51 protein-coding genes (2 of these 51 cut by a window edge) are annotated in these 57,671 nt (G+C 55.7%); 15 read left to right on the plus strand and 36 right to left on the minus strand.

Going from position 1 to position 57,671, the window contains the following annotated elements:
• The 4 genes from AUQ43_RS07090 to AUQ43_RS07105 all read right to left on the minus strand — a co-directional run.
• A protein-coding gene (locus tag AUQ43_RS07090) for a class I SAM-dependent methyltransferase (protein ID WP_062955560.1) crosses the window boundary here: on the minus strand, nucleotides 1–162 show its beginning. 723 nt of this gene lie to the left of the window's left edge; only the first 162 of its 885 coding nucleotides appear in the window; its start codon is at nucleotides 160–162; its stop codon lies beyond the left edge, outside the window.
• Nucleotides 163–303: 141 nt separating this feature from the next.
• Nucleotides 304–1,641 (minus strand): flagellin, encoded by a 1,338-nt coding sequence (locus AUQ43_RS07095; RefSeq protein ID WP_062955561.1) that lies wholly within the window; start codon nucleotides 1,639–1,641, stop codon nucleotides 304–306.
• Between the two features lie 457 nt (nucleotides 1,642–2,098).
• A complete protein-coding gene (locus AUQ43_RS07100) occupies nucleotides 2,099–3,451 on the minus strand; it encodes a flagellin (protein WP_062955562.1) in 1,353 nt (450 codons plus the stop codon).
• Nucleotides 3,452–3,717: 266 nt separating this feature from the next.
• Entirely contained in the window at nucleotides 3,718–4,389 is a 672-nt protein-coding gene (locus AUQ43_RS07105; protein ID WP_062955563.1) for a DUF5610 domain-containing protein, read from the minus strand.
• Between the two features lie 397 nt (nucleotides 4,390–4,786).
• On the opposite strand from AUQ43_RS07105, the gene leuS reads away from it, so the two are divergent.
• The gene (gene leuS / locus AUQ43_RS07110) at nucleotides 4,787–7,789 is read left to right on the plus strand and encodes a leucine--tRNA ligase (RefSeq protein ID WP_062955564.1); all 3,003 of its coding nucleotides are present in this window, start codon (nucleotides 4,787–4,789) and stop codon (nucleotides 7,787–7,789) included.
• Between the two features lie 73 nt (nucleotides 7,790–7,862).
• On the opposite strand, the gene AUQ43_RS07115 is transcribed toward leuS, so the two are convergent.
• Complete coding sequence (locus tag AUQ43_RS07115; RefSeq protein ID WP_062955565.1) at nucleotides 7,863–8,678, minus strand: ABC transporter substrate-binding protein; 816 nt, start codon at nucleotides 8,676–8,678, stop codon at nucleotides 7,863–7,865.
• A 193-nt stretch (nucleotides 8,679–8,871) separates the two neighbouring features.
• Here AUQ43_RS07115 and AUQ43_RS07120 point away from each other — a divergent pair, with 193 nt between their 5' ends.
• Nucleotides 8,872–10,161 (plus strand): nucleotide sugar dehydrogenase, encoded by a 1,290-nt coding sequence (locus tag AUQ43_RS07120; protein ID WP_062955566.1) that lies wholly within the window; start codon nucleotides 8,872–8,874, stop codon nucleotides 10,159–10,161.
• Between the two features lie 10 nt (nucleotides 10,162–10,171).
• Here the strand turns inward: AUQ43_RS07120 and AUQ43_RS07125 are convergent, their stop codons facing one another.
• The 8 genes from AUQ43_RS07125 to AUQ43_RS07160 all read right to left on the minus strand — a co-directional run bounded on the left by AUQ43_RS07125 (nucleotide 10,172) and on the right by AUQ43_RS07160 (nucleotide 18,142).
• On the minus strand, nucleotides 10,172–10,540 hold the full coding sequence (locus tag AUQ43_RS07125; protein ID WP_062955567.1) for an MmcQ/YjbR family DNA-binding protein: 369 nt from the start codon (nucleotides 10,538–10,540) through the stop codon (nucleotides 10,172–10,174).
• A 62-nt stretch (nucleotides 10,541–10,602) separates the two neighbouring features.
• Nucleotides 10,603–11,703: a glycosyltransferase family 4 protein gene (locus tag AUQ43_RS07130; protein ID WP_062955568.1), complete on the minus strand. Its 1,101-nt coding sequence runs from the start codon at nucleotides 11,701–11,703 to the stop codon at nucleotides 10,603–10,605.
• On the minus strand, nucleotides 11,700–12,452 hold the full coding sequence (locus AUQ43_RS07135) for a glycosyltransferase family 2 protein (RefSeq protein WP_062955569.1): 753 nt from the start codon (nucleotides 12,450–12,452) through the stop codon (nucleotides 11,700–11,702). Before AUQ43_RS07135 ends, AUQ43_RS07130 begins: the two co-directional genes overlap by 4 nt.
• Nucleotides 12,445–13,956 (minus strand): hypothetical protein, encoded by a 1,512-nt coding sequence (locus AUQ43_RS07140; RefSeq protein WP_062955570.1) that lies wholly within the window; start codon nucleotides 13,954–13,956, stop codon nucleotides 12,445–12,447. Before AUQ43_RS07140 ends, AUQ43_RS07135 begins: the two co-directional genes overlap by 8 nt.
• Nucleotides 13,941–14,684 (minus strand): hypothetical protein, encoded by a 744-nt coding sequence (locus tag AUQ43_RS07145; protein WP_062955571.1) that lies wholly within the window; start codon nucleotides 14,682–14,684, stop codon nucleotides 13,941–13,943. The genes AUQ43_RS07140 and AUQ43_RS07145 overlap by 16 nt, the downstream gene beginning before the upstream one ends.
• Nucleotides 14,681–15,853 carry a hypothetical protein gene (locus AUQ43_RS07150; protein WP_147250463.1) on the minus strand — a complete coding sequence of 391 codons (1,173 nt, stop codon included), beginning with the start codon at nucleotides 15,851–15,853 and terminating at the stop codon, nucleotides 14,681–14,683. Before AUQ43_RS07150 ends, AUQ43_RS07145 begins: the two co-directional genes overlap by 4 nt.
• Nucleotides 15,825–17,033, minus strand: coding sequence for a glycosyltransferase family 4 protein (locus AUQ43_RS07155; protein WP_114129867.1), 1,209 nt, complete (start codon nucleotides 17,031–17,033; stop codon nucleotides 15,825–15,827). Before AUQ43_RS07155 ends, AUQ43_RS07150 begins: the two co-directional genes overlap by 29 nt.
• On the minus strand, nucleotides 17,024–18,142 hold the full coding sequence (locus tag AUQ43_RS07160) for a glycosyltransferase family 4 protein (protein ID WP_181838562.1): 1,119 nt from the start codon (nucleotides 18,140–18,142) through the stop codon (nucleotides 17,024–17,026). The genes AUQ43_RS07155 and AUQ43_RS07160 overlap by 10 nt, the downstream gene beginning before the upstream one ends.
• A gap of 185 nt (nucleotides 18,143–18,327) precedes the next feature.
• Here AUQ43_RS07160 and AUQ43_RS07165 point away from each other — a divergent pair, with 185 nt between their 5' ends.
• Together AUQ43_RS07165 and AUQ43_RS07170 are read left to right on the plus strand one after the other, a co-directional pair.
• The gene (locus tag AUQ43_RS07165) at nucleotides 18,328–19,800 is read left to right on the plus strand and encodes a WecB/TagA/CpsF family glycosyltransferase (protein WP_062955574.1); all 1,473 of its coding nucleotides are present in this window, start codon (nucleotides 18,328–18,330) and stop codon (nucleotides 19,798–19,800) included.
• Entirely contained in the window at nucleotides 19,797–21,929 is a 2,133-nt protein-coding gene (locus AUQ43_RS07170; protein WP_062955575.1) for a hypothetical protein, read from the plus strand. Before AUQ43_RS07165 ends, AUQ43_RS07170 begins: the two co-directional genes overlap by 4 nt.
• Nucleotides 21,930–22,217: 288 nt before the next feature.
• On the opposite strand, the gene AUQ43_RS07175 is transcribed toward AUQ43_RS07170, so the two are convergent.
• On the minus strand, nucleotides 22,218–23,564 hold the full coding sequence (locus tag AUQ43_RS07175; RefSeq protein WP_114129869.1) for an O-antigen ligase: 1,347 nt from the start codon (nucleotides 23,562–23,564) through the stop codon (nucleotides 22,218–22,220).
• 59 nt (nucleotides 23,565–23,623) lie between these two features.
• Here AUQ43_RS07175 and AUQ43_RS07180 point away from each other — a divergent pair, with 59 nt between their 5' ends.
• Together AUQ43_RS07180 and AUQ43_RS07185 are read left to right on the plus strand one after the other, a co-directional pair.
• Nucleotides 23,624–24,709: an O-antigen ligase gene (locus tag AUQ43_RS07180; RefSeq protein WP_232310614.1), complete on the plus strand. Its 1,086-nt coding sequence runs from the start codon at nucleotides 23,624–23,626 to the stop codon at nucleotides 24,707–24,709.
• Nucleotides 24,702–26,057 carry a hypothetical protein gene (locus AUQ43_RS07185; protein WP_062955577.1) on the plus strand — a complete coding sequence of 452 codons (1,356 nt, stop codon included), beginning with the start codon at nucleotides 24,702–24,704 and terminating at the stop codon, nucleotides 26,055–26,057. The genes AUQ43_RS07180 and AUQ43_RS07185 overlap by 8 nt, the downstream gene beginning before the upstream one ends.
• Nucleotides 26,058–26,066: 9 nt before the next feature.
• On the opposite strand, the gene AUQ43_RS07190 is transcribed toward AUQ43_RS07185, so the two are convergent.
• Nucleotides 26,067–26,495, minus strand: a complete 429-nt coding sequence (locus AUQ43_RS07190) for a hypothetical protein (protein WP_062955578.1) — start codon at nucleotides 26,493–26,495, stop codon at nucleotides 26,067–26,069.
• 264 nt (nucleotides 26,496–26,759) lie between these two features.
• On the opposite strand from AUQ43_RS07190, the gene hrpB reads away from it, so the two are divergent.
• Nucleotides 26,760–29,267, plus strand: coding sequence for an ATP-dependent helicase HrpB (gene hrpB, locus AUQ43_RS07195; protein WP_062955579.1), 2,508 nt, complete (start codon nucleotides 26,760–26,762; stop codon nucleotides 29,265–29,267).
• A gap of 11 nt (nucleotides 29,268–29,278) precedes the next feature.
• Here hrpB and AUQ43_RS07200 read toward each other — a convergent pair whose 3' ends face one another.
• The gene (locus tag AUQ43_RS07200; RefSeq protein WP_062955713.1) at nucleotides 29,279–29,902 is read right to left on the minus strand and encodes a class I SAM-dependent methyltransferase; all 624 of its coding nucleotides are present in this window, start codon (nucleotides 29,900–29,902) and stop codon (nucleotides 29,279–29,281) included.
• A gap of 184 nt (nucleotides 29,903–30,086) precedes the next feature.
• On the opposite strand from AUQ43_RS07200, the gene AUQ43_RS07205 reads away from it, so the two are divergent.
• The gene (locus AUQ43_RS07205) at nucleotides 30,087–30,878 is read left to right on the plus strand and encodes a hypothetical protein (RefSeq protein WP_147250465.1); all 792 of its coding nucleotides are present in this window, start codon (nucleotides 30,087–30,089) and stop codon (nucleotides 30,876–30,878) included.
• Nucleotides 30,879–30,880: 2 nt separating this feature from the next.
• Here the strand turns inward: AUQ43_RS07205 and greB are convergent, their stop codons facing one another.
• The 4 genes from greB to AUQ43_RS07225 all read right to left on the minus strand — a co-directional run bounded on the left by greB (nucleotide 30,881) and on the right by AUQ43_RS07225 (nucleotide 34,399).
• Entirely contained in the window at nucleotides 30,881–31,369 is a 489-nt protein-coding gene (greB, locus tag AUQ43_RS07210; protein WP_181838563.1) for a transcription elongation factor GreB, read from the minus strand.
• A 103-nt stretch (nucleotides 31,370–31,472) separates the two neighbouring features.
• On the minus strand, nucleotides 31,473–32,723 hold the full coding sequence (locus tag AUQ43_RS07215) for an MFS transporter (RefSeq protein ID WP_114129870.1): 1,251 nt from the start codon (nucleotides 32,721–32,723) through the stop codon (nucleotides 31,473–31,475).
• 239 nt (nucleotides 32,724–32,962) lie between these two features.
• Nucleotides 32,963–34,126: a DUF3095 domain-containing protein gene (locus AUQ43_RS07220; RefSeq protein WP_062955582.1), complete on the minus strand. Its 1,164-nt coding sequence runs from the start codon at nucleotides 34,124–34,126 to the stop codon at nucleotides 32,963–32,965.
• Nucleotides 34,127–34,180: 54 nt separating this feature from the next.
• Nucleotides 34,181–34,399 carry a SlyX family protein gene (locus AUQ43_RS07225; RefSeq protein ID WP_062955715.1) on the minus strand — a complete coding sequence of 73 codons (219 nt, stop codon included), beginning with the start codon at nucleotides 34,397–34,399 and terminating at the stop codon, nucleotides 34,181–34,183.
• A 130-nt stretch (nucleotides 34,400–34,529) separates the two neighbouring features.
• Here AUQ43_RS07225 and AUQ43_RS07230 point away from each other — a divergent pair, with 130 nt between their 5' ends.
• Complete coding sequence (locus tag AUQ43_RS07230) at nucleotides 34,530–35,075, plus strand: class I SAM-dependent methyltransferase (RefSeq protein WP_062955583.1); 546 nt, start codon at nucleotides 34,530–34,532, stop codon at nucleotides 35,073–35,075.
• A gap of 13 nt (nucleotides 35,076–35,088) precedes the next feature.
• Here AUQ43_RS07230 and AUQ43_RS07235 read toward each other — a convergent pair whose 3' ends face one another.
• The 3 genes from AUQ43_RS07235 to AUQ43_RS07245 all read right to left on the minus strand — a co-directional run bounded on the left by AUQ43_RS07235 (nucleotide 35,089) and on the right by AUQ43_RS07245 (nucleotide 36,898).
• Nucleotides 35,089–35,340, minus strand: a complete 252-nt coding sequence (locus tag AUQ43_RS07235) for a GDCCVxC domain-containing (seleno)protein (RefSeq protein WP_062955584.1) — start codon at nucleotides 35,338–35,340, stop codon at nucleotides 35,089–35,091.
• Entirely contained in the window at nucleotides 35,327–36,211 is an 885-nt protein-coding gene (locus AUQ43_RS07240; protein WP_062955585.1) for an NAD(P)-dependent oxidoreductase, read from the minus strand. The genes AUQ43_RS07235 and AUQ43_RS07240 overlap by 14 nt, the downstream gene beginning before the upstream one ends.
• A 273-nt stretch (nucleotides 36,212–36,484) precedes the next feature.
• Nucleotides 36,485–36,898 carry a tellurite resistance TerB family protein gene (locus AUQ43_RS07245; protein ID WP_084272017.1) on the minus strand — a complete coding sequence of 138 codons (414 nt, stop codon included), beginning with the start codon at nucleotides 36,896–36,898 and terminating at the stop codon, nucleotides 36,485–36,487.
• Nucleotides 36,899–37,263: 365 nt separating this feature from the next.
• On the opposite strand from AUQ43_RS07245, the gene AUQ43_RS07255 reads away from it, so the two are divergent.
• Nucleotides 37,264–40,386, plus strand: coding sequence for an EAL domain-containing protein (locus AUQ43_RS07255; RefSeq protein WP_232310615.1), 3,123 nt, complete (start codon nucleotides 37,264–37,266; stop codon nucleotides 40,384–40,386).
• Between the two features lie 90 nt (nucleotides 40,387–40,476).
• Here AUQ43_RS07255 and AUQ43_RS07260 read toward each other — a convergent pair whose 3' ends face one another.
• The 3 genes from AUQ43_RS07260 to AUQ43_RS07270 form a co-directional block, all read right to left on the minus strand.
• Complete coding sequence (locus AUQ43_RS07260; protein WP_062955588.1) at nucleotides 40,477–41,121, minus strand: Crp/Fnr family transcriptional regulator; 645 nt, start codon at nucleotides 41,119–41,121, stop codon at nucleotides 40,477–40,479.
• Nucleotides 41,122–41,322: 201 nt separating this feature from the next.
• On the minus strand, nucleotides 41,323–41,769 hold the full coding sequence (locus AUQ43_RS07265) for a DUF2946 family protein (RefSeq protein ID WP_008890257.1): 447 nt from the start codon (nucleotides 41,767–41,769) through the stop codon (nucleotides 41,323–41,325).
• Between the two features lie 141 nt (nucleotides 41,770–41,910).
• Nucleotides 41,911–42,801 (minus strand): DMT family transporter, encoded by an 891-nt coding sequence (locus AUQ43_RS07270; protein WP_062955717.1) that lies wholly within the window; start codon nucleotides 42,799–42,801, stop codon nucleotides 41,911–41,913.
• Between the two features lie 102 nt (nucleotides 42,802–42,903).
• On the opposite strand from AUQ43_RS07270, the gene AUQ43_RS07275 reads away from it, so the two are divergent.
• From AUQ43_RS07275 to AUQ43_RS07285, 3 genes are all read left to right on the plus strand, one after another.
• Entirely contained in the window at nucleotides 42,904–43,803 is a 900-nt protein-coding gene (locus tag AUQ43_RS07275) for a LysR substrate-binding domain-containing protein (protein ID WP_062955589.1), read from the plus strand.
• Nucleotides 43,804–43,913: 110 nt separating this feature from the next.
• Nucleotides 43,914–44,483 (plus strand): HdeD family acid-resistance protein, encoded by a 570-nt coding sequence (locus AUQ43_RS07280; RefSeq protein WP_232310616.1) that lies wholly within the window; start codon nucleotides 43,914–43,916, stop codon nucleotides 44,481–44,483.
• A 30-nt stretch (nucleotides 44,484–44,513) separates the two neighbouring features.
• Nucleotides 44,514–46,448 carry a heavy metal translocating P-type ATPase gene (locus tag AUQ43_RS07285; protein WP_114129872.1) on the plus strand — a complete coding sequence of 645 codons (1,935 nt, stop codon included), beginning with the start codon at nucleotides 44,514–44,516 and terminating at the stop codon, nucleotides 46,446–46,448.
• A gap of 41 nt (nucleotides 46,449–46,489) precedes the next feature.
• Here AUQ43_RS07285 and AUQ43_RS07290 read toward each other — a convergent pair whose 3' ends face one another.
• Nucleotides 46,490–47,773 (minus strand): glycosyltransferase, encoded by a 1,284-nt coding sequence (locus tag AUQ43_RS07290; protein WP_232310617.1) that lies wholly within the window; start codon nucleotides 47,771–47,773, stop codon nucleotides 46,490–46,492.
• Between the two features lie 108 nt (nucleotides 47,774–47,881).
• A complete protein-coding gene (locus AUQ43_RS07295; protein ID WP_062955591.1) occupies nucleotides 47,882–50,662 on the minus strand; it encodes an ATP-dependent DNA helicase in 2,781 nt (926 codons plus the stop codon).
• A gap of 80 nt (nucleotides 50,663–50,742) precedes the next feature.
• On the opposite strand from AUQ43_RS07295, the gene AUQ43_RS07300 reads away from it, so the two are divergent.
• The gene (locus AUQ43_RS07300; RefSeq protein ID WP_232310618.1) at nucleotides 50,743–51,618 is read left to right on the plus strand and encodes an AraC family transcriptional regulator; all 876 of its coding nucleotides are present in this window, start codon (nucleotides 50,743–50,745) and stop codon (nucleotides 51,616–51,618) included.
• A gap of 81 nt (nucleotides 51,619–51,699) precedes the next feature.
• Here the strand turns inward: AUQ43_RS07300 and AUQ43_RS07305 are convergent, their stop codons facing one another.
• From AUQ43_RS07305 to AUQ43_RS07325, 5 genes are all read right to left on the minus strand, one after another.
• A complete protein-coding gene (locus tag AUQ43_RS07305; RefSeq protein WP_062955593.1) occupies nucleotides 51,700–52,308 on the minus strand; it encodes a LysE family translocator in 609 nt (202 codons plus the stop codon).
• A 193-nt stretch (nucleotides 52,309–52,501) separates the two neighbouring features.
• Nucleotides 52,502–52,870: a hypothetical protein gene (locus AUQ43_RS07310; RefSeq protein WP_062955594.1), complete on the minus strand. Its 369-nt coding sequence runs from the start codon at nucleotides 52,868–52,870 to the stop codon at nucleotides 52,502–52,504.
• 177 nt (nucleotides 52,871–53,047) lie between these two features.
• Nucleotides 53,048–53,485, minus strand: a complete 438-nt coding sequence (locus AUQ43_RS07315) for a YqaA family protein (RefSeq protein ID WP_062955595.1) — start codon at nucleotides 53,483–53,485, stop codon at nucleotides 53,048–53,050.
• A gap of 30 nt (nucleotides 53,486–53,515) precedes the next feature.
• Nucleotides 53,516–53,812, minus strand: coding sequence for a putative quinol monooxygenase (locus AUQ43_RS07320; protein WP_062955596.1), 297 nt, complete (start codon nucleotides 53,810–53,812; stop codon nucleotides 53,516–53,518).
• A gap of 183 nt (nucleotides 53,813–53,995) precedes the next feature.
• Entirely contained in the window at nucleotides 53,996–54,421 is a 426-nt protein-coding gene (locus AUQ43_RS07325; protein WP_062955597.1) for an organic hydroperoxide resistance protein, read from the minus strand.
• Between the two features lie 372 nt (nucleotides 54,422–54,793).
• On the opposite strand from AUQ43_RS07325, the gene AUQ43_RS07330 reads away from it, so the two are divergent.
• Nucleotides 54,794–55,246 carry a MarR family winged helix-turn-helix transcriptional regulator gene (locus AUQ43_RS07330; RefSeq protein WP_062955598.1) on the plus strand — a complete coding sequence of 151 codons (453 nt, stop codon included), beginning with the start codon at nucleotides 54,794–54,796 and terminating at the stop codon, nucleotides 55,244–55,246.
• On the opposite strand, the gene AUQ43_RS07335 is transcribed toward AUQ43_RS07330, so the two are convergent.
• The 3 genes from AUQ43_RS07335 to AUQ43_RS07345 all read right to left on the minus strand — a co-directional run.
• Nucleotides 55,239–55,676 (minus strand): DUF1801 domain-containing protein, encoded by a 438-nt coding sequence (locus tag AUQ43_RS07335; RefSeq protein WP_062955599.1) that lies wholly within the window; start codon nucleotides 55,674–55,676, stop codon nucleotides 55,239–55,241. The two genes, AUQ43_RS07330 and AUQ43_RS07335, sit on opposite strands and share 8 nt — an antisense overlap.
• A complete protein-coding gene (locus tag AUQ43_RS07340) occupies nucleotides 55,673–56,080 on the minus strand; it encodes an MAPEG family protein (protein ID WP_062955720.1) in 408 nt (135 codons plus the stop codon). The genes AUQ43_RS07335 and AUQ43_RS07340 overlap by 4 nt, the downstream gene beginning before the upstream one ends.
• Before the next feature lie 141 nt (nucleotides 56,081–56,221).
• A protein-coding gene (locus AUQ43_RS07345) for a methyl-accepting chemotaxis protein (protein WP_062955600.1) crosses the window boundary here: on the minus strand, nucleotides 56,222–57,671 show its 3' portion. It continues 626 nt past the right edge of the window; the window shows 1,450 of its 2,076 coding nt (coding positions 627–2,076); the start codon falls outside the window, past its right edge — the gene reads right to left on this strand; the stop codon is at nucleotides 56,222–56,224.

Consider the following 57,671-nt stretch of genomic DNA (forward strand, 5'->3'; position numbering starts at 1 on the left):
TTCAAGCGGAGCACCATCGCGTTTCGCCGAAAGACCCTTGAGGTCCGCCGTCTCGATCATGTGGCGATTGATTTTCTCGGCCGCCGGCGCCAGGCGTTCCGCCCAGGTGATCCAGTCAGTCGAAAGGTTTTGCCAGGTTTCGGACGTCGGGGTGGTGGTCATGGTCGGTCAGTTTCCCTTTGGGTTGGGCTATGACCATAAACTTAAATCGACTGCGGTTTAAAGGATGTTTTGCAGCGCAATGAGGGTAAGAAGCCCCACGCCATCGCGCAGGGCTCCCTACACAAACTGAAAGGCGGCTCTTCAACCTTCCAGCAAGCGTAACAGGTTCTGGCGCATTTCGCTGATGCGACCAAGGATCGCAACGCTCGTTCGGGTCAGAATTTGGTTGGAGGCATAGTCGGTCAATTCCGCTGCAACATCGAGATCAAGCAGGCTGGAACGTGCTTCTTCAACATGCTGCAGTGTCGCGGTCAGGTTTGTGCTGGCAACGTCCAGGCGGTTCTGGTTGGTGCCAATGTTTGTGCGTGCGCGCTGAATGTCATCAATCGCACGGGTAATGGTTTCAAGCGCCTTGCGCGCCTTTACCGTCGAGGCAATGGCATTCTTGCCCAGATCATCAAGACTGGGTTCAGTGCCGGTCTTTCCGCTGCCAAGGGTTGCGCCATCAACAGCAGTCATCGAGATCGCAACCTGATCCGCAGCCGTTGCCCCGCCACCGACCTGCAAGTAAACCCGATCAGAAAGCTTGTTGCCCCGATCCTCGGTAACGGAGAATACCGGCGAGGACCCAAGAACCTGCGCACTTGCCGATCCATCTGCACCGGCACCGTCAGCCCCCTGCGAAAGGGCGTTGGACACCGTGGTGCCGATGTTAAAGTTCAGATCGACCTTGACCCCGAGCATGTCGAATTCAAGGCTTTGTCTTTCGCTGATTTCAAGTGCCTTGGCCCCGCCGGTGGCATAGTCGGTGATGTCGATGCTTTGCGAGCGGTGCGAAGCGGTGCCATCAATTTCGGACGAAGCATTCAGCATGATCCTGTCGCCGGTTTTGATCAGGTCAAACCGAACACTGTTATCGCCAAGACCGTCTTCGTCGTTATCGCCAGCCCAATAATTGTCATTGGTAATGACAACATTGGAAAAGCCATTGGCGTGCGACAGGGCATTGGCCGTGCCGCCAGCTTCAAGATCGGAATAATCAAGCGAGACATCGCTGCCATCGCCCAATAACTGGATGCCGTTGAAGCTGGTCGAGGACGCGATGCGATTGATCTCATCGCGCAAACCAGTGAATTCGTCATTGAGAAACCCGCGTTCGGTATCCGGCAGGTTTTCCGATGCGGCCTGAACGGCCAAGGTTTTCATACGCACCAGAATGTTATCAATGGTGGCCATGCCCCCATCTGCAATCTGGAGCATGGAATTGCCGTGCCCCACATTGACAATTCCCGATGTGATGGTCGAGGCCGTTGAATCCAGCCGCACCCCGATAGCCATAGACGTTGCATCATCACGTGCGGAGACCACACGCTGTCCTGATGACAGTTTCTGAAGCGATCTGTTCGTCGCTTCTTCGGCGCGTGCCAGATTGCGATGTGCAAGATTGGCCGCGTGATTGGATAGAATATTTAACGCCATGTCGCAGTTCCTACCTGAACAAGCAAAACAAATGGTGGCGGCGATCCGGACCCCTACATGAGGCCAACTGCGCAAAAGGTTAATTAGAGAAATATGAAATTGCAATAGCTAATATTAGAAGTAACTCAACATTAAGTCATTGAATAATAGTGATAAATTAGTCTCCTATGCCAAAGGAGGGGTTCCGAGAGGAGGCAAATCTTGATTTCTCTTCGTGGATACCGGCAAAAAAGAAGGCCCTGCGCGGAGCAAAAGATCAATCTGATCAAGGGGGGGCGGGAAGTGTGTTTTTAATGCGCAATGCAACGTCGTGCAGGGAAAGCACGCCTGTCGTTTCATGCCACATTGCACAGGCGCAAGTGATTCATTTCGTGGGGAAAACCGCAGGACGTTATTCAAAACAAAGAGCCCTGCGATGTGTCGCAGGGCTCCATGGCTTTGCAGCAAGGGGGCTCAATCAACCTTGCAGCAAGCGTAACAGGTTCTGTGGCATCTGCTGGGCCTGTGCGAGCATGGCGATGCCGGACTGGACCAGAATCTGTTTCGAGGTAAAGTTCGTCATCTCTGCCGCCACGTCGAGGTCCAGCAGGGTAGAGCGCGCCTCTTCTATATTCTCGATCATGGTTGCAAGGTTCTGGCCTGCAAAATCCAGACGGTTCTGGTAGGTCCCGACATTGGCGCGTGCACGCTGCAGGTCATCAATCGCGCGCGTAACGACCTCGACCGCGTTTTGTGCAGTCGCCGCGGTGTTAATAGCGTTGGTGCCAAGGTCCTCAAGGCTGCTTTGGCTGCCATTGGCACCCGCACCAAGTTCTGAACTGTCGACCGACTGGAAATTGATCGCAAGCCGGTCATTGGATGTGTTGCCAGCCCCGACCTGGAAGGAAATATTGTCAGCAAGTTGCTGGCCCTGATCGGAAAGCATCCGCACGGTGCTGTTGTCGCCCGGTGTCGCGCCGCCGCCAATTACCTGTGCTGTCGCATAACCATCTGCACCGGCCCCGTCCGAGCCCAGCGTGATGGTGTTGGCAATGATGCCGCCGATGTTCGAGTTCAGATCAAGTGTCAGGCCAAGTTCATCAAAGCTGATGGTGGTGGTTTCACCGGGGCCAAGGGCCTGCGTGCCACCCGTGGCAAGATCGGTGATGTCTATACTTTGTTCGCGGCTGGTCGCACCATCAATCGTTGTGAAGATGTTCAGCATGGCCGTATTTCCGACCTTGATGAAATGGACCTTGAATTCGTTATCGGTCACGCCGTTATCGTTTGCGTCGGTTGCCCAGTAATTGTTGTCGGTGATCCCGATCTTGTCGAACCCGTTGGCCGGCGACAGGTCTTCGGCCAGGCCCGTGGGATTAAACAGCGCATAGTTAAGCGAGACATCGCCACCATCGCCGAGCAACTGAATACCATTGAAATTGGTCGAGGATGAAATGCGATCAATCTCGTCGCGAAGTTCGGTGAACTCGTCATTGAGGAACCCGCGCTCGGTATCGGACAGGTTGCCCGATGATGCCTGAACCGCAAGGGTCTTCATTCGCACCAGAATATCATCAATCGTTGCCATGCCGCCGTCGGCAATCTGCAACATGGAATTGGCCTGCCCGACATTGACTGCGGCGGTTTTTAACGACTGTGCGGTGGCATTTAAACGCGCGCCAATCGCCATCGACGCCGCATCGTCGCGCGCCGATACAACCCGCGTACCCGAAGACAGCTTGGCCAGCGAACGGGTCGCCGCCGCATCGGACGCCGTCAGATTGCGATGCGCAAGATTGGCCGCATAGTTTGAAATAATATTGAGTGCCACGTCCGAGTTCCTACCTGAACTGTAAAGGTCTGATTGAATTTAGACCTGCAAGGTCCCTCTACATGAGCGAACCGTAAATATACATTAAAATGGTTTTTGGAGCTGTGCAAGGTGGAAGCTTTTGGAATGTTTTAGTTAACCAATTGAAATCTTTGACTAAAAGAAAATCCTATCCTTAATGGGGTGGATCCGGTTGGTCTTGGAATGCAAAAAAGCCGGTCAGGAAATGACCGGCTTTTAATGAATACAGATGTTTGTGTGCTTTATCAGCCGTTGGTGCCATAACGCGGCGCGTTGCGCTGGGCATTGCTGCCAGCTTCGGCGTAGGCCTGGCTTGCCTGTGCGGTCTGGGTGACCTGCGACTGCAGGACCTGTTCATCGCGTTCCGGCGTTGCTGCCTCGGCCGCTTCTTCTGACGCGCTGCTGTTAAACAGCTCGGTCAGGCGTTGCTCGATGCTTTGCAGACCTTCATTCAGGCGTTCTTCGGTTTCGTTGATATTGCCGTTGATTTCATCATTGAGTGCGCCCAGTCCGTCAAGGATGGCGCGGGCATCTTCAAGACCGGCCTGAATGCCTTCGCTTGCCTGATCAAAGATTTCGCGGGCTTCGGCCTCGGAACTTGCATTGGATGCAATCAGGTCGCCGACGCGGGCAAGAATGCGGTCAGCAACGCCTTCGGGTGTGTAATCGTCGGGATTAACACCCTGGATCGACAGACCGGTCGATTGCAGGCTTTCATTGATCGCGGCAACAATGTTGTCCGCCGACAGGCGGGTTGCGGATTCAGAAGACAGCGAAACAGACGTCGCAGCTGCAAATGCAGATGCGCCATTGTTTCCGGTTTTCTCAGAATCACTTTGTCCCGGCAAATAGGATTGTGCCGAGCGGCTTGATGCCCCGGATTGTTGGGATGACAGACCACCGATGGTGATATCCATAAACGTCCTCCCTGGACGGAATGCGTTAAGCGCGGTGCTGACAATCAGCACTTTTCCAAGCAAACCTGCGCTGCAATTACGCATGCAGCTGACCGCTTGATAAAATTCAAACTTCAATATGGCATGGAAAGGCGGAAAAATCCAGTCCTCATGTATAGGCAGGGTTGATGCAGCTGCAAGGGTGGTTTGCGTTTTGTGTTGTCTTTGACTGCCGGTGAATGTTTGTGGAAATCGACCGATTTTCGCCAGAAATCTCGTTATCTGATGTTGCACGTCGATCAAAGCGCGCTTATGAACACTGCTTAAGAATATTTTGGAACCCGATCCGGGGGTGGCGCGCCGTTTGGGCCGCGCCGGACGCCAGGGTCGGGGTTTGACAGGCAGGAGTTGATTGAGCGTGGCGAACTATCAGGAAAGTGCGCGGGAATTTGAAAAGCGCTGGCAGGCATATTGGCGTGAAAACGATACCTATCGTACGCCAAATCCCGGCGATGCCGATTTCGACGCAAGCAAGAAGAAAAGCGTCATCCTGGACATGTTCCCCTATCCAAGCGGGGTTGGCCTGCATATCGGCCATCCGCTGGGCTATATCGCGACCGACGTCAAGGCACGGTTCGAACGCATGCGCGGCAAAAACGTTCTGCATTCCATGGGCTTTGATGCCTTTGGTCTGCCGGCAGAACAGTTTGCCATCCAGACCGGCCAGCATCCGCGCATCACGACCGAAGCCAATATCGAAAACATGCTGCGTCAGCTTGAAGTCATCGGCCTTGGTCATGACCCGCATCGTCGTTTCGCCACGACCGATATCGACTATTACAAATGGACGCAGTGGATCTTCCTGCAGCTTTTCAACAGCTTCTATGATCCGACCGTGGAATGGAAAGGCCCGCAGGGGCAGGTGATCAATGGGCGTGCGCGCCCGATTGCCGAATTGCGCCCGTTGCTTGAGAGCGGTGATTGGTTGCTCGACGAAGATGGCGTGCCACAGCCGAAATCGGTGATTGGCGAAGGCACCAAAGCCGAGGGCAAAGAGATTGATCGTGCAATTGATCGCGGGCGTCTGGCCTATGTCGATGAGGTGCCGGTCAACTGGTGCCCGATGCTGGGCACGGTTCTGTCGAACGAGGAAGTCACCAACGAAGGAAAATCCGAACGTGGTGATTACCCGGTCTATAAACGTCCGCTGAAACAGTGGATGTTGCGCATTACCGATTATGCTGACCGTCTGGTCGCCGATCTTGAAGGACTTGATTGGCCAAATGGCGTGGTCGAGATGCAGAAGGGCTGGATTGGCCGTTCTGTCGGCGCACGGGTCAACTTCCCGGTCAAAACCGTGGACGGTGCAGACGACAAGATTGCCGTTTATACCACCCGTCCGGACACGATCTTTGGCGCGACCTATATGGTTCTCGCACCTGAGCATCCGCTGGTCGATAAGCTTTGCGCCGCCGATAAAAAGGCCGACGTTGCGGCCTATCGCGCTGAAGCGTCCGAGCTTAAGGCCGTGTCGGCCAAGGATGATGCCGAACGCGAAAAGACCGGCGTGTTTATTGGCGCGCATGCGACCAACCCGGTCACCGGTGAAGAAATCCCGGTCTGGATTGCCGACTATGTCCTGATGGGCTATGGCACCGGTGCGATCATGGCGGTTCCGGCTGGCGATCAGCGCGACTTTGAATTTGCCCATAAATTCGATCTGCCGATCAAGGCAACCACCAAGCCGTCCGAAGCTTGGCTTAAGGAAAATGCCCCGGCAGATGCGGCGGATGCTGATGCAGCGACGCTTTTGGCGCGCTATGAGGCAGAGCCGGGCGCATTCAAACTTGCCCAGACTGAAGTTGGCGAGACGATCAATTCCGCCAATGACGAGGTTTCAATCAACGGTCTTTCGACCCCGGATGCCAAGGCCAAGATCATCGAATGGATGGAAGCCAAGGGCATTGGCCGCGGTCGCGTGCAGTACAAGCTGCGCGACTGGCTGTTCTCGCGTCAGCGGTATTGGGGGGAGCCGTTCCCGGTTCTGTTCGATAAGGAAACCGATCAGGTTCACGGCATTGCCGAGGCGGCCTTGCCTGTTGTTCTGCCGGAAATGACCGATTTCAAACCGAAATCAAACGAAGACCCGAATTCCGAGCCGGAACCGCCGTTGGCGCGCGCCAAGGACTGGATGGAAGTCACAGGCATCGTCCTTTCCGATGGTTCAGTTCTGCCGGTGGATGCAGAAGTTGGCGCAAAACACACCCATGACGGTGCGGAATATGAAGTGCGCGCGTTCAAACGCGATGCCAACTCCATGCCGAACTGGGCGGGGTCTTGCTGGTATTATCTGCGCTATTTCGATGCCAAGAATGATGCCAAGTTTGCATCCGATGATGCCGCCGCCTATTGGGCAAACAGCACGGACAAGGACGGCAACGCCCTTCCGGGTGCAGTTGACCTTTATGTTGGCGGTGCGGAACATGCTGTGCTGCATCTTCTGTACTCGCGTTTCTGGCACAAGGTCCTGTTTGACCTTGGCTATGTCAGCACACCCGAGCCGTTCCAGAAGCTGTTTAACCAGGGCATGATTACGGCCGATGCCTATACCGATGCGCGCGGGGTTTATGTCGACATCCATGATGTTGAAATGCGTGATGTCGATGGCAAAAAAGTACCGTTCAACGCCAAAACCGATGAACGACTGACCACCGTGCCGGGCAAGATGGGCAAACGATACAAAAACGGTATCCCGCCTGAAGAAGTGTGTGATCAGTACACCATCGATACGTTCAGAACCTATGAGATGTATATGGGGCCGCTTGATAGCTCCAAACCGTGGCAGTATGACGCAATTGTCGGCATGATGCGGTTCCTGTCCAATGTCTGGAAAGTCACGACCCAGATGGAGCGGACCGATCACGTCGATGGCAAGATCGAAACGCTTCTGCACAAGACGATTGCCAAGGTGACCGGTGATATTGCTGATCTGCGTTTGAATACCGCAATTGCGGCCTTGATCGAGCTGACCAATGCGCTGACCAAGCAGAATGCCGTGCATGACGATCATGCCAAGGCACTTGCACTCATGGTCGCCCCGTTTGCTCCGCATCTCGGTGAGGAGCTGATGAGCCGCATGGCTTCTGATGAGTTCAGTGCCAAGAAATCGGTGATCAAGTTCGACTGGCCGGAGTTCGATGCCGAAAAGGCCAAGGATGATGAATTCGAAGTCCCGGTTCAGGTCAATGGCAAGAAACGTGGTTCGGTCATGGTGGCGGCAGATGCCGATCAGGCGACGGTCGAGGCGCTTGCCAAGGCCGACGAAAACGTTGCCCGCCATCTTGAGGGCAAGGACATCGTCAAGGTGATCTATGTCGCCAAGCCGACCCCGAAACTGGTCAATATCGTGGTGAAGGGCTAAGCCCGGACCGCGAGGATGGATTTTACGAGAAGGGCATGTTGCTTGGGCAGCGTGCCCTTTTTCTTTACCTGGGTCACCGGTCTGCGAAGATGGCTTTGGGGTCGCAATCCTTGAGGATGGCTGAGGCAGGAATTTCACGCTCGATGATCATCTGGTCAGGCAGAAGGCTTGCGCGGCCAAACAGTCTTGCCAGAGTCCCGTCGCACAGCATTTCATAGATTGTCTTGTTGAAGGTCTTTCGGTTCCTGATACCGGCAAGATCGGCCTTGAACAGGATCAGGACATTTTCGCTGGTGACAGGATCGTCGGTAACCGAGATCGAGTCTTCAAGGCCAAGCAGCTTTAGGACATGGTTTCCCGAAAAACGTTCGATGATGGCGGCATCCAGACGGTTGCTGGCAATCATGCGCAACAAAAACGTATCACCGGGGACGCGTTCGATGCTGAGTTCCTGACGATCAAGAATGTAGTCAGGGTAATGATAGGCAGATAGCCCCACCCGCGTGCCATCAAGGTCTTCAAGCTTTTCAACCCTGCCCCGGCCAAAGCGATCAGTACTGTAAAAAACAAGATTTTCACGGCGATAGAACGGCACCGAGGCCAACGAGACCGGAATGTCAGAAAGTGACGGATAAGCTCCCAGCGCGTCATACTTGCCGCTTATGAAGTCCTGCACCGCGCGCCGTACCGGCAGAATGTCAATGACGACGTCAGTGTCCGACCGTCTTGCTATTTCCGTATACATATCAATGAAAACGCCGTGATCCTTGCTTTCCGCCATCAACGGAATATAGGGGAAAACCACCCGGATCTGCGAGGTCGGTTGTACCGCTATCGCGTGGCTTGTCACGAGCAGCAGGACAGAAAGGGCCAGAAAGATAAGGCGCATGTCAATGACGTCGCATGTTGCGAAGGATGAACCTGAACTAGATCACTTTCCGGGCACTCGTACAAGTGTCGTCATTTTGGGGCGTGCTTGGCCGGAAACTGTCACGGCCCCGAGATTGGAGGACCTAAGCAATTGACGGGGCAAGACGGGGTGGCTACAAATCGGCGACCAGTTTGTTTGCAGGGTTTTAAGCATGAGTCACCGGCGCAAGGTTTCGGTTATCGGTTTGGGGTATGTCGGGTTGCCGGTTGCGGTGGCATTTGGCACGTCATGTGGTCGTACCGTGGCGTTTGATATCAATCAGGCACGTATCGCCCAACTTAAAGCAGGGCATGACGCGACCGGTGAGGTCGATGACCATGAACTTGCTGCCGCCGAGCTGTTGCTGACCGCTGATGCCAGCGACCTTGCCAAGGCAGATTTCCATATTGTCACTGTGCCAACACCGATTGATAGTTCAAACCGCCCGGATCTGTCACCGTTGCGCTCTGCCTCGAAAACCGTTGGCGCCATTCTTAAAAAGGGCGACATTGTTGTTTACGAAAGCACGGTCTATCCGGGTGCAACCGAAGAAGAATGTGTGCCGATCCTTGAAGACCTTTCGGGGCTAAAAGCAGGCACCGATTTTACGGTCGGTTATTCTCCGGAACGCATTAACCCGGGTGATCGTGAACATCGCTTTACGACCATTACCAAGGTTGTTTCGGGCCAGGATCAGGCAACGCTTGATATCGTGGCCGATGTTTATGGCAGCGTGGTGACCGCCGGTGTCCACAAGGCGCCAACCATCAAGGCGGCCGAGGCGGCAAAGGTCATCGAAAACACCCAGCGTGATTTGAATATCGCGTTGATGAACGAGTTGTCGCTGATCTTTGATCGGGCCGGTATTGATACCCGTGATGTGCTTGAAGCTGCGGGTACCAAATGGAACTTCCTGAAATTTACCCCGGGTTTGGTGGGCGGTCACTGCATTGGTGTTGATCCGTACTACCTGACCCACAAATCCGAAGAGCTAGGTTACTATCCGCAAGTGGTTCTGGCGGGGCGCCGGGTAAATGACGGAATGGGTGAAGTGGTTGCCAACAAGGTCGTTCGCGCGCTGCTGCGTGAAGGGGCGACCAAAAACCCGACCGTTACCGTACTTGGCCTGACGTTCAAGGAAGATGTGCCCGACATTCGCAATACGCGCGTCATCGATATCATTCGTTCGCTGGAAGACGCCGGTATCAATGTGCAGGTTCATGATGTTCACGCCGACAAGGAAGAAGTGGCCCACGAATTTGAAGGCCTTAAGCTTTGCTCTGACAGTGGGCTGAAACCGGCTGATGCCCTTGTGCTGGCCGTGTCGCACAAGGAATATGTTGCCAAGGGCTGGCCGCTGATCAGCAGTCTGCTTAAGGATGGCAAGGGCTTTGTTGCCGATGTGCGGGCGGTTCTGCCGCGTGATGAGGTGCCTGCCGGTATCGATCTCTGGCGTCTCTAGGAGACCCGGTCTATTCGTCCTGGTAAAGATTGAGCTCGCGCTGCAGTTTCTTCGTCAAACCCTTGGCGACAATGCGATGCGAGCTCCTTAGATGATCCTTGAGATCATCTTCGCTTAGGCCCGGTGCATCGTAATGCTGTATCCACTTCATACCGCGTGATGCCAAATATGGTGCAGGGCGCAGGCCGGGCATTTCCCTGAGGACCTCAAAGCCGATCTCGGATGTCTTGAATGTGATGCCAAGTGTCTCATTCTTGGTCCAGCCACCGATGGCAAACACCTTGCCGCCCACTTTCCATACGTCCGCACCACCCCATTGAACAACGTGCGTTGTGTGGGGTAGTGACTTGCAAAAGGCGTTGAATGCGTCCCGATCCATTGCGGCCCACCTGATTGTGCAAATAACGTTACCAATAATGGTACGAAATGACGTGCAGCGCGTCAGCGTTTTTCGACAACGTCATGCACCAGTTCGACCAAACGGGCCGCAAACTTGTCTTGGCTGAATGTGTCACAGCAAAGCTTGTAGGCGTCATCGCGCATATTTGTCACCTTTGTCGGGGCATGAATTGCATGTTTGATCATCTTTGCCAGCCTTGCCGGGTCTTTTGGCGGGCAGAGTAAACCGGTTGCGTTGTGTTGGACAAATTCCGGTAAGGTTGCGATGTCCGTCGCAATCACCGGGAGCCCTGCCGCCATCGCTTCGAGGACGACAAGCGGTTGTGCTTCATTGGCGTAGTGGCTGGGAAAAATGAACAGATCCGCATCTTGCAAAGTCGCCTGCCGTGATGAGGCAGGCACTGCACCCAAGACGGTGGTTGCGTCCTGCATCTGATACCGGTTCAGCAAAGAGAGGAGATCCGTCTCTTCGATATCCCCATTGGCACCGGCGATCGTGAGATGGCAGTTGGTGCCCTGAGCTCGAAGGATTGCACAGGCTGCCAGCAAGGTTTCGATGCCCTTAGCCTTGAACAGGTTGGATAACCACAACAATCTTACAGGATCATGTGGGGACCAGGGTGTGGCAGATGGCGGCAGGAAAGCGTCCGTATCCAGACAATTGTTGATCACGGAACTGTGGCATTGCAGTCCCTCGATTTCGGATCTCAGCCGTTCGCCCAACAAGATGACGGTCTGATCTTTGAAAACCAGTTGTTGTAGGGTCTTTGACCAGCGGGAGCGACGCATAGCCGGAAGGCCGCGTCCATGCAGATGCAGGATTGCCGGAACACCAAATAACTTTGCCACAAGAACATAAAGACAGTCGCGGTAATAGGCAAAACCAGTTGGGGCAAAAGAAATGTAAAGTGCATCTGCACGCGGCAAGGCTCGGATTATCCGCAGGATCAACCACATCGCCATGCCCACCTTTCGCAAGGAAAACCGGTTTAGCGCGGACAGTGTTCGGGCAAAGCGCATTTCAATGACGTGCAAGTCAAAGTTCTTGGCCAGCGCGGCAACAGCATGTCGGTTCATTTGCGCGGCCCCATGCATGGGTGGCGGAAGCTGGACCATCGCGACAACTTTTGATTGTTTCGTCATTTCGCCTCTTTTCCCGATAACAGCGGACAATTGCGGATGTTTGCCAATGCCTTCCAGATTGATGAACGGACGTCCGTTCGGTAACGATCAAGAACGAGGGCCCGTGTCTGGTAATAGAGATCGTTTGGTATTCTCGCAAAATGCCGCAGAGCGGGGTCAAGCGTACGGTCGATGAGTTTTGAATTGAGGCGACATATCTTTGCCCGTTCGCGGCAACAGGCCCGCAGATAGAAATCAAGATCGATGCAGCAAGGCAGATCGCAATCATATCCCCCGACGCGGTGCCAAACGGATCGATGCATGGCAAGTGACGAGTGATGGAGTGGATTGCCCAAATACAGTCGCGCAGGATCAATAGCGTGCATGGTGTTCACATGCGGTCGCCACGGATCGGAAAGAGCCCGGGTAAAAACAAGGCGATCATGATCCGCAGAAAGAATATCAACCTCTTGGTCAAGTCGGCCGGACAAGGAGAGGTCATCAATATCCTGGATCGCAATCAAATCGGTCGGACTGTTTTCAATTGCGAGATTGAGAGCGTTACCGCGCCCAACCGGTCCGGGATGTAACAGTTTCAGTCTTTTATCGTCTTGCCATTTTGCGGGCAGTGAGACCGGTATGGCAGAGCCATCATCAACAATGACAGCGAAGTCATCGGGACCAAGAATATCGCCCATATTATGGAAATAGCGATCCAGAAAACCATCGCCATCGCGCACGGTCGTAATGATGGTTATCGGATCACGCATCGCCGTCGCTCCAGCAAAGCGTCAGTGTTGCACTTGGCCTTTCCACCACGCTTATCCGCGTCGCCGGGCCAGCGGCGCCATATGTCACTTGTGGGGCGATCTGAAGGGGGGCGTCTGCCGTTATTCTGAGCCCCAGTGCGTGACAGCTGAGAGTGTTATGATCTGTTTGAACGAGATCGACCTTGTCATCGATCAGAATGCGAAGCAGATGAAGATTTCGGATATCCTTTTGGGGAAACGCGTCACGGATGATGACACAACGATCCCCAAATTCGATACGCCGATGCCCGATACCACCGGCAAGCCCAAAGGTCAGGTCAATCGTATTTTGCGAGGTGCGTTTTGCGCCCAGTAATTGACCAAAAACCTGATCGCCAAAGGCGGGCAGGGGATGCGCATCCGGGCCATAAAGGCTTGGCACATCCTGTTCACCACCGGTTGGCGGAAGGAGCACCTGAGCCAAGCTGCCGTGACCAGAAACGATGACGGGAGCGCCCGAGACATCAAAACCTTGCTTGCCAGTGAGAGTCATCTGCGCGTGAAAGTATTCTGATGAATACTGGACAATAAAGGGCGAGGACACCGACTTTGGGCATGGATCGCTGTGAGAATAGACGTCTTGAAGCAGCGAGGATTTCAGTAACCAATGCCCGGCAAAGGCAAGGTAGTCATCATGGCGGTTATAGCTATACCAGCCAGGCGTTTGGGGGTTTTCCGGGCCGGGTTTATCCGGCAACGGTGTTGGGGCAAGAAGGTTGAGCGGGAGTTGCCCTGCCTTCAGCAGTCCGTCTTCCAGTCGGTAAAGTGCGGCATCTGCTTCGTCGAGATCGCCGTATTTCATCAATGCATAAACCGCACATGCAGTGCCAAAGTTTTGTCCTGCCCCACGCCCCAACAGGTTGGTAAAACCATGGGAGCCGGTGAATTTCGCAATCATTTTGGCTGACTGACCGGCAATACGTTGGTGTCGGTCGTTATCGCTCTGGCTTAGGAGTGCTGCGCAGAAGGCATGGTATTGCGCAGAGAAGGAACCGGGTCGATCAAGGAAAAGCGGTTTTCGCCAATAGCGGTGCAGGATGAAAGCGAAATGCGCACGGTTGAACATCTTTGCCAAAATGTCTGATCGACGTTTCTGTCGATTGATCAGGCCGATCAACTGCCAATTTGCGACATCCGGGCTTTGGTTCGGGGCGTTTCGCAAAACTGCGCGAATGGTGTCCGATGACAGGTCAGGGGTATCAAGCAACGCGTATTCGATGAATTCCCGGTGGTAGGATGGGTCCGGCTTGGTGGATTTCAAGGCGGTCAGCGCGCGTTCGATACTTTTGGCATATCGCACGCGATCAAGGCGCGTCCATAGGTTGACGGCAAAGGCCTTGGCGTAAAAATCGGGTTGCTTGAACTGTCCGTCACTGGTTTGGCGCGACACAAGATCATCTGCAATCAGGCTGGCCAATCGCAGGCTGCGTTGGCGAAGGTTAATCTGTGTCAGTGGAAGTGACATGTAACCTCCATAGACACAGATTGACCGGCATTCAGTCGGTTGAGTGGCACCGCCTGAATTTCAGGAAAGTGGCGGCCCATCCGTTCGCGCAAACGCCAGAAGATGGCTTTGAAGGGTTTGATACGCCAGAGGAAACGCGAGATTCCATTGGGTGCCGATAGCGTGAACAGTCTGTTTGCCCATCGCAGCCAGACATGATCAACCGGGTCTGTTGGAAGCAGACGTGCATGAATGATCCAGTGATCATCACGATCACGCAGGTACAGATACGGCGCAAACCGACCTGCGCCATCTGCATTTTCAAGTGAAACGGATATTGTCGCGCCATCCTGCCCGACAAGCTTGGTCTGCCCCGTCGGAAAAAGGCGATATTTATCACTGTTATGATGGGTGACGGTGTTGCCTGCGATGATACCGTGCGTGATCGCATTCTTGTCAAAAACAAGCCGGATCACGGCATCTTGCAGCAAAACATCATCCAGTGCCCGAAAGCGTAAATTTAGCGAGACTTTGTCGGGCGTTTGCTGACGTGTGGTGTATTCGATCTGTATCCGTCCACTGGAAAGGTGCCATACATCACCGCTTTGATATGTGTTTCTGGGGGTATCGGTGATCGTGACAAACGCGTATCTGTCAGAACATTCAAGCCCCCACGGACCAAAAGTGATGTCGCCATATTGACCGTGTATGAGCTGATTGTTCGTGATGGTGGTTGCAAGCTTCTTCATGCCATGACCTGACGTTTGGTTAGAACCTTCTGGCACGCAACAAGGACCACCGACAAAACTGCCAAACGCAGTGCGATCAGCACCATCGTGTTTGATGGCGTGATTGCATCAGGGAGAACGAACGCAGATGACAGCACCAAGGCAAGACATAGCCAGCCGACCCATCTGGCATCAGGCGCTTCTTGCATGATCAACAATTGCCGGGTCAGAACTGCCAGCAGAAGTGGCCATGCTGCCCCGATTTGCAGGATATTAATCAGGTGAGTTGACGGGGCCTCATAAACGAGATGCGCCAATCCATCCGGCCACAAAAGCAGCAAACCGGAAACAAGGCCCATCGGTGCCAATAGCCAAATATCGCGAAGCTTGCCCGATTGCTGTTTGGCGAAAAGGGTTGATGCAATGGCCGTATTTAGACCTGCGCAAAACAGGAAAACGCGTTGAGCAAGAAACAGCGCATCGTCGGCGATGTCGAGCAATACAAAGTCAATGTTTGGCAGAAAGCCCGCCAACAAGGTGAAGCCGACAAGTCCAAACGCACTGGTTTGACTTGGAGATGATGGGCCGATCAATCTTGGTTGGGAACTGCGGTATGCGAAGAAAGCGGCCAGTAAGAGGCTTGATAACGAGATCGCCGGCGCAATGAAGTATAGCCCTAGCTGAGAGTGCGTGAGACTGGCGCAAACAGCAATTGTGATGCCCGCGCCCTGACCGATAACTGCGATGATACTGATCCGGGAGAAACGGTTATGTGCTGTGATCAACCAGTCAGGTGATAAAGCCGCAGCAATCGGTATGAGCAGTAGGGGCCAGAATTTTGCAAAAGGCAAGCTGGTCGCAGCAACGACAAAACCGGATGCGATCAACGCAATCAGAACCCGAATGCCAACGATCAGCATGGCTGATCGAAGGGCGTCGTTTTGGGTTAGTCGGATCAGCAGCGGGCCACTGCCAGCCTGTGTTGCGGTAACGGCCAAGCCGATCAATGCGAGCAACTTGAAATAGGTGCCAAGTTCGGCCTGTGAATATGAATGACCGATCAGCACCAGGATCGCCAAACCGCCCGTTCGCGCAACCAGATTGGCCCCAATCAGCCACAGGGGATAAAGCCCGGCTCTGATGCCTATGATCGTCTGCCATTTATCCATGGCGCGACAAAATGGTTTCATAGGCGTGATCGACCCGCGTGCCATAGGCGTGTTCAATGTTACGAGCGATCTGATTGCGTGCCGTTTGTGCGATGTTTCGACGCATGACGGGGTGCGTGATAAGTGCTTTTGCCGCTGTAACCAGCGCGTCCTGATCCCGCGGTGGAATGATCAGGCCGCTTTGATGGTTAATCACCGGACTTCCGGCATCAAACGTCGTGATGACAGCACAGCCTGCTGCCATTGCCTCCATGGTGGCAAGACTGCTGCCCTCTGTCAGGCTGGGAAAGACGAAAATATCTGCAGCCAGCAGGTGCTTGGCAACCTGATCATGCGGCAAAGGGCCAAGCCATCTCACCCCATCAGGCAAGCTTGAAAGCAAAGCTTTTGCGCAAGGTTGTAGCGCCCCGATTAACGTCAATTCCACGCGCATGCGGAACTGGCGACGGATGTTTTTCCACGCAGCCAGAAGGTGTGCTGTGCCCTTGGCAAGTGACAGGTTGCCGACATACAGAAATCGAATGACGGTGTCGTCGCGCGATGGCCGGTTCTGTTTGGACAGTGCCTGACAGTGCTGTGACAGGAATGGAACCAGGTATATCTTTTCCTCTGCAATGCCAGCGCGGTTAAGACCGTCTGCAACGGCTTCTGAAGGTGCAAAGACAGCATCTGCATATCGGGCTTCTGTGCTGCGGCGTCTTGCAAGGAGGGTCGAGATTTCGCGGTATCTGAGGCCATGTGCTTTATATTCACCGGCAAGCTGATGATGACGGGTTTCTGCCAATTGACCGGTCACATCCGCAATCGTGATCATATTCCGTGCCTTTGCCCGGCGCATGGCGGGCAGGCTGTAATTGCCTTGCCCATGCAAAATCCTGGCATCGGGCGGGCGCAGTGCAGCCAGCAGTGACAGCGGAATGTCGGAATAGAGGTTATGGGCAGGCAACCGGAGCCTTTGGGCCGATTTGCCAAGCAAATCAGGTAGTAGATGACGACCGGGAATATCCGACACTGCCGGCCCGACGTTGCGTGATGCGGGCCGAACAAGTCCGGTGCCGTTGTGGCGCCAGAAACTGTCCCAACGCAGAAGCCTTTTCTGGTTTGCCAAATGTTGGGCAAGAATGCTGGCCTGATCGATACGGCTGATCAACCAGACCGACGGCCCGGCCCCTGATTTGGCATGTGGCGTGATCATCCCCATTGCCGCACTTCCGTTTTGCGATTTATCGCGTCGTGAACAGCATTCCAGATGGTCTTGGCGTGATGAGCAGGATTGTTATTGGCAATCGCCTTGGCTTGTTGCTGTCGCGTGGTTTCAAGAAGTTCGGGTTTGGCAAGAAGCCGTTCGCAGGCAGAAACCCATCGTTGCGGATCGTCGACCGGCAGGATTTCGGTGGGCTGCAAAACATCAGGCGCGCAACCCGTCACCGTGCTTGTCAGGGCGACAGCACCACAGGTGATCACATCAATCACACCAACCCCGTAAGCATCATTGCGGCTTGGGAAAAGGGCGATCTTGCTGTTGGTCAGAATAGGCGGGAGGTCATCTGGCGGTAACTGGTCAAAAACGTCGGCATGGTTCTCAAGGCCTACAGATTTCAACACTTCTGTGGCTTTTTGGATATCGGTGCTGCCTGCGATTGCGATGCGCTGGGCCATGCCTGCTTTGATCAGCTTCGCCGCGATCAAAACAAAGATATCAAAACCCTTGGACTTGGTCGTGCGGCCGCACCAGAGCAGATCATAACACCGTTCTGACCGTGTCCGGTTGGCCGTTGCAGCGGGGATCGGAAATGACGGAGGAATTAGCGCGACCCGGATGTGTTGGGGAAGTGCTCCGTGGCTTTCAAACCAACTCGCCCCGCGCGTGCTTGCGGCGAGAAAACCATCTGCCCGTGCGATCAGGGTGCGGCGTAACCTTTGTCGAGCGGGATTGGCATAAGCCGCATCCGAGCCCATCCAGCCATCAAATTGCAAAACCGTTGGAATATCGTGTGCGAGGGCCCAGTTTTGAGCCTGCCATTGGGCAATGCCAAAGCCACCCAGAATCAGAACATCGGCCGGTTTTGCCGAAAGGGCGCGCGCAACCCCGAACGGGATCGCAAGGGTTCGGTTTTCCCCAAGCGGAATTTGCAGGCCAGACAAGGTTGCGCGTTCATAGCTGCCCGCAGGGGTTGCCCAATTACGTTGTGGTTCACGCCGCTGGGTGCACAGAACCCGCAAGCCGCCGCCAGCCAAATGAGCGCAGTGTTGAAGCGCGTCATAGGCCGCGGATCGGTAGGGCGGCACAAGGTTTGTCAGTAAAGTCACCCTCACCGTGGCGCTCACCTTGAGATGCTAATATTGCCGATAACTCAATCATAAGTTACCATTATCTTCAACCAATTAGCCATAACCTTAAATTGCATTGGGCATTGATAAGCCGATGACGAAAAGGCGGCTTGTTTGGTTTTGCCGGGGTGCAGGTGTGTCCGGTGAAGTGACAGGGGTGGTGCATGCGCGACGAAATTGCAGGGCAACGGGCTGCCTTTTTTGGGCTGCCGCTTGATACGCGCCAAAGACACCACGTCTGCGCCGATATCCGGATGAAGCTTCGCGAAGCAACCGCCGCTAACACCCGAACCTGCTTTCGCCATCACTGCCTGAATGCGACCAAACTTCCCGCTGCCTTGCGCGATGAAAAGTTATTTGCGGCACTGTCGCGCGCGAGCTGCCTTTCGGCAGATGGCATGGGGATAGTGTGGGCATCCCGCCTGATGGGGATCAGGGTGTCAGAGCGGGTAACGGGCATTGATCTGATGACGGATCTTTTGGCTATGTTCGCACGTGATGGTGTGCGTGTCTTCCTTCTGGGGGCGCGTCAGGAGGTTCTTGATCAGTTGACAATATCGTTGCCTGATCGGTTTCCCGGCCTGAACATTGTCGGGACACATCACGGCTATGAGATGGATGACGACAAACTTGCCAGCAGTGTCGCTGCGTGCAAACCGGACGCGCTTTTTGTTGCCTTGCCGTCGCCGCGCAAGGAACTGTTCGTTGATCAATATGGGCCTGAAACCGGATGCCGTTTCGTCATGGGGGTTGGCGGCGCGTTTGACGTTCTGGCAGGACAAGTTCGGCGTGCGCCATTGATTTGGCAACGAATTGGTCTGGAATTCCTTTGGCGCATCGTTTGTCAGCCGCACTACATGGTCCCGCGCTACGGTCATGGTCTTGTGGCATTTTCCCGCGTTGTTTTGCCAAAAATCGCAAGCTTTCAGATCGCCCGCCTTCGCGGAGCAATACAAAGAACGGCAAGCATTTTAGCCGTAATCATGATGTTGCTGCCGCTGCCGGTCGCCGATTCAAGGGCGCAATCAGATGTTGGGGCCAATTTTGATCCCGCGAACCGACAGGCGGCATTAAGCTGGCTTGAGAGTGAGCTTGCCGAGCTTTCAGACCCTGAAGATGTTGGTCAGATGATTGAGGTGCTTGTTGGCGCCTTGTTGATCGCCGATGGTGCGGAAGACAGCAATGCAATCGACTGGCAAGCATCCGAGGAGAGCGTCAATGCGCTTCTGAGCCTGTTTGAAGCCGTTCTTGGTGGCGGTACAAACCGGTTTCTCGCGGAGACTGTTCTTGGCGGGGTAATTTTACGTCTGATTGATCTGCATCCGGAGCCCGGTCAATTCAGGCAAAACATGCGCACCAATGCACCCGGTTTGATGACCCGTTTGTTTGAACGCCCGACGGATCGCCAACTTACTTTCACTGATACACAAGCATCCGTTTCGGCAACCTATGACGGCGATACGACGCGGCGTGTGGGACAATCACGGCGACAGTCTGAGGCGGAACGGACCCGAAAGTATGCCCCCTTGCTTGTCATTGGGCTGCAGCTTCAGGGCAGTTCAGACAACCTTTGGGAGGGTGATGATTACGAGGATCAGAGCGATCTGGCAGAGCTTGAGGATGCAAGTCCCAGATGAGCGAACGTTTTGATCCATCATTGCGCGACATGTTGGTCATCCTTTGGCAGCGACGTGGCATTGCGTCCATGGCCTTTGTCATTGTTTTAATTGGGCTTTTGACGCTGTTTGCAAACTGGCAGGGCAATTACCGCTCAGTGGCCGAAATCGGGTTTTCACAGGAATCATCTGTCGGCAAAAGCTCATCGTCAGAATCCTGGTTGGGTGATCGGCACGCGGTAACAGCCCAGGAAATTGAAACAGCGATTGCCGAAATCAAGGGGCAGGAAACACTTTTGGCAGCATTGTCGGTGCTGCGTGGGGAGGGTGTTAAGCTTGGCAATACGTCTGAAGACGGGTCACTTTTCAAGCAGCTTGGTATCCTTAATCCGGGGCAGGATGACATCGCGGCAGGCGACCATGCTGAAGCGGATCATCTGAATGATTTGCGCCGCGGGCTGGAAGCATCACGGGTCGGAAACGCAGCCGTTATTGAAGTTTCTTTTCGTGCGAAGCATCCCGAAATAGCGCAACAGGCCTTGCTGGCGATTGTCGAGACCTATCTTTGGCAACGCGAAGATCGCCAGAAAAGTGCGGTTCGGCGGCAACTTGCAGAGGCCGTTTCGCAGTTCGATGCTGCACAAACTGAACTGGCGGCACTGGAAAGCGATCTGGCCGTTTTGCAAAGCAGTGCGGGTATTCTTGACGCTGATGAAAGTGCGCGGATGCTTGATCGCATCTATGCGCTTGATGAACAGGCTGAAAAACTTGGTCAGGAGGTTGTTGGCCTGAGGCTTGCGCGCGACAGCCGCAATAACGCAGCGGCGCTTGATGATCTTCTGGCAATTCCCGATATCGCAGGCCATCCGGTTGTGCGGCAAGTCTCAGCACAGCTTGATGCAAAAAAGCAGGAGTTTGTGTCGCTTGATCAGCGCTATGGCCCCAAGCATCCCATGATGCAGGGCAAGCAGCGTGAGATTGATGATCTGCGTAGTGAACTTGGCGATGCGGCAGGTAAAGTTGCCAGTCAAATGGATGTTGAACTTGCCGGGGCTGAAGAAAAGCTTCGTTTGATTGTTGATCAACGTGATCAATGGGAAGAACGGATGGCTGTACGCAATAAAAGCGTTCAGGGGCAGGCGGCGCTGAGCCGGTCAGTCGCCCTGGCGCGTGCGAACGTTCAGGAGATTGGGCAACAGGTTCAATCGCTTCGGCGCGAAATGGCGGCTTTTCATGGTGATGCCGCGATCCTGCATGCGCCCACCTTGCCCGCAGCCACCGAATTCCCGGCTAAACGTGACCTTGCCCTGTTGGCCATCATGATAGCGTTGTTTGCAGCTGTGGTTGCGGCATTGCTGCGTCACTATTTCGATCAGCGCATCGATGATGCATTTGATCCCCAAGCGACAGTCGGCATCCCGCTTTTTGCGCGTATCCCGGACCAATCCGTCGTGGGGAATGCAACCACCGCACATGAGGAAGCGACTGGTCATCTGTCGGTTCTGATGCGGATTATGTCTCAGGGACGGGATGGGGAAACGCAAAGCAACCCGAACGGACAAGTGATCGCCCTTGGTTCAGCGGTGTCTGGCGATGGCAAAAGCCACATTGCGCATGCATTGGCCGAAAAGCTGTCGGGATTGGGGGCTTCGGTGATTGTCCTTGATGCGGATTTGCATGATCCGGCACCGCCAAAGCGGACCGATCATAACCGCGAAAAGCACGTCGATTTGACTGACGTCATGTCAGGGCTTGTTGACCCGGATGACGCCATTTCCGGGCCGGGGAATGAAGACGGGTATCAATATCTTGGTGCGCGGATGCCGGTACCGGGCAATATCGCCACGGGCATGATAGACGGGCAATTGCCGCATTTGATCAAGCGCCTGCGCACCCGGTTTGATCATGTGATTGTCGATACACCACCGATCCTGTCGGTGGCGGATGGCGTGATTGCGCTGGGGCTTGCTGATGTCAGACTGTTCACGCTGCGTTGCGGGCACAGCAAGCGCCGCGATATCACCCATGCCCTGTCGCAATTGCGTGCAGCCGGTATCGTACCCGACGGGGTGGTTTTGAATAGCGCCCAAGCCCGTCCTGCCTATGGCAAAGCCGAACCGGCGATGGCGACGAAAGGGCAACTGACATGAAGTGGTGCCTGATTGCGATAGCGGTTCTATTGCTTGGCGCTGGCGGGGTGGCGCTGGTTTCAGAGGGCAGGGCGCTATCACAGCTTAAAGACAAGCGGGCGGGATTTGCCAATGGAAACGGTTTTGCTGCGGCGCGTGACGCACAGAACCTGCTGAAAGCTGTAATGGCGTATGATGCTTTGCAGCTTGGCGAAGTTGTTGATCAGCGACTGGCGGAAAGACCGTTCGATCCGCTTTTTTGGGGCCTGAAGGCCGAAATGCTTGCGAAGCGTGATCTGTTGGTGGGGGCTAGCCTGCTCGATCAGGCACAGGCGATTGCGCCGCGCGACCCAAGGGTGCGGGCCTTGCGCGACGGGTTGCAAAGGTGGCTTCAAGACGGGTCATTGCCATCATCACAACCGGCAGAATAAGGGCTGGCATGACCATGACCCAGTCGCCAACGCTGCCAAGCAATCCCATGCCCAAAAGCGCGATCAGAAGTGCGCGTGTGTCGCGGTGCTTGCCGTTGGCAATAGCCGCCACAAAAGCAATAACGATTGCGGCCAACAGGATCAGCGTGGTCGGGACGCCAAACACCAGACTGCTGTCGAGCCAGAGATTATGGCTGCTAAACCAGTTGGCATTCGCATTCAGATCCGGGGTGGCGAAATGAGCAATGACAACAGCAATGCCATCTGCCCCCCATCCGGTGATTGGTCGTTCCGAGATTGCGTGCAGAGCAGTCATCCAAAGATCATCGCGCTGGATCAGATCGGTGCGCGACAGGTCAATGAACCGGATCCAAAGCTCGGGCGATGCGACGGCAACAACGCCAATGATTGCGATGCAGCCCAAGGCGGTCAGAAGCAGTCGTTTGAGACGGTTGGTGATTTCACCTGGCGTCAGAACAACAAACAGCGCACAGCCCACAATCGCCATGGCAAAACCCAACCGCGAATGGCTTTGCGTAAGGCTTGCGGCAAAAGCCATCGCCAGTGCCAGCCATCCACCAGCCTGATCAAGGCGCTTGCCCCTGCTCGATGCAGCGGTTTGATGATAGAGAAAGAGGCAGGCAACGATGCCAAATGCCATCAAAGTGCCGAATGCATTGCGGTTGGCAAAGCTTCCGGTCCAGTCGCCAAGATGGACTTGTTTGGCAAACCAGAATGTGGTCTGCCATCCCAACAGCTCGGCGCTTGTTGCCAGCACGACCTGCAGGGCGCAGGCAACCACAAGAGTACGGGCGACAATGACCGTCAAGTGGGACTGCATCCGCGCAACCAGTGCAGTCAGCGTCAGCACACCGCCCAGCCAGATCAAATAGAACGCCATGTTCAACCAGCCATTGGGGACAAGTGCTATGCGCGGTGCATTAAACGGATAGGCCTGCAGGGGCCAGACGGCCAAGCTTTGCAGGACCGACCAACCAATCAGCCCACCGATCCCCAGCCAGAGATACAGCACATGTTTGCTGATCTGTACCGGACCGGCGCGCAGACAGATTGCGACGACGCCAATGCCGGTCAGGATCGCCAGAATGGCAAGCGCCCATGGCCGCAGACCGCCGAGCAAAAGCGGGGCAAGAATGATCTGCGCTATCAGACAAGTTTGCGAAAGCCTGAGCATCAAGGTCAGCCAATCTGCGTTGCAATCCAAACCGTTAGCCTAGCCGAATTTTCGCATCCTGTCGCGCCGCTTGCGAGAGGCAGCCGGCCATGAAGGGAACCGTTCCTTTGGCGACGATTGCCGACCGGCAAAATCGCGATGCGCGCCATAACCCAGCAACTTTGCCTTTATGGCTTGTGCTGCTGGGTAATTTGCTGATGGGGGTGTCGCTCTGGCTGATAGGTGCTGGTGGAATGGCCGCAAAGCTTATTCTGCTTGGTTTCTGGATTGCGTTGCTGTGTCGGTTCGCGCGCCAAGTCCGGGTTGGGGGCGGTTTGCTGACAGGGGGGCTGATCCTTGCTGCGCTAACGGGCCTGATCGCGACGGGGAATGGTGCGAGTTTGGAAAAGCTGCGTCTGATCGGCAACCTTTTGATACTGCCGGTCGGGCTTCTGGTCGGGCGTATGGTTGGTCGCGACAGCCTTGGGCTTATAATCCCGGTTCTTGTGCTTTACCTGATGCTGTCAAGTTCCTTTCAGATGACGCATGAGGGATTGCGTCTTAATCAGCCGTTCTTGTTTTTGGGCTTGTTTGCCCTGTGCTCAGTTGCTCGGTGGCGGGGGCATCGGTTGCTTGCAGCAGGGGCTGGCGTGGCGGTTTTGCTGAGCCAGACCCGGATTGCGGTGTTGGCGATGTTGGTCAATCTGATCGGGATGATCCGGTTTTCGGGGGCGATGACATGGCTTGTCGGTGTCATCGTGCTTGCGGGTTTTGGCTGGATCGCCGCGTCTCATTTACCGCGCCTGTTTCTTACCCATGGCAGTGGCCGCCTGGCGTTTTGGCAGGATTTCTGGGGGCTGTGGCAAGGCGGCTCCGTCGGGCAAAGATGGCTGGGTTTCGGAGCGGGTGCGGTCGAGGAGACCCTGTCAGGTTATCAATCCTTTGCATCGTTTGGGGCCCTTCATAACGATCATTTCCGCATGCTGTTTGAAACCGGCATTCTGGGGGCGGGGCTTTGGCTTTTCGGATGGGGTGTGATGTTGTGGTCGGTGCGCCATGCGCGCCTTGCGGTTTGTATTTTGTTTTCGGCAATGCTGACGATGGTGACGGACAACACGTTGAATTACGGGCATTATCTGATCTGTTGCGGAATTGCTGCCGGGATTGCCGCCCGTGCGGGGTGTGACCATGGATAGGGATCGTCTGATCGATATCCGTGATCGGGTCCTTGCCCGTATGGTCGCTGATGGCTTTGCCGGGGCTGACCCATTTGACGGGCTTGAAAGTGCTGTGTTTCGGGCAAGTGGACTTGGGCGGTTCTGGTGTGCGCGGTTGGCGTGGCTACAGGCAATCAAGCGTGGCCCGGCTGCTTTGCGCAAGGTTGTTCGCATTCCCAAGATGGTCAATCCGAAAACGCTGGCCTTGCTGGGTGGGGCCGGGCAGGGCGTGGTGCTTTGTGACGTTCGCGATCGCCTGTTGGAACTGCAAAACCCGGATGGCGGATGGGGATATCCATTCGAATGGCAGGCGCGGGCGTTTTACGCCACGCGCCATCAAAGCAATGCCATTGCGACAAGCTTTGTCGTTGATGCATTACTTCAAAGCGGGATGCAAAATGATCACCCGGCGTTGGTTCATACGGCAGGATTTGTTGAAGGCAAGCTCTGGCGGGAAGGCTATTTCGCCTATTTCGATCACAGTAATGTTGAAATACATAATGCCAGTCTGTGGGCCGCGTTTGTGCTGTATCGGATGATCGGACCGAATGACAAAACGACGCAGGCGGTGGAGCGCATTATCGCAGCACAAAAGGCCGATGGCAGTTGGGCCTATGGCACGCGGTCCCATCACCGGTTCGTCGACGGATTTCACACGGGTTATGTTCTTGATCTTCTCGACCGCTTGCGGGCGTCAGGGCTGGACGGGCTGAACGGGCTGGACAAAGCCATTGCATGTGGGTGGCAATTCTATCGCGCAGCGTGCTTCGATAAGAATGACCTGCCACGAAGCGACGCCGGGCGGGATGGCTTCCTTGATGCCCATGCAGTTGCACAGGCGATGGCAAGTCTTTGCCGGTTTGGGGACCGTGGCGGAGCGATCCAGGTGGCAGAATGGGCCGCCGAAAATCTTTTTGATCCGGGCCGCGATCTGTTCTTTGCAGGGATCAAAAAAGACGGCAGACCGGATCGGCGCAATTACATGCGCTGGACGCAGGCATGGATGGTCTGGGCGCTGTCAATCGTGATAGAAAACACGGGCCCGAACCTGTCGAACCTGCAAGATCAAACCATGTCGAATTTTGACCCGACCGTGCCCATCAGTTTTGCGCATCCCGACCCTGACCGGGCGGAGAAGGAGGCGGCCTTGCGCACCCTGCCTGAACCGGCATTTCGCGCGCTATACGATATCACGCGTGCGGCGGCATCGCGGGCCAAGGCTGAGGGCGCAATGGAAGCGCTTTATGGCCTGACACGCGGGATGAAGACCCTGCAGCGCATCGGGGCGGAGCAGGGCATCATCCTTGGTATCAGGCGCGGTGGCTGATCATCGCGCCTAGCGTTGGCGCAGCTCGTCGACGGTCAGTTGCCCATCGCCGTTCTCGTCAAGATAGTTGAACATCCGGTTATGGACGGCCTGGAACTCTTCAAGTTGCAGTTGGCCATCGCCGTTGGTGTCCATCATGACGATCATCATTTCCGGGCCATGCATTTTGCCCATCATGCCACCCATCATCATGCCACCGTTCATCATCCCGGGACCCATGGTACCGTTGCGGAGGCCCATCATGTTACCGGCGCCATATCCCATGCCCATACCTTGGCCTTGACCCATCATCATGCCGGGACCTTGCATCGTACCTTGGCCTTGCATCATGCCCTGGCCGGTCTGGTTCATCATTTGCGTGCCTTGCTGCGCTTGGGCGACGCCAAGAGCACCAGCAAGCATCAGGCCGATTGCGGTGATTGCGAGAAATCTTTTCATGATTAGTCTCCTGCTCCTGAGGGGTGAGACCATTGTGCGCAGATCGACCTTCATGTGTTATCAAGCCGAAGGCGGGAAACTGCCCAAATTAACAAGGCCACTGTATCATGATCGGGGTGGCGCGCATTGAGCCGCATCAATCCGACACTGGTTTCCCGACAAGATCCGGCGCAATTTTCATTGCCCCGGACAAGCGCACAGGGATATTGCTAGGCAATGCCCGCAAACAGGTATCTGCCGTGCCAAGCTGAGTATTGAAAACATATGAGTTCCCGATTTCCCGCCTTGCCAATTGATGCCGTCCTGCCAGAGCTTGTCTCTGCGCTTGATCGTGGCACCAATGCCGTTTTGCAGGCACCACCGGGTGCTGGCAAGACGACAAAGGTGCCGCTGGCGTTGCTTGATTGTGCGTGGCGCGGGGATCAGAAGATCATCATGTTGGAGCCCCGTCGTCTGGCCGCGCGTGCCAGTGCGCGGCGCATGGCGCAGTTACTAGGCGAGGCGGTTGGCGCGCGTGTGGGTTATCGCGTCCGGTTTGACAGCAAGATTTCCAAGGACACGAAGATCGAGGTCGTGACCGAGGGCATTCTGGTTCGCATGATTCAGGATGACCCCGAACTTTCCGGGGTTGCCGCCGTCCTGTTTGATGAATTTCACGAACGATCATTGGATGCTGATCTTGGCCTGGCCCTTGCCCTTGAAACGCAAGGGGCCCTTCGTGATGATCTGCGCCTTGTGGTCATGTCGGCCACCCTTGATGGTGAACCGATTGCGCGACTGATGGGCGATTGCCCGGTGATCACATCCGAAGGCCGCGCCTATCCGGTTGAAACGAAATACTTGGCCCCCAAGCCCGATAAATGGGGCAATACCCGCATTGATGTGGAAATGACCGGCGCGATCAAAACGGCGCTTCGCGAAGAAAGCGGATCGATCCTGGCCTTCCTGCCGGGGCAGGGCGAAATCACCCGGGTTGAAAGTGCGCTTAAGGATGCGGTGGGAAGTGATGTCATCATCGCCCCGCTTTATGGCGCAATGGATGCCAAGGCGCAGGACATCGCGATCCAGCCCGCCCCGGATGGCAAGCGCAAGGTCGTTCTGGCCACCGCGATTGCCGAAACGTCGCTGACCATTGATGGCATCCGGGTGGTGATTGATAGTGGCCTGCAACGCCTGCCAAGGTTTGATCCGGCATCGGGCATGACGCGTCTGGTCACGGTTAAGTCATCGCAAGCCAGTGCCGAGCAACGCCGCGGCCGCGCCGGGCGACTGGAACCGGGCGTGTGTTATCGCCTGTGGCCGGAAAATGAACATCGTGCGCGTGCGCCCTTTACCGCGCCGGAGATATCTGATGCCGATCTGGCACCGCTGACGCTGGAATTGGCGCGCTGGGGTGTTCCCGATCCCGAAACGCTGCCGTGGCTCGATGTGCCCGATCGCGCCAAGATTGATCAGGCGCGCGATGTCTTGCGCGGGCTTGAAGCACTTGATGATGATAACCGCATTACGCCGATGGGCGCGGCCATGGCCGGATTGCCGGTCCATCCGCGCTTGGCGCATATGATGTTGCGCGGCGCACAGCTTGGCCTTGATGATGTCGCCTGTGCGCTGGCGGCGTTGTTGTCTGATCGTGATTTCATGCGCGGCCGCGGGGCGGATTTGCGCATTCGGGTTGAGGCAATCATCAAGGGCCGGGCGCCCAAAATGATATCGGAGGCCGCCAAACAACTTGCCCGCCGTTTGCGCGATGCGGTCAAGCAGGGCGGGTTGGCAAAACCCGATACCGCGCGCGTGGATCGGGCCGATGAGGTTGGCTTGTTGCTCGCCTTTGCCTATCCCGACCGGATCGGGGAGCGCCGCAAGGGGGCGGATGCGCGTTATCGCCTGTCGGGCGGGCGCGGCGGTGTTTTAACCAATGAAGATAGCTTGGCGTCGGAGCCCTATATCGCGGTGGCCGAACTGGACGGGCAGGCGCGCGAGGCGAGGATTTACCTTGCAGCACCTGTGGCGCGCGCCACCCTTGAGACCCATTTTGCTGATCAGATTTCCGAGGGCACGGAAGTCTTCTGGGACGCGCAAAGCGATGCGGTTGCCGCCCGCTGGCAACGCAGGATTGGCGCACTGGTGTTGGATGAAAAAGCCACCCATGACGAGGCCGATCCGGAGGCGATTGTTGCGGCGATGATGGAGGGCATCCGCAAGCTCGGCCTGCATTGCCTGCCATGGGACAAGGCGTCAGAAGGCTTGCGCGCAAGGCTGGCGTTTCTTCATCGGGTGGAGGGCGATGTCTGGCCCGATGTTTCGGATGACGGGCTTCTGGGATCACTTGAAGACTGGATCGCACCCTATCTCGGTGGCATTACCAAACGAGGCCAGCTTAAACAGATCAATCTGTCTGAAGCGTTGCTTGCCGGGATTGACTGGAACCAGCGACAGGAAATGGATCGCTTGGCCCCAACGCATTGGCAGGTGCCCACGGGCTCAAACATCCGCATTGATTATAGCGGTGAGACACCGGCCCTTCCGGTGCGCATGCAGGAAATGTTTGGTGCGACCGAAACGCCCAAGGTGGCGAATGGCAAGGTTGCCGTGACGCTTCATCTGCTATCCCCCGCACAACGCCCCATTCAGGTGACCAGTGACCTGATCGGGTTCTGGAACGGATCCTATGCGCAGGTGAAGGCCGAGATGAAGGGGCGCTATCCCAAACATTACTGGCCCGACGATCCCCTGATCGCCGAGCCAACACGGCGGGTTAAAAGCCGGATGTAGGGTGAGCGCGCTCAGGCCGCTTCAAGAATGCAAAGCTTGCAGGAATAGCCTTCTTTTTGGTGATAGGGGGCCTCGCGGATTTCGCGGATCTTGGCGATACCGTCTTGTTCCATCTGCTCAAGATGGTCGGCGTAACCGTCCTTGTCCCAGACCTTTTCATGAACCGTGATGACAGCCGGTGCGCCGGGTTTGATCACGCGCACCAGTTCATTCATCGCACTTGGGCCGACATGGCCCGATGTAAACACGCCGACACTAATGACACCGTCATAGGCATCATCCTTGATATCAAGCTTTTGGGTCAGATCGGCGGTTTCAAGCGCGTCATAAACGCCCTTTTGGCGCGCCTTTTTCAGCATGTCAGCACTCAGGTCGACACCATCAATCGTGGGTTCGCACTGTTCGTGCAGTTCCTTGCCAACCAGTCCGGTGCCACACCCGGCATCAAGCACCCGGTCCGTTGAGCTGATTTCGGATGCCAGTGTTTCCGCGGCAATCGCCGGGGCGACATAGCCCATGCCAATCAGGGTGTCATCGTCATAGCTTTCGGCCCAATCGGCATATACCGCGCGAATATCATCGCGGTCCCCGGCCAGGGCATAGGCGCGCGTCAAAAGTGGGTTTTCGGTCCCCATAAGCTTGCTCTCCATCTGTCCTGAATGGGGCAAGTGTACATGATATCAATATGTTATTCAAATCGACCGCGGTTTTGGCCGTTCAAGGGTAGACCTACAGGTTTATTGGGGTTGTTGATTTTCCCCGCCCAATTGGGGCAATAGTTAAGTGATATGGCTATTATAAGTTGCTTTGGGGGTGAAGATGTCAGGAGAGGTTTGGCGTTGGAATAGCGATATTGCGTGGCACTACTATAGCTCGATGCAGTTGGAGGCATATAGTGCTCAACACGCTACGAACGAATTTCTTCGATATCATCATGTCCGCGCTTGTATTTATTTTGGCATTGGAACGTTAGAGGCATTTCTCAATAACAGAATACGATCTTTCCTCAGTCGAGAGGGGCTTCCGGAAGAAGAGATTGAATTCAAACTTCGGCACTCGATTGAGGACAAGTGGACAAAATGGGTGAAGAGAATCTACGGAACTAGCGCGATCAAAGATTCGGGTGTGGCAGATATTTTTAAGCGTTTCAAAGATATTAGAAATGAGATTACACATCCAACCAGTCGAGATCATTCCATATACGCTGTTTTAGATAATATTCAGCCATATGAGTTGCTGGATGCAGTTGCTATTGGATTGGTATCTCTGTTCGAAACGGAGCGAAAGCCATTTCCTTACTGGTTACTTGGTTGGAACTACGTAGGTTTGAATGGAGACGCGTCTCATCCAACTCAAAGCAACAACCAGAATGGTTTTCTTCATTCGATGAAGTATATGGGGTTTTCCGTTCCCGCAGGAATTTCTCCCGCATGTGATGATTGGGAGATGAGATACATGACTTCGATTGATGGTTTTAGAAAGCTGCGTATGAGCTTAGATACCTATCCAAAAGACATTGAGCCATTCTTTGAGGAAATGCCACTTAGGCCACGGCTCTGCCGTTTTTGGTGGGATCGAGAACTTATTCTTAGCTCTCAGAAAACTAGTTAATTCTAGGTGCCCTGACAATTGTAGCTGACCTCAAGGATTTCGAGCTCGTCCTCGCCGGCCGGGGTGCGAACGGTGACGACATCGCCGACACCCGATTTCATCAGGGCACGCGCCACAGGCGAAATCCAGCTGATCTTGCCATTCAGGCTGTCTGCTTCATCCTCGCCGACAATGCGGATGGTCTTTTCCTCGTCACGGGCATTGACGTAGGTGACCTGCGCGCCAAAGAAGATGTGGGTATGATCAGGTTGTTCTTCGGCGCGGACAACCACGGCATCTTCGATCCGCTTGCGCAGATAGCGCACACGTCGGTCAATTTCGCGCAGGCGCTTTTTGCCATAAATGTAATCCCCGTTCTCCGAACGGTCGCCATTGCCCGCCGCCCAATGCACAACGGCCACGACTTCGGGCCGTTCCTTTTTCCAAAGGTGGTCGAGTTCGGATTTAAGGGCGTTAAGCCCTTCGGGGGTGATGTAAATCGGTCTGTCCATGGTCTGCGTTTTAACGCAAAGCAGATGGTTGGAAAAGAGGTCAAAAAAAGCAGCGCCCGATTGCGATCCGGCGCTGCTTTGAATGGATCAAACAGGTGCGAAATTATGCCTTGGCAGTGCTTCGCAGTTCCCTGTCATCGATGGGCATATGGACAAGGGCGGCAAAGACGCCAAGCGCGACCGAGACCCACCAGACGGCATCGAAATTACCGGTCATGTCATAGACAATCCCGCCCATCCAGGCGCCAAAGAAGGCCCCGATCTGATGGGACAGCATGACGATGCCAAACAGGGTTGCCATGTAGCGCGGGCCAAACACCTGGGCGATCAGGCCACTGGTCAATGGCACGGTCGACAGCCAAAGCGCGCCGAGTGTGGCGGAGAACAGCAAGATGGTCTCGGATGTTTTGGGCGCAAAGATAAAGATCAGAATGACCACTGCACGCATGCCGTAAATAAACGACAGGCCGAACTTCTTGCTAAACCGGCCGCCAGCCCAGCCTGCGGTCAGTGTGCCAAAGATATTAAACAGGCCAATCAATGCCAGACCTTCGGCAGCAACCGAACTTGGCAGACCACAAAGGGCGGTAAAGGTTGGCAGGTGGGTGGTGACCACGGCCACGTGGAAGCCACACACAAAGAACCCGGCATTGAGTAACATGAAGCCACGATGTTTGCGGGCTTCATGGAAGGCAGCCATAAGGCCTTGCGGGCCAAGATCAGGTGCCGCCGTCGGGCTGTTGCCTTCGGCCTTGCCGGTCAGCGCAAAGGCGGCCGGGACCATCAGCATGGCGATGGCGGCCAAAATCATGAGTGTCGTGATATAGCCAAACGAGCCATTGAGCATCTGTGCCGTAGGGGCCATGACAAACTGCCCGACCGAGCCACCGGCTGATGCGATGCCAAGGGCAAAGCTGCGCCGTTCGGGCGAGAAAACACGACTGATCGCGGCAAGGATCACCGGGAAGCTGGTCGTCCCGACACCGGTCCCGATCAGGAAGCCCGCCGTCAAGTGCAACTCACCGGGCGAGCTTGAGGTGCCCATCATGTAAAGACCAGCAGCATAGATCGCTGCGCCGCCAATCAGCGTGCGCGTGGTGCCAAAACGATCGGCAATTGCCCCGGCAATCGGGGCGGAAACACCCCACATCAGGTTCTGGATGGCAAAGGCCAGACCAAAGGTCGAAGCTGTCCAGCCGGTGTCATTGAGCATGTCGGGAATGAAAAGCCCGAGCGACTGGCGCACACCAAGATTGAGCGACAAAACAAGACCGCCACATAACAGGACGATCCAGGGAAACCATCTGGTGGCGCGTAACAGCGCCATGCGCGTGGGGCTTTGCGTGGGGCTCATAACGTTTTCTCCGGCGGCGTTTTTCTATTGTTTGTAATGATATTGAACGCGTTGGTGGCATGCGTCCAATTCATTCGCGTTATGATGCTGATAACATTTCTGCATAGTCAATGCTGGATGTTTTACCAGCATTGATCACGAGGTCGCCAACCTTGTCGATGATGTCGTCAAGATCAGAGGGTGATGGCCATGCCCCGGTTCATGCAATGAATGTATTGTCTGGCAACATTTGGTGCGTTTTATGCGTTGGCGATGCTTTGACCGCTTTTCCTTTTTGCCTTGAACGCGGTTGCCGCCGCCGTATAGCCGCCTTCACCGCCATCAAGGAAATGGAAATGTGCATCGCTTGTGATGGAGGGTACGATGCAGGTCATGATCGCTGTTCGTTGGCGATGGGTGCCATAGTAAATGTCGCCCTGAAGTTCGGCTGCACGCAGGTGGGCTTCGACTTCTTCGGCGCGTGCCTTGCTGCAATTGACCGTCATCCACAGGCCATCACCGAATTTACGGAAATCGGTGTTGTAGCCTGTGTAATCGCGATAGCGCCGTGGATCAAACGCGCCGAGTTTCCAGCCGGTTTTCATCAGGATCACAGCGATCAGCGCAATATAAAACGCCTTGAGCCACGCTTTGACATAGCCGCCTTCGTTATGTTTGGTCGCCTCTGCCTCAAGATGCAGACCGGGCGGCGGGAAGGCGACGCCGGGTCCGCTTGCGGGGATCGGGCTGCTTTTGCGCGGGCTGTCATCAAGTATGGCCAGAAGATCGTTGACCGTGGAATCAAACCGTGCGCGGTTGTCGCACGGGGCGACAATGATCGACAGGATGACATCGGTGCCATCTGCGCGGATCGGGGACCAGCGGCATGACAGCCCGGTCAGATCCGGGCGATGGCCAGACGGGGCAGGCGCAATCAGGTTCTGGCCGTGTTTCATCTGATCTTCGGCCCATTGCATGCCGCCGCCTGCGAACATCGCATAGGATACCGGATCGGATACCGCATATCGGGCAACGCGCACATCACGATTTGCCGCGCGGATATCGGCGATCTGAACCAGACCGACGCGAAGCTCAAGATCCAGTGTCTCCGCCGCCCAGGTGGCGGTGGTCGCCATCGCATTGCGCACAGCGTCAATTTTGTCGGGCGGGCAGGCAAAACTTGCGCCATCGCCGCCAAACAGGAACGGATAATCCGAATGGCCAAGCGCGTTGCTGACCGCGCAAATGACCGAGGCCCCGACCATATTGACATCCTTGAAGCGACCGGCCTCGACCGCCTTGGTCGAACCGACAATATCAGACGTGCCCACCCACCAGTCATCTGGCAGGGCATGGTACACCGTGCCATCAAGGACCTTGGCGAAGTCGTCAAACGTCGGAATGTCGCGATAAAGGTTGGTCACATCGGTCTCACAATTGCGCTGAATGCGGTGGAAATCGACAGACCCGGTCCGCCATTAATAATGCGGTGGCGGTGCGTCGTCTTCGGGTGCTGTACGCAGGAAATCAATCATGCGTTTAATATCAGACGACATTAATTTGTTGTGGCGTTCAAGCACATCAATGCGGTCCCATTGGGATTTGATCATGTCAGACAGGTCGCTGACGACTGTTTCCATATGGGAAAGCTGTATTTCGAGCTCTGTAACGCGGCTGTCGATTTCTTCGTGGCTCATGGTTGTATCTTTTGTAAGTAGCATCGGTTGCGGGGACTTGTAACGCGACTTGCGGTATATGCAAGCCTGTGGCACGACTGCCGGGTGGTCATGTGACTGCGCCTGTGACCCTAACATATCTGGATGGCTGATGACCGATTTATCCGTACTCGCCCTTGTTGGGGTTATTTTGGCGTTGATTTTGGTTTATGCAATCCGTCTGCGTGCCGTTCCGATGCCAACATCGGCAAAGGCGGCGAACGAAATCATCGCCTATATTCCCAACGACACCAGGGCCGTGACGGATTTCGGGTCCGGTTGGGGGGATATGGCGCTGGCGATTGCCCGTGCGCGACCAGATATCAAAGTAACCGGTATCGAACTGTCGCCAATCCCCTATGCCATCAGCCGTATGCGCAGCATTCTGGCGGCGACGCCCAACCTTGATTTCATCCGTGCAGATTATCGATCCCTTGATCGTGATCCGGGGGATGTTGTGGTCTGCTTTGTCGATCCGCGTGCGATGGAGGATATCGGCGATGTGCTTTCGCAACGGATGGCGAGCGGGGGCATTGTTCTATCACGCGCCTTTGCCATTCCCGGCTGGCAGGCCTTTGGCGAGGTGCCGATGAAAACCGGGAACGACCGCCTTTATCTGTATCGGATCGGAAGTCACAAGTCGGGTATTGTCGCGTGATCTTGCGGGCAGCCTAGTTGGTATGTCCGCAACAACTTCCGTCCGAGCCGCGACCATGCAACTGGATTGGCGGGCAGGGGACGGTGCCATAAGAGCAGAAAACACAGCAATCACCGGGCTTGGGGCGCAAAACTGCACCACATCCCTTGCAGTCATAAAAATACTGGCAGGCATCGGTCGGCATGGTTTCGCTTTCAACATGTCCACATTCCGGACAGGTCAGAACCGATACCAGTTCGACGTTTTCAGGGTCAGTCTTCTTCATAAACTTTGATCAATGCTGAATGGTCCAGATCGCCATCGCCCATGTCGATCAGCTCGTCATAAAGCTCCATGGCAAGGCGGGTGATTGGCAGTTCGACGCCCAGTTCCCCTTCGGAAAACTCAAGCGCCTGAAACAGGTCCTTGCGCTGGGTGACGACCTTGCCACCCGGCTCGAAATTACGTTCGATCATGCGTTCGCCGTGCTTTTGCAAGATGGCGGAATCTGCAAAGCCCCCCGTCAGTGCCGAGCGCAGTTTTTCAAGATCGACATCGGCTTCGTCGGCCATCGAAAACGCCTCTGCAACCGCACCAATGGTGATGCCGACAATCATCTGGTTTGCCGCCTTGGCGATCTGGCCGCAGCTGACATCACCGACATGGGTAACGCGTGAACCCAGCACATCAAAGATGCGATGAACACGGTCAAAATCTTCTTTGGCTGCGCCGACCATGATCGAAAGTGTGCCGCTTTCAGCACCATGTGTGCCACCCGATACCGGGGCATCGATCCATGTGCCGCCGGCATCCTCGACCGCATCGGCAAAACGACGGGTCGCCTCGACCGACGTGGTGCCCATGTCAATCACGATGGTGCCTTCCTCGATGCCGTCAATGATGCCGTCCTCGCCCAGAAGCACGTTTTCAAGGGCCACCGTATTGGCAACACAGATGATCACGATGTCGGCCTCAGCCGTGGCGTCAGCCGGGGTGCCTGCAGTTGCAATGCCAAGGTCTTCGAAGGCATTGAGTGTTTCGGGATTGCGGGTGTTGACGGTCAGAACCGCACCGGCCTTTTCAAGATTGAGCGCCATCGGACGCCCCATCAATCCAAGTCCGATGAAGGCAATGTTTTCCCCGGAAAGAGCGGTCATGACAGCGGTCCCTTTGTGTGACGGTAGCTATATCTGAACTGGCGACGCGAAACCGGTCCGCGCCCATGGGCCCGAAACCGGCAAATTTTGTTGGCTAGGCCATATCACATTGTGGCTTTTACATAAGCAGCGATTTGAGGGCGCAACGCCCAAAATGCGCTTCGGGTTCCACAAATTTGTTCATACAGGCCCAACACTTTGTTGGAATGCTGAAGTAAATACTCTTTCTGCAGCGAGGATGCGTGGGATCACGCCGCAAACAACGCCGAGAAATCAGAAATCGCCGGGCCGGACATAGCGCGCAGCCATGGCGCGTTCAATGGCCGATCCAACCAGCCGGTCAAGGTCAAGCCGGTGGCGCAGCAATTCAAGAATGCGCAGTTCTTCCTGGCTGATTTCACTATCGGACAGGACGATTTCACAGGCAAAGACATAGGCCGTTTCGCGCAATTTGCGCGGCAGGGCATCGCGGATCAAATCAAGCGCGCGGTCCATGCCGTCTTCTTCGCCAAGCAGCTTTGCGCAATCGCGTGCAACGCTGGTCACACCTTCATTTTCAAATCCGGCAAAAATCGGAAGATAACGGACCCGACGGCCCATGGCAGAAAGTTCGGCATCGGTAATATCGTTATCGGCGGCCGAAACCATAACCATTGTGTAGATCAAGGCGTCCTGATGCGAAATCACGTTGGCTGCTCCTTTTCTGAGCGGTTCTCTGAAATGCTGTTCATCCAGACATCTGACGATCCTGTCCGGGCAGTGTGAAAACCACCGAGCCAGCTGATGGTATGCCGATAAGCATCCATGGGCAACAGTTAAGCGATTAAATTTCAGGGATTTTAAGGAATATGTAGTGAAATCGTCGTCATTCTGTTGCCGTCGGTCGTGCGGGTATTGAAAGCCGCGAAAAGTGGCATGCGCGATCCTGAAAACAAAAACGGATGCCGTGACAAAATCACACGCAGAATGATTGCGGTAATCGGTTGTGATGGGGGAAATTTTGGCTTTGCACTGCATGGGGTAGCAGTTATGGTCGCGCAGCGACAACAAACATGATGAATAAAGCCGCTATGGGAGACATCAACGCAATCAATTCCGTCAATACGTTGTCGGCGTTGATCAGCCATCTGTGTTTGCCGTCTGGAGCATATGATCCAGACGAAGGACGAATTTTGGTAAATGATGCGTGGTGTGAAGCATTTGATCGCAACCTGTTAGCTGGTGAATGGCTGTCTTTGGATGACAATGACGTCCTGCGCGAACCGCTTGACGAGCTGGCAGAGCAGCTGCGCGATAACGGCGGTTACCATCATGTCGAATGCGAGTTGCATGATAACAAGCGCGTCTTCCTTGGGTGGAAGCTGACGATCGGACGTCAGACCTTTATCCGGTTCACAAAGATCAAGGCGAATTTCTTTTCGGGCGTCGGGTCGCTTATTTCACCCCAGCCGGTTTTGCTTGTCGAAAACAACGGCAAGCTGCGCAGTGCAAACTGCGCGGCAGAGCAGCTTGCACTTGAAATGGGCCTTGCATCGCCGCTTGATCTGACCCACCCGCGTGATCAGCGTGCATTGGTTGGCAAGGATGGCCCACAGTTCAATTCCGATAACACGCGCACCGTGCATTACGGACAGCGTTTCTTCCAGTGGCAATATATCACGCTTGATACGTCGGGCTGTCTGGTGCTGTTCGGGCAGGAGCACACCCGCGAGGAAAGCTATCGACGTGCCCTTGAACATGCCGTGCACGGGATCATCGAACTCAATGCCGAAGGCACGATTACCAATGTGAACGAAGAAACGGCCTCTTTGTTCAATTACGGGTCGGTGCGGGAATTGACCCAGTCGTATCTGCGCCATCCGGAAACCTTTTATGCCAATGACAGCGACCGCATTCAGCTGCGTCGCGACCTTGCAACCGGCAAGGGTGTGCATGCCCGCGATATTGAAATGCGCCGTGCGGATGGAAGCCAGGTTTGGGTAAGGCTCAATGCCACCGAAATTCGCGGCGAGGGCGGCATTCTTCTGGGCTATAGCGTTACCATGACCGATATCACCAAAAACCGGCAGGCCGAATATGACCTGCGCCGGCGTCAGGAAAGATATCGTGCGCTCGTCCAGACGGCTGGCAGCGTGATCATGTTCCTTGATGCCGAGGGACGCATTCTGGAATACAACCGCGAATGCGAATGGACATTCGGATATTCCTGGATGGAAGCCGCCGGTCAGAACTTTTTTGACTTCCTGCTTGTTGAGGATGACCGGGCGCGCGTGCGCATGGCCGTGCGGCGCTTGCTGTCTGGCGAGATCATCAAGGATGAGGTTTTCTCGTTCAAGCGCCGGGACGGTGAAGTCCGCCTGTTGCAATGGAATGCGCGGGCCCACTTTGGCGAAGACGGCGATGTTGCGGGTGTGATCTGTATTGGTCAGGACGTGACAGAGAAACTGTCTGTCGAGCGCGCCTTGCGCCATGCCGAGGAAAAATTCCGCGGCATTTTCGAAAATTCGGCAGAAGGCCTGTTTCAAAGCATGCCGCTTGGCCCGGTGCATTCCGCCAACCCGGCCTTTGCATCCATTCTGGGCTATGAAACGGTCGAGGATCTGCTGGCAAAAGAACAGGACTGGTCTTTCCATTATCTGAACCCGGTCAGTCGCTTGCGCATTACCGGCCGGTTGCTGCGCGACGGGTCTGTGCACGGGTTTGAAACGGAAATGCGCCGCGCGGATGGCAAGATCATCTGGGTCGAGGAAAATGCCCGCCTGGTCCGTGACGAGCAGGGGCGACCTGTTCTGATTGATGGATCAATTACCGATATTACCGACCGCAAACGCAGCGAAGCACGCATTCAGTTCCTTGCCCATCATGATGGCCTGACCGGGCTGCCCAACCGGACCTTGTTCCAGGAACGGCTGGCCGCCGCGGTGGAGCGCAGCAAACGCGAACGATGCCATTTTGTCCTGATGATGTTTGATCTAGATAACTTCAAGGACATCAATGACACCCTTGGGCATCCGATTGGCGACCTACTCTTACAGGGTGTAGGTGAACGCATGCGCGTCTGCCTGCGCAACGAGGATGTTGTCGCACGTCTGGGCGGGGACGAATTTGCCGTCCTGATCCACGAGCCGGGATCGATCGAGGAAGTGACCTTTGTCGCGCAGCGGCTGATTGAGCGTGTTTCGGAACGTTTCATGCTTGATGGCAACGAAGTGCAGGCATCGACCTCTGTCGGGATATGCATGTATCCGCAAGATGGTCGCGATGAAAAGGACCTGCTGCGCAATGCCGACCTTGCGCTTTATTGCTCCAAGGCGGAAGGCCGCAATCGCTATCACTTCTTTGAGCCGAAACTTCAGGTCGAGGTTCAGGAACGCAAGGCGATGGAGCGCGACCTTAGCCACGCAATCGAAAATGACGAGCTGGAGCTGTTCTATCAGCCAATCATTGATATTGGCGGTCAACGTATCATTGGCATGGAAGCACTGGTGCGCTGGTTTAACCCGTCACGCGGTCAGGTCAGCCCGGTCGATTTTATCCCGGTGGCCGAACGCATGGGCATCATTGCCGATATCGGCAAATGGGTGTTGAAACGCGCCTGTGAACAGACCAAGGCATGGCGTGATGCGGGCTTTGGCGAACTGACCATTTCGGTCAACTTGTCGCCGCTTGAGCTTGCCCGCCATGAAGACCTGATTGAAAGTGTCGGCGAAGTTCTGTCACGGACCGAACTTGATCCCCATCAGTTGCAGTTCGAAGTGACCGAAGGTGCCGTGATGGACAATCCGCGCGAAGCAGCGATCACGCTGGGCATCCTGCGAAATCAGGGCATTCGGATTGCCATTGACGATTTCGGCACCGGGTATTCGTCGCTGGCCTATCTCAAACGGTTCCCGGTGGACAAGATCAAGATCGACCGGTCCTTCATCATTGATATCGACAGTTCCGACGGGAATGCCGCCATCGTGCGGGCGGTTGTCTTCCTGGCCAGGTCGTTTGGTATGGCGATCAATGTCGAAGGTATCGAAACCAAGACCCAGCTTGAACATATTGCGTCCGAAGGCGTCGATGAAGTTCAGGGCTTCTATTTCAGCAGGCCGATCAGCGCCACCGAAATGGAGGCCTTGCTCAAGGAAAACCTTAGTCTGCCGGTCCGGTTCCCGGTGGCTCAGACGTAAACCGACCCACCGGCACATTCCGATTGATGGACCAAAAAAGGCGCACCACGATAATTCGCGGTGCGCTTTTTCTTTGCGTCGACAGGCGGTTTAGGCCGCCGATTGTTGTTGCGGTTCGCCCGCCACCTTGCAGAGCTTGTCACGGTCAATGCGCATGGTAGAGGGCATACGCGGGTTGCGCACAATTGCGCCTTCGCGCTTGAGGTTGGCGATCATGCGGCTGGCCGTTTCGGTGGTTGTTGCAACGATATTGCCAAGCTTCTCGCGGTTGGGCAGTGACACCAGATCATTGTGTGCAGACCACAGCAGGAACCGACAAATCCGGCGCATGGCCGAACCGGTGCCAAAGCTGATCTTGAGTTGCTGACCATCCATGACCTCGCTTGCCAAAAGCGACGTGACTGCCGCCTGAATGCCCGGATCATTTTGCTGGGCAAGGCGGATCCGTTGTATCGGGATACGCTTGATAACCGACGGCGCGATGGTTTCGATCACCAGCGTCGGGTCGGTTACGGCCAGCATTTCAAGGCCGATCGGATCGCCGGGGCGGTAGACCCGACAAACCTGTCTTTCGCCTTGTCTGGTGTATCTGCAACGCAGGGCCAGTCCGGTTTGTACAATGTAGATGTATGTATGGTCCTCGCTGTGATGTCCGATGCTGGCATCGGACGGCAATGACAGGACGGTTGGTTCGGCAAGTTTTTCCAATACGTGCAAGGCGTCGTCTTTGTTCATGGGGGGCTCCCATTGGCAAATTTTCTGATACGCGGCAACGTCGTCGCGTATCGACACCAGTCTGTGAGCCGGGATGTCCCGGAAGTTGCCGGTTTTACCGGCTAGCATGGGATGATGATCGGATAGAACCACGTCCGTCAGATACAGTTGTGGCGTCAAGTTGCCATCAAGGCACTGGCAAAGCGGTGCTTGGAATTCCGATCAGATGGCGACCGGCGGTGCGCGCGGAGATGCGGCAATCGGGCAGAAATCGTGCAGACGTGCCGTAATATGAAGGGCGGTGACCTGATTAGACAGCCGGATGCGATGGATCAGCGGCAATTCAGGTTCTACCGGCATGCCGACCACATGGTTGCCAAGGCCGCAACTGGCGCACTGGAAGCCATCGAAGGCGTCGGAACTGTGTGGATTAGCAGTGCGATCTGCGGCAAGGTCGGCCGGCACCGAAATGGTTTTGATGCCATTTGCAGTACAGATAATGAGCGGGACATAGGTCTGGGAAACTTCCGTGTTCGACGTCGGCACTGTTTCAAGCGCGACAGGCGCGTGCATGAACCCGAAAAACAGCGCGTTGACCAGCAACAGCCAAGCCACACAAAGTGACAGGGTGCGTCGTGCAACCAAGCTGTTGAGCGGTGTGAAATACACGGGTTTCCATCCAGATTGGATAAGGTCTGGAATTTGATAGACCCTTGAAACCCCCATGTCAAAGCATCGAATTGTGAACCAGTTATCAGTTTTTCTTTATAATCGTTCTGATATGCCGGGCCATGCCCGGCACACCCTTGGTTACGCTGTTGCCTTGCGGGCCGATCTTGTCATGGAAATGCGCAACATAACCACACCGGTTATTGCGACGGCGCCGCCGATCAGGGTCAGGATGTCGGGCGTAATACCGCTTAGAGTCCATGCCAGCAGAACGGCAATGGGCGGCACCAGATACAAAAAGTTTGCTGCCGATGCCGGGCCGAAATGGCCGATTGCAATGCTCCAGGTGGCATAGCCAAGTGATGCGGAAACAAGACCAAGGAACAACACCGCCAAAATCACCGAAACCGACGCCACACCGATTTGCGCCATCCCGTCGGGCAACCACGGGGTTAGCCACAACGCACCCGTTATCAGCGTCCAGCAGGTACAGGTCGCCGGGCCATATCGCGCGATCACCCCACGCACCAGAACGAAATAGGTGGCTGACAGCATGGATGCCAACAAGATCAACGAACTGCCATTGCCAAAACGCATCGGGCCGGGTTGACCAACGGCGATCAGGATCACACCGGAAAAACTCACTGCTGTGGCGGTCCAGGCACCAATCCCGAACCGGTCGCGCAAAAACACTGTCGCGAGCATCGCCGTCCAGATCGGCAATGTATTGATGATAAAGCTTGCCGCCCCCGGTGATACCGTTTGCTGCCCGGTATTAAGCAACCAGTTATAGATGCTGATGCCAAGCGCGCCGCCCAATCCAAGCCGTGCAAGATCAACCAGCCTGGGCATCTCCGGGCGTTTGATCGCAAGCCAGATCACAGCCGGACAGGCCGCCAGTGTAAAGCGCACTGCGGCAAGGGGCAGGGGATCAAGCCCCGAAAGCGCAACCCCGATCAACGGAAAGGCCGCCGCCCAGGACAGAACCGTAATCAGGGCACAGGCAAGGCCCAAGGTGGCTTGTGAGAACATCAGCATTCCCCTCGTTCTATGCGAATGAATTTGTCTTCTGTCTTGCTGATAGCGCGATCATGAGTGTTGACATAGAACATAGCTTGGGGATCAGATGTGCATATGGTGCACAGCAATGACCTTTCCCTTCCGCCTCTTGCGCTGTTGCCCGCGGTGATGGCCGCGGCGCGCAACGGGTCGTTTTCGGCCGCCGCCAGTGAAATGGGTGTGACGCATAGCGTGATAAGCCGCCATGTTGCGCAGGTCGAACAATGGCTTGGCTATGATCTGTTTGAACGTTATGGCCGCGGGGTGCGTCCGACGCCCGATGGACAACGGTTTTTGCGCGAAACACAGGCGGCGATTGATCTTTTATCACAAGGCGCGCAGCCCTGGCGGCAACGCCGTGGACCGGATGTCATCAAAATAAGCCTGCTGCCATCCTATGCCCGGATCTGGTTTCTAAAGCTTGTGCCAGAGATCGAGCGTGATCTGAATGTGCGGCTTGAACTCGAGATTACCGAACGGCTGGCCGATTTCGATGGCGGGCAGACCGACATCGCCATTCGCTGTGGCAAGGGACAATGGCCGGGCACCAAATCAAGCTTGTTGTTTGCTGATGATCTGGTGCCGCTGATTTCGCCCAAGCTTCTGGACGGGCACGATCCGCAAAGCCTTGATGCAGATGCAATTGCCAACCTTCCGCTTTTAAATGACAGCGATGCGACTGGCTGGCGACACTGGTTGGCCGAACATGGGGTCAAGTATCGGCCCAAGCCAACTGATCGCCGGTTTGAGGATTACAGTGTCGGGCTGTCTGCGGCGGATGCGGGGCTTGGTGTGATTTTGGCGCGCTTGCCGTTTGCGCGCACGGCAATTGGAAATCACGACCTGATCATGCTGCCTTTCGCGCCGGTTCGAAGCCCGCTTGCGACGTTTTTGGTGCAGCCGGCCTATGACCAGCGCCCGGCTGTGCGTGCGGTGGCAGAACGCCTGATCACGGCAGCGAAGGCTTGCGGCTAAGATCAGCCCCTTGGGAACTTGTCCTATTCGACAGACGTTAGATGGGCTATAATTTGCAGCAATTTCAGGTTGATATTGCCGCGATCCACAGAAGTCAGGAGCACCCTACCATGACCTTGATCGTTAATGACGGTACGCCGGAAATGCGCGGTTTGCTGGAAAAGGGGCGCAAACGGTTGCGCACAGTCGGGGTCATCATGTTGATCCTTGGCGTGCTGGCGGTGGCCTTTCCCCTTGCCACGACGATTGCGTTCAAATCCGTGATTGGCTGGCTGTTCCTGATCGGGGCGGTTGGGCATTTTTATGGCGCGTGGAATGCAGATACCCCGACGCGACGCAGTCTTGATATCATTCAGGGGCTTGTCTTTGGCGTGATTGGGGGATGGTTGGCCTTCTTCCCGATGGGCGGGGTCGTGACCCTTACGGTGTTGCTTGCCATTGCCTTCATCCTGCACGGCGTTTTTGAAGCGCTGATGGCGATGTGGCTGAAACAGTTTCCGGGATGGAAATGGATGATGGTATCTGGCGGGATTTCAGTACTTGCCGGTATTCTGATTTTTGCCGAATTGCCCAGCTCGGCAAGTTGGGCGATTGGTTTGTTGCTTGGCATTATCCTGCTATCTTCCGGCTTTAGCTATCTGATGGTGTCGATGGCGATGGGCAAAGTTGCACGAAGCTAAAACCGCGCTTGGCAAACAGAGGGATAAGGCATGGCAAACGCCACACCTGTTGGCGGTCTGGCCGGGGGGCTTGAACGGTGGGATGATGCCCTGTCGTCCCCGACCCTGAACCGTGCCATCCTGATCTTCACCCTGCTTGCCATGGCAGGGCATTTTATCCTGATGTTTATCGGGCCCGAGATGGTCTGGGGGCAGCGCACGGCTGATCTGCCGCTTTTTGCGCTGTTTGCACTTGGTGGACTGCCCATTCTGGCGCAGCTTGCAATCAAGCTTCTGCGGCGGGAAATGGGCGCTGATTTTCTGGCCGCGATTGCCTTTGTTACCGGTGTGGTGCTGGCGGAATATCTTGCCGCCAGCCTGATCATATTGATGCTGACCGGGGGGCAGGTTCTTGAGGGCTTTGCCATGCGCAAGGCGTCCTCGGCACTGAATGCCCTGGCCAAGCGCATGCCCAGTGTCGCCCATCGCAAATCCGAAGACGGCGAGATCACTGATATCGCGATTGACGAGATCGACATTGGCGATCTGATCGCGGTCTTCCCGCATGAAACCGCACCGGTTGATGGCACGGTCATTGATGGTCATGGCAGCATGGATGAAAGCTATCTGACCGGGGAGCCCTATGTGGTGGCCAAGGCACCGGGCACCAATGTGCTGTCGGGTGCGATCAATGGCGAGGCGGTCCTGATCATCCGGGCCGAAAAGCGCGCACGTGATTCCCGTTACGCCCAGATCATGGATGTCATGGCCGAGGCCGAACAGAAACGCCCGCGCATTCGCCGTCTTGGTGACCAGATCGGCGCTTGGTTTGCACCGGCAGCGCTTTTGTTTGCGATATTGGTCGGGTATCTGAGTGACGATTCATCGCGTTTTCTGGCGGTCCTTGTGGTGGCGACACCCTGTCCGCTTTTGATTGCCATTCCGATCACGGTGATGAGTGCGATTTCAATCGCTGCCCGGCGCGGCATCGTCATCCGTGACCCGACGGTGCTGGAACGGTTACCGACCTGCCAAACCGCGATTTTCGATAAAACCGGCACGCTGACCTATGGCCGCCCGGAACTGGTGGAGGTTTTGGCCGGGCCTGACATGAACGGGAACCTTGTCTTGCGACTGGCCGCCAGCCTTGAACGTTATTCCAAGCACCCCTTGGCATCGGCGGTTTTGGTGGCAGCACGCGACCGCAATCTGCCACTTGATGAAGTCAGTCATGCCTCGGAAAAGCCGGGGCAGGGACTGAGCGGGCAGGTCGATGGCCATGAAGTTGCCGTCACCCATCGCAACAAGCTGATGAAATCCGACCCCGAGATCGCCGGGCTTCTGCCCGAAAGTGCGGCGGGGCTGGAATGCGTGGTGCTGGTCGATGGCCAATATGGCGCGACCTTCCGCTTCCGCGATACGCCGCGCGCAGAGGGCGAAAGCTTCGTCGGCCACCTGGGCGACATCCATCATTTCAACAAGGTGATGTTGCTTTCTGGCGACCGGGAAAGCGAGGTCAGCTATCTTTCGGAACTGCTGGGCATTTCCGAAAGTCTGGCATCGCAAAGCCCGGAGCAGAAAGTCACCATCGTCCGCGAGGAAACCGCCAAGGCCCCGACACTGTTCATGGGCGACGGCATCAACGATGCCCCGGCACTGGCTGTTGCCACCGTTGGTATCGCCTTTGGCAAGGAAAGTGCGGTCACGGCGGATGCCGCCGGTGCCGTGATCCCCGAAGCATCGCTGGTGACAGTGGACGAGCTGCTTCACATCAGCATGGCAATGCGCCGTATCCTTTTGCAAAGCGTGATTGGTGGCATGGTGCTTTCTGTCGTCGCCATGGGCTTTGCCGCGGCAGGCTATATCACCCCGGTCGCGGGTGCGCTGTTACAGGAAGGCATTGATATCATCGCGATCCTCAATGCGCTTCGACTGGCAATCGCGCATGATATTGATGCCGATATGGTAGAGCAGCCAAACGCCTGAGACGTCAAGTTTTCGGTCCAGCTAACAGTATTCGCAAAGTGTTATTGGCTAGCTGCGTGCGTGATTTCGGCAATGGCATTGCTGATGCCGTCTTCAATGGCGATCTTGCTTGCGACGCGTTCGGCGTTTTTGCGATAGGCCGGCGTTTCAAGGACCGTTTTGATCCGACGGGCCAGCATCGCGGCATCAAGTTTTGCGGGCTTGATCGGGCGCGGCGCAACGCCAAGCTCGTGCAGGCGCTTTGCCCAGAAAGGCTGATCACCGAAAAACGGAATGATGATGGATGGGCGACCGGCGCGCATGGCCGCCGCACAGGTGCCTGCGCCGCCATGGTGAATGACGATATCGACTTTGGGGAACAGCCAGTCATGGGGAACCTCGCGCACTGCAAGGATGTTGGATGGCCAGTTAATGTTTTCCATGCCACCCCAGCCGGTTGCAACGATAGCGCTCACACCGGCTTGTGAGACGGCCTTAACAATCATCTCTGCCATCGCGGTCGGATCATTGCCGGGCATTGACCCGAAGCCGATATAGATCAGGTTTTTGTGACGTTCGACAAAGTTTTGTAATGCCGTATCGGGCGGGGTCGTTTGGGCTGTCCCATCGAGAAACCAGTATCCGGTGACAGTTGCGTGTGTCGGCCAGTCTGTGGGGCGATTGATCACAGCTTTGCTGAAGGCATGAACGATGGGCAGCGTGCCGGATTTACAAGACTGAAGGATATCCAGTCCCTTGGCATTGATCCCGTTCTGGCGTCGTGCTGCCCATCTGCAAACTTGGCGACGCAGCGTTGTGTTCAACAGCCGATAGATCAGCTTGCCGGTCGCGCGGTTATACCAGCGACCCAAGGTCCCGCGTGGGCCAAGATCGGGAACGCCCATATGCGGATAATCGCCGGTCGGGATAAAGGACGGGATCAGTTGCGCCATCACAACCGGGATACCGAAATGCCTGCCAATCGGCAGCGCACCAAAGGTTTTCGGATGAAAAACGATGACGTCGGGTTTGGCCTGATCAATGGCGCGGAAAATATCATCAAGCAGTGTGTCGTGAAGACCGCGCGCCTTTTTGCCGATGGCAAATAACGATGTCAGCTTCGCCAAGGCCGATGCCTTGGGATCAGACGCATGGGCAAATTGCGGATCATCCATAAGCGCAATCAGCGCATCCGTCAGGGGTGTGAATTCAAGGTCATGATCGGTGATAAAACCGGCAAAGCGTTCCGGTGCGGCGAGTGTGACCTGATGCCCCTTGTCGATCAGTCCACGGCCAAGCGCGACAAAGGGCTGCACATCGCCGCGCGTCCCATATGTCATCAGCATGACATGCATGATCCATCCTTTTTGCCGTTCCAGGAACACCTTGCGCCTTGGAAGCTTAGCAGGTCTTGTCGCGGAAATCCGGCACGACAAAGGCTGGCTGGCAGATGATCAGTTTTCGCTGCTCTGGTCGTTGCCAAGGAAGATCCGCGTTTGTTCAATCGCTTCACGCAATCCAACGCGCTGGACGTCGACATCGTCGGGGAAGGCACCCAGCAGCCGCGATGGCATGCGGTTATCAAGCAGGACAAACACGCCGCGATCCTCGGCGCGCCGCACCAGGCGGCCAAAGGCCTGCTTCATGCGAAGCCTTGTGAGCATGTCGTCATAGCGTGCGCCGTGGAACGCTGATTTGCGTGCGCGGTGCAGGATGTCGGGCCGGGGCCATGGCACGCGGTCAAAAACGATCAGGCGAAGGCTGTCGCCCGGCACATCCACCCCGTCGCGCACTGCATCAGTACCCAGCAAACAGGCATCGCGTTCAACCCGGAAAATGTCAATCAGGGTCGAGACATCCATGCCGTCGATATGCTGGGCCAGAAGCTGCAAGCCGGCATCATCCATCGGCCCGGTCAGGCGTTCGTAAATCGCACGCAGACGGGTGATCGCGGTAAACAGGCCCAGCGCACCGCCGCCCGATGCCAGAAACAGTTCGCGATAGGCCGCCGCAATGTGGTCCGGGTTATCCCGGCCGAGATCATTGACGATAAACACGCGGGTTTGTTCGCGGTAGTTATACGGGCTTTTCATCGCCGCCCGGATGGCGGGAAGCGGCATGTGGGCGGCCCCCGTGCGATCCTCTGCCACGGCCCAGTCGAATTCTTCGTCGCCTGTGCCATCCCGCAGGGTGGCGGACGTTACCACCATGCCGTGTGCTGTGGGCGCAAGGGATGTGGTCAGCGGGATGGTCGGATCAAGGTAATGGCGATGCATGCCAACATCGAAATCCCGGCCAAACTGGCGTTCAATCGCAAACCAGTCGACAAAGGTTTTCGGTGTTTCCTCGACAAGGGAAGCCAGCATTTCCCGCCATGCACCGACCTGCATGATCGCACGGCGTTCAAGCGACCTTATGGCGGCATCAAGGCGCTGGCGTTCGGCACTGTCAAGCTCATCGGCCTTTTCATCAAGCATATGGGCAATGATCTTGATCAGCGATTTGGCCGGTTTTTCCATGGCTTCCAGCGCGCGATCAAGATCGGCCGCACTGGCAAGAACTTCGTTGAGCGCCGGTTTACAATCAGTCTCGATTGAGTATCCCCGATCTCCCTCGGCAGACCTTGCCATCACCTGTGCCCGGACATGGGCAAGGAAGGTTTCCGCCGGGCCCTTGGCATGTTGTGATCCATCATGAATGCGCGACAGCCAACCCTGCTCGGGTAGGCATTGGGCGGCGACAATCACCGCATTGACGGCATCACGCAGTTCGTCACGATCAAGGATCAGCGTTTCAAGGCGCTGTTTCAGGCCGCGCGCACGCGATGATCCCTTTTGCTCTGCCCCCAAAAGCCAACGCCGAAGTTCCTGCCCCTCCATCCCGGTCAGGTGCGATGAAAATGCCTTATCAGCCGCATCAAAAAGATGATGGCCTTCGTCAAACACGTAACGTGTTGGCATGGAGGCATCATCAAGCCCGCCAAGTGCCGCCTGCACCATGACCAGCGCATGGTTGGCCACCACGATCTCGGCCGAGCGGGCGCGGCGTACGGTCTTTTCGACAAAGCATTTCGAATAATGCGGGCAGGCGGCATAGATGCATTCACCGCGCTGATCGGCCAGCGCCCCGGTGAACCGGTTGCCCAGCAATTCGGTCAGCCAGGCCGGGAAATCACCGCCGACCATATCGCCATCACGGGTATGCGACGCCCACCGCGCAATCAGGCCAAGTGGCGTTGCCTGATGCGGTTGTTGATTAAGCGGGCGTTGGGCTTCCTCGAAATTCAGCAGGCAGAAATAGTTCTCCCGGCCCTTGCGCACGACGGCCTTTAATCGCTTGTCCTTGGGATCGTCATACAGGCGATCAAGTTCCTGATCGATCTGGCGTTGCAGGTTACGGGTATAGGTCGAAATCCACACCGCGCCGTCATTCTTCTGGGCCCACAATGATGCCGGGGCGACATAACCCAATGTCTTGCCGGTCCCCGTTCCGGCCTCGGCCAGGACGATATTGGGCGCACCGTCATGCAGGCGCGGGCCAAAGGCCGAACATACGGACGACGCATAATCGGCCTGTTGCGGGCGTTCTTCCGCGCCTTCACCAAGCAGGTCCTTCAGGCGTTTACGGGCATCCTTGGGATCAACCGGATAATTGGCCGGTGGTGGTGGCGGGGCATGTTCAGCCCATTCGCCAAGCTTTTTCCAGACTTTAAGGCCCTCATACACCGCATAGCGATGCGGACCATCGCCATCAGCACCGAGGGCCGCCAGAACCGAAACACCCCACGGCCAGTGGCCGCGTGCCATCGGCCATGCAACCGACAGGGCCGGACCGCGTTTGTTGCGATGGAGGGTGGCGAGTTCCTGCAAAAGGCGCTTCATGGCTTCTGCCAGTGCCTCTGCCTGACCGATCAGGTCATCGGCCGGTTTCTGGCCCGTCGCCAATGCAATGCCCCGCGGGGTTGGCACGCAAAATTGTGCCGGGCGGACAAAGGCAAACAGCTCCAGCAGGTCATGGGCCGGAAACGGATCGGATTTCAGCCGCCGTGCACAGGCCGGAGTATGAACCAGAATGGGGCGTGATGATCGGGCACGCTTGGCCGCGGCCCCGTGCGGGAGTTCCTCGATCTCGCCATCGGGCGATAAAAACACGGCGTGACGCAATCCAACGACCATGACAGGTGCGTTGGGCGGCATGAAACGCGGTTGGGACTCTTCAGAACGATCATCGAACATTTGGGGCACTATAAGCAGACAGCGACAGTGGCGCTACCGGTGAAATTGACCTATCTTGGAATTTGTAAGGCAATCACCCGATGACAAGAAGACGGACCGCAATGGCAGCCCCCAATACTCGCAATCAGCATTTCTGGCGCGATGACGCCATGCCGTTTGTTGAACTGCGGCGCGTGGTGGACGGGCATTCGGTTTGTTACGAGCGCCACAGCCACGATACATTTTCCATCGGAACGGTGAAGGGCGGTTACAGTACGTACTGGAACCGGGGCAAAACCCATGAAACCCAAGAAGGGTCTGTGGTGATCCTCAACCCCGAAGATGTTCATGGCTGCAACCCGGTCAAGGGCGCGGACTGGGTTTATGACATGCTGTTTGTTGATCCGGACTGGCTTGTGGATTTGCAGATTGAACTCGATGCCGACGCAGCCGGCAAGTTTGCCATGTTTTCCGATATGCTCAGCCACGATCCGCATCTTTATGACGGCTTGCTGGATCTGGCCGATACGCTTTCCAATCCGGATGTGGATATTCTTGGCAAGGAAACGGCGATGGTGTCGTTCTTTGGCGATCTGCATGTGAAGCTGGATCGGCGCGGTGTGCTGGATCGTGCTGCCAATGCTGGTGGGGCGATGCAGGACCGGAAAATGGCCGATGTGGGCGAGTATATCCGGGCGCATTATGCCGAGAATATCGGGCTTGACGAGCTGGCCGGGCTGGTCGGCTATTCCCGGTCGCATCTGGTGCGCGCATTCAAAAAGACGTTTGGCATGACGCCTTATGCCTATCTGATCAATTGCCGGGTGCAGCGGGCGCGCCATGCCCTGCGGCAGGGTGAAAAGATCGTCGATGTCGCGCTTGAAACCGGCTTTGCCGATCAGGCGCATTTCCAACGTATTTTTAAACGCCTGATGGCGGCAACCCCACGGCAATATGCCCGCGCACAGGCCGCGTGATTTGGGTAAAAAAAGCGGGCGGGTGACTGTGACCCGCCCGGAGTTTCCACAACCCGACTATGGGGAACGGGGTGCGGGGGATTATTCCAGGATCAAATAGGCTGCACTCGCGGCCAGCAGCACCGCCATCGCCCGGTTGAACATCTGAACGCGCGATGGTTCGCCCAGGAAGCGTGACAGGAACGCGCCCGCATAGGCCCAGCATGCGACCGAGGCAAAGCAGACGACAAAGTAAATGGCGGTGAATTCCCAGATCAGGGTTGGCGCGCCGGACGCGGCATAGGCGCCCATCCCGGCGATGGATGCCAGCCAGGCTTTTGGGTTAAGCCATTGCATGACCGCGCCGGTGATGGCTTTGGGCCCGGATTGGGCATCACCCCTGCCAAGTTCACCGTCTGACATTGCCAGTTTCCAGGCCATGAACAGCAAAAACGCCACCCCGGCCCACTGAATGATCGTGGTCAGTTGCGGGAAGGTTTCGAGCAGTTCATGCAGACCCAGCCCGATCATCAGCAGCAAAAGGCAAAAACCCGCCGTAGCGCCAAAGACAAGCCGAAGGGATGGGCGAAAGCCATATTGCACGCCCGAGCTCAGTACCAGAATATTGACCGGACCCGGTGTAATGGAGGCCGCAAGCGCAAAGGCGGCCATGGAAAGATAAAGGCTAAGCGTGGCGGTAAAGGCGGACATCCTGGTGTTCCTCGCATCGGCGTTTTTTGTTCGTTGCCAGCATGCGGGGTCTTGCGACGCATTTATTGAACAAAATTGATCTGCGAGGAACAAATCCCGGATTTTGGCAAAAAAAACGCAACCGGATGTCAGACCGGTTGCGGTGATTGCTGTTTATGTACCGTTCCGGTGTGTTGCCGGAACCGGTTTCAGATCAGCTGGTTGTCAGATCCATCAGAAGCGTTGCACAGCGCCGCGCAATATCGTCGTTGGGTTCTTCGCTGCCCGGCATTGTTGCCCAGCCTTTTTTGATCACGAAATCATCGCGCTTGTAAGAACTTTCAGCCTTAAGGGCTGTAAGTTCCGCCGTCTGATTGTTGGGCGAAAGCATTTTGAACTGGGCGACACATACCGGTGCCATTGCCGAGATCGTTGCTTCCTTGCTGCTTGCATCGGCCATTTCCTGCGCAGTGCCACCAGACACCACCGAGCCGGTGCTGAAACCGACAATGGTGATCAGTGCGGCGCCGATAATGCCGCCCCAAATTCCGGGCTTTGTCCATGCAGGGATTTTGATAGCCATAATAAAATTCCTTTTAATCAGGCCGTGAAAAGTATTTTTCGCGGCTCTGTTAGATCAAAGGAAAACATTGATGATGTAATATTACAATTGATTTATTTTTTAATATTTAAATCAAAGGTCGATTTTCTAAAGGGGATCGATTTTATTTTTTGACAGTTCGAAGAATTATTTCCTGCTTCAACCGGAAAACATGCTCGACAATCCTGTTGCCCCGCCCGCAATCATGGCATAGCGCGCCATCTTGCCAATGGTCACCAAAATGATGAAGGGCAGAAGGCGCACCCGCATGACCCCGGCAAACAGCGTTAACGGATCGCCAATGATCGGGAGCCAGGCAAGCAGTAATGACCACAGCCCGTATTTGCCAAACCAGTGTGAAGCGCGATCCAGTGCTTCGGGTGAGACGGGGAACCAGCGCTTGTGCTTGAAATGCTCGGCATAAAGGCCAAGCCACCAGTTGATGAGCGAACCAAGAACATTGCCCGCCGTCGCGATCAGGACCAGCAGCCACAAGCTGTGATCACCCGATGCAATGAGCGCAGCCAGGGCTGCCTCGGACGTGCCGGGCAGGATGGTGGCGGATGTCAGTGCGGACAGGAAAAGAGCGAAAAGCACGTTTGTAAGCCGTTCAAATCAAATCAGCGGCTACGATTTGAGGCTGAATTTGCGGACTTCAAGCGGCTGTGCAAGGACTTCATCCTTGCTCTGGCCAAAGGCCTTGAGATAGGGCATCTCGAAATGCCGCGCGAGGTCTTCTTCCGAGCGCCAGTTTTCATAGGCCATCCAGACCGCCGGATCATCTATTGACTGGTGCATGTCATAGCTGATGCAGCCTTCTTCGGCGCGGGAAGGTTCGACCAATGCCAACAGACGTTTGCCCAGTTCTTCTTCCATGCCGGGTTTGGCGCGTGCGGTGGCAAGAACGGTGAGCTGCTTGGACATTGTGGTTTCCTGAATTTGTCATGGGTTTGTGACTGGCGGGATCGCTGCCAAACACAGTGCAGGACAAATAGTTGTTTCACAAGCAGATACACAACAGAAAAAGGCCCGGTGCGGGGTAACACCGGGCCTGAAAATGCCGGTCAGCAGTTTGGGGGGAGCTGACCAGCAGGGGGGAACGGAATTCTAGGCAATCGTGGTGGTTACATCAACATTGCCGCGCGTCGCGTTGGAATAGGGGCAAATGGTATGCGCCGTTTCGACAAGCTTTTCGGCGTCGGCTTTATCGAGACCCGGCAGGGATACCTTGAGTTCGACTGCAAGGCCAAAGCCGCCTGCGTCGCGCGGTCCGATGCCGACCTTGGCAGAAACCGAGACGTCATTTGGCATCTTGATCTTGGTCTGGCCAGCAGCAGCCTTCATCGCGCCAATAAAGCAGGCCGAGTAACCCATCGCAAACAGCTGTTCGGGGTTGTTGCCTTCACCGCCGGCACCGCCAAGTTCCTTTGGCGTGGTCAGTTTGACATCAAGCGAGCCGTCATCGGTTTTCGCACGACCATCACGGCCGCCGGTGGCAGAGGCGCTTGCGGTATATTTTACATCAACAGACATGGTTTCATCCTTTGTTTGAACGGTGGTTCGACTTGGTGAGAACCCGGCTGTGTCGAAAATCAAACCTTCATATGTCGCCGGGAAGGCACGGGTGCAAGTGCGCCTGTACGAAAGAGGGTGAAAGTTTTGTGATCATCGTCAGGCGCAATGTGAACTGTATCCGGCACAAACATCGCACAATAATTAATCGTGTACGATATAAATTCTTGTGCATCAGCCATGCATTAAAATCGTTTGTTATTTAATCGCGCACGATATAAACTTGGCTCTTGGTCTGTCCTGTTCAGGAGGCCCGCCGTGTTCCGGGCTTGACCGAACCTGTGTTACAGATGTTCGGGGGCCAAACCCTTCGCCAATGTAAGGATGCGATTGATGAGCGATACCCCCAAGGATGATTTGCTCGATATTGACAAGTTTCTGTGCTTTTCGGTCTATTCGGCGGGGCATGCCTTTAACCGTGTTTACAAACCAATGCTGGAAGCATTGGGCCTGACCTATCCGCAATATCTTGTGATGGTTGCGCTGTGGCAGGATGACAATCAGTCGGTGCGGAGCATCGGTGAAAAGATGTATCTGGAATCCAGTACGTTGACGCCGCTGCTTAAACGGTTGGAAGCGAACGGTCTGGTTAGCCGCAAACGTGACCCCAAAGATGAACGCTCCGTTCGCATCAGTCTTACCGATAAGGGCAAAGAACTGCGCAAGCAGGCCGAAGACGTCCCGCTTTGCGTTTTCGAGGCCACCGGCTTGGATATTGAAACCGCGAAAAGACTGGTCCGGGATTTGCGCGCATTGCGTGACCGGCTTGATGGCGGGCTTAGCTAGATTTCTCTGCCGCAGACTTGCGATCCCGGTGATAGGTCAATGCCCAGCCAAGGGCTGTTTTGATGGCGTGTTCGGGAAGGGGCTGATCAAGGGGCAGAATTATTGCGCGATTGCCTTCGGTCTTGAGGTCTGGTGACAGCAGGGTACGGGTGCGGTCAATCAGGTCTGTCTTGCAATCAAAAAAGATCATCACCTGATCGGGTGTGTCGGGTTTCCAGTCGGCCCGAATGGTAATGCCCGATCCCGATTTGGGTCGCCAGGCCGGTTCCCCCCATTTCAGACTTTCCGTTACGGGGCCGACCCCGTCGATTTCGCCTGCGAGTTCAAAGACCCACCCACGGATCGACATCAAGGCCCGCCGGGCTGCAGCCGGGCAGGCGTTGAATTTTGCCGCAATATCGGGATTGGCGAATTCACCGGCTGTCGTCATAGGCTCCCCGCGCTCAGATTTCCGAAGGTCTGCATCAATAGCCACACGCCACAAATTGCCAGTGTGATGTGCTGCATGATCATGGCCGGGGCAATGATCTGTTTGCGCCGGGTCAATGTTCCCAGAACATGCAGGATGCGCGATGCCATCAGGATGATCGCCACCACCCAAATAACTGTCGAGGTGGCAAGGATGGCTTCAATTGAAAGTACGAGAAGCACACAAAGCGGGGCATTTTCAATGAAGTTCCCGTGTGCACGCATGCGCCGGCGCAAGGTGGTGTCATCGCCGTCACCGCTTAGAACGTTAAGCTGAAACCGCCGGACAGAAACCATCAGGCTCAGTGCTGTAAGCATCAGAACAAACACGGCAGTGATGCAGATTGTTACTGGAAGTGGCAGCATCGACAGTTTCCCCGAACTGTTAGAAAAAAGCGCAATCTGTTTTTGCAATTCAACCATCGAATGCGGCCGGGATCAAACAAAAGGACGGCACAGTTTGCAGTGCCGTCCTTTTGACGATGGTTTGATCTGGTTGGCCGATATCTAGATATTGCGCAACCGGTCCAGGAAGTTTTTGACCTGCTCATCAAGATTGCGGGCTTCATTGGCAAGCTCGGTCGCGCCCGCTTGCACGTTGGATGCGGCTTCGCCGGTTTCCTGCGATGTGTTGCGCACAATCCCGATCGAGGATGATACCTCGTTCGTACCTGCGGCGGCCTGTTGCACATTGCCGGAAATTTCTGCGGTCGCAGCCCCCTGTTCCTCGACCGCAGAGGCAATGGCGGTGGCGATCTCGTTGATGCTGGAAATGGTTTCCGTCACCCGTTCAATCGCGCCCACCGTGTTTTGCGTTTCGGACTGGATCGAGCCGATCTGCTGGGCGATGTCCTCGGTCGCCTTGGCGGTCTGATTGGCAAGGTTTTTGACTTCTTGTGCCACAACCGCAAAGCCTTTGCCCGCTTCGCCCGCACGGGCAGCCTCGATCGTGGCATTCAGTGCCAGAAGGTTGGTCTGGGCGGCAATGTCATTGATCAGGCTGACGACTTCACCAATGCGATCTGCAGCCTCGGCAAGGCCGGTGACCATGGCGTTGGCTTTTGAGGCTTCATCAACAGCGGTGTTTGAAATATCCGATGATTTTGCGACCTGCGAACTGATTTCCTGAATAGAGGCGGACAGTTCTTCGGTTGCCGAGGCGACTGTCTGCACATTGGCGCTGGCTTCATCAGCAGCCGCTGCAACGACAACAGCCTGTTCAGAGCTTTCATCTGCGGCACGGCGCATCTGACGCGACACCGTTTCCATGTTGCTTGCACTGTCAGATACATTGACAACAATGGACCCGACAGACTTTTCAAACTCGTCAGCCATTTGCAGGCGTGTGCGGTTGCGTTCCTCGCTGGCCTTCTGTTCGGCTGCGAGCTTCTCTCGTTCCGCCTTTTGCATGCCTGCCGACGCTTCTTTAAAGGCTTCAAGCGCCTTGGCGATCGACCCGATCTCGTCATTGCGTTTGAGATAAGGCACGGTGACGTCAAACTGCCCTTTCTGAAGATGATCAATCACACCCGCCACACGGGTCATCGGGCGCGACACAAGACTTCTGGTGGATAGGAGAACCACGGCGATCACAATCGCAAGCAGGATGAGACCGCCGATCAAGGTCGTGTTGCGCAGACTGTCCGCCGGGGCATAGACCGTTGCAAGCGGAACATTGACAACCACACCCCACTGATTCGGGTATCCGGTGATTTCAACCGGAACAATCATGTGCATGGTGGTCTCACCGTCCATGCGGCTAGAAGTGCCATTTTCCATTGCGTCAAGAATGGCGGCATGAACACTGTTTTCTGGATCAAGCGTCGTTCCGCGTATTTCAGGGTCTTCGTGTGCCACCCAGGTGCCTTGTGCCGACACAAGATTGACCGTCCCGGTGCCAAACGGGGTCAGCTCGGCAAAGCGTTCGGAAAGCGCATTGAGTTCCAGATCAACCCCC

The organism is Thalassospira sp. MCCC 1A01148, from assembly GCF_001613795.1.
Taxonomy (GTDB): Bacteria; Pseudomonadota; Alphaproteobacteria; order Rhodospirillales; family Thalassospiraceae; genus Thalassospira.

Coding starts and splice junctions, on each gene's coding strand:
- AUQ43_RS07095 (WP_062955561.1), bottom strand. CDS start 1,641: ATGGCGTTAAATATTCTATCCAATCACGCGGCCAATCTTGCACATCGC.
- AUQ43_RS07105 (WP_062955563.1), bottom strand. CDS start 4,389: ATGGATATCACCATCGGTGGTCTGTCATCCCAACAATCCGGGGCATCA.
- AUQ43_RS07115 (WP_062955565.1), bottom strand. CDS start 8,678: ATGCGCCTTATCTTTCTGGCCCTTTCTGTCCTGCTGCTCGTGACAAGC.
- AUQ43_RS07120 (WP_062955566.1), top strand. CDS start 8,872: ATGAGTCACCGGCGCAAGGTTTCGGTTATCGGTTTGGGGTATGTCGGG.
- AUQ43_RS07125 (WP_062955567.1), bottom strand. CDS start 10,540: ATGGATCGGGACGCATTCAACGCCTTTTGCAAGTCACTACCCCACACA.
- AUQ43_RS07130 (WP_062955568.1), bottom strand. CDS start 11,703: ATGACGAAACAATCAAAAGTTGTCGCGATGGTCCAGCTTCCGCCACCC.
- AUQ43_RS07135 (WP_062955569.1), bottom strand. CDS start 12,452: ATGCGTGATCCGATAACCATCATTACGACCGTGCGCGATGGCGATGGT.
- AUQ43_RS07140 (WP_062955570.1), bottom strand. CDS start 13,956: ATGTCACTTCCACTGACACAGATTAACCTTCGCCAACGCAGCCTGCGA.
- AUQ43_RS07145 (WP_062955571.1), bottom strand. CDS start 14,684: ATGAAGAAGCTTGCAACCACCATCACGAACAATCAGCTCATACACGGT.
- AUQ43_RS07150 (WP_147250463.1), bottom strand. CDS start 15,853: ATGAAACCATTTTGTCGCGCCATGGATAAATGGCAGACGATCATAGGC.
- AUQ43_RS07155 (WP_114129867.1), bottom strand. CDS start 17,033: ATGGGGATGATCACGCCACATGCCAAATCAGGGGCCGGGCCGTCGGTC.
- AUQ43_RS07165 (WP_062955574.1), top strand. CDS start 18,328: ATGCGCGACGAAATTGCAGGGCAACGGGCTGCCTTTTTTGGGCTGCCG.
- AUQ43_RS07170 (WP_062955575.1), top strand. CDS start 19,797: ATGAGCGAACGTTTTGATCCATCATTGCGCGACATGTTGGTCATCCTT.
- AUQ43_RS07180 (WP_232310614.1), top strand. CDS start 23,624: ATGAAGGGAACCGTTCCTTTGGCGACGATTGCCGACCGGCAAAATCGC.
- AUQ43_RS07185 (WP_062955577.1), top strand. CDS start 24,702: ATGGATAGGGATCGTCTGATCGATATCCGTGATCGGGTCCTTGCCCGT.
- AUQ43_RS07190 (WP_062955578.1), bottom strand. CDS start 26,495: ATGAAAAGATTTCTCGCAATCACCGCAATCGGCCTGATGCTTGCTGGT.
- hrpB (WP_062955579.1), top strand. CDS start 26,760: ATGAGTTCCCGATTTCCCGCCTTGCCAATTGATGCCGTCCTGCCAGAG.
- AUQ43_RS07200 (WP_062955713.1), bottom strand. CDS start 29,902: ATGGGGACCGAAAACCCACTTTTGACGCGCGCCTATGCCCTGGCCGGG.
- AUQ43_RS07205 (WP_147250465.1), top strand. CDS start 30,087: ATGTCAGGAGAGGTTTGGCGTTGGAATAGCGATATTGCGTGGCACTAC.
- greB (WP_181838563.1), bottom strand. CDS start 31,369: ATGGACAGACCGATTTACATCACCCCCGAAGGGCTTAACGCCCTTAAA.
- AUQ43_RS07215 (WP_114129870.1), bottom strand. CDS start 32,723: ATGAGCCCCACGCAAAGCCCCACGCGCATGGCGCTGTTACGCGCCACC.
- AUQ43_RS07225 (WP_062955715.1), bottom strand. CDS start 34,399: ATGAGCCACGAAGAAATCGACAGCCGCGTTACAGAGCTCGAAATACAG.
- AUQ43_RS07230 (WP_062955583.1), top strand. CDS start 34,530: ATGACCGATTTATCCGTACTCGCCCTTGTTGGGGTTATTTTGGCGTTG.
- AUQ43_RS07235 (WP_062955584.1), bottom strand. CDS start 35,340: ATGAAGAAGACTGACCCTGAAAACGTCGAACTGGTATCGGTTCTGACC.
- AUQ43_RS07240 (WP_062955585.1), bottom strand. CDS start 36,211: ATGACCGCTCTTTCCGGGGAAAACATTGCCTTCATCGGACTTGGATTG.
- AUQ43_RS07255 (WP_232310615.1), top strand. CDS start 37,264: ATGATGAATAAAGCCGCTATGGGAGACATCAACGCAATCAATTCCGTC.
- AUQ43_RS07260 (WP_062955588.1), bottom strand. CDS start 41,121: ATGAACAAAGACGACGCCTTGCACGTATTGGAAAAACTTGCCGAACCA.
- AUQ43_RS07270 (WP_062955717.1), bottom strand. CDS start 42,801: ATGTTCTCACAAGCCACCTTGGGCCTTGCCTGTGCCCTGATTACGGTT.
- AUQ43_RS07275 (WP_062955589.1), top strand. CDS start 42,904: ATGGTGCACAGCAATGACCTTTCCCTTCCGCCTCTTGCGCTGTTGCCC.
- AUQ43_RS07280 (WP_232310616.1), top strand. CDS start 43,914: ATGACCTTGATCGTTAATGACGGTACGCCGGAAATGCGCGGTTTGCTG.
- AUQ43_RS07285 (WP_114129872.1), top strand. CDS start 44,514: ATGGCAAACGCCACACCTGTTGGCGGTCTGGCCGGGGGGCTTGAACGG.
- AUQ43_RS07290 (WP_232310617.1), bottom strand. CDS start 47,773: ATGCTGATGACATATGGGACGCGCGGCGATGTGCAGCCCTTTGTCGCG.
- AUQ43_RS07295 (WP_062955591.1), bottom strand. CDS start 50,662: ATGTTCGATGATCGTTCTGAAGAGTCCCAACCGCGTTTCATGCCGCCC.
- AUQ43_RS07300 (WP_232310618.1), top strand. CDS start 50,743: ATGACAAGAAGACGGACCGCAATGGCAGCCCCCAATACTCGCAATCAG.
- AUQ43_RS07305 (WP_062955593.1), bottom strand. CDS start 52,308: ATGTCCGCCTTTACCGCCACGCTTAGCCTTTATCTTTCCATGGCCGCC.
- AUQ43_RS07310 (WP_062955594.1), bottom strand. CDS start 52,870: ATGGCTATCAAAATCCCTGCATGGACAAAGCCCGGAATTTGGGGCGGC.
- AUQ43_RS07320 (WP_062955596.1), bottom strand. CDS start 53,812: ATGTCCAAGCAGCTCACCGTTCTTGCCACCGCACGCGCCAAACCCGGC.
- AUQ43_RS07325 (WP_062955597.1), bottom strand. CDS start 54,421: ATGTCTGTTGATGTAAAATATACCGCAAGCGCCTCTGCCACCGGCGGC.
- AUQ43_RS07330 (WP_062955598.1), top strand. CDS start 54,794: ATGAGCGATACCCCCAAGGATGATTTGCTCGATATTGACAAGTTTCTG.
- AUQ43_RS07335 (WP_062955599.1), bottom strand. CDS start 55,676: ATGACGACAGCCGGTGAATTCGCCAATCCCGATATTGCGGCAAAATTC.
- AUQ43_RS07340 (WP_062955720.1), bottom strand. CDS start 56,080: ATGCTGCCACTTCCAGTAACAATCTGCATCACTGCCGTGTTTGTTCTG.